The organism is Chungangia koreensis (assembly GCF_042651785.1).
GTDB classification, from domain to species: Bacteria; Bacillota; Bacilli; order Bacillales_A; family Planococcaceae; genus Chungangia; species Chungangia koreensis.
In genome coordinates, this window is the sequence record NZ_JBHSEC010000014.1 from 131,626 (window position 1) to 189,296 (window position 57,671).

Annotated in this window: 57 protein-coding genes and 2 pseudogenes (2 of these 59 only partly in view); 40 read left to right on the top strand and 19 right to left on the bottom strand. The window is 40.8% G+C overall.

The features are described 5' to 3' along the window. Positions 1-691: the start of an MMPL family transporter gene (locus tag ACFOZY_RS08385; RefSeq protein WP_378154279.1), read on the bottom strand. It extends 1,436 nt beyond the left edge of the window; only the first 691 of its 2,127 coding nucleotides appear in the window; it begins with the start codon at positions 689-691; the stop codon falls past the left edge of the window. 132 nt (positions 692-823) lie between these two features. On the opposite strand from ACFOZY_RS08385, the gene ACFOZY_RS08390 reads away from it, so the two are divergent. Next, positions 824-1,462: a pentapeptide repeat-containing protein gene (locus tag ACFOZY_RS08390; RefSeq protein ID WP_378154281.1), complete on the top strand. Its 639-nt coding sequence runs from the start codon at positions 824-826 to the stop codon at positions 1,460-1,462. Between the two features lie 56 nt (positions 1,463-1,518). On the opposite strand, the gene ACFOZY_RS08395 is transcribed toward ACFOZY_RS08390, so the two are convergent. The 3 genes from ACFOZY_RS08395 to ACFOZY_RS08405 form a co-directional block, all read right to left on the bottom strand. Beyond that, entirely contained in the window at positions 1,519-1,719 is a 201-nt protein-coding gene (locus tag ACFOZY_RS08395) for a cold-shock protein (protein ID WP_378154283.1), read from the bottom strand. A gap of 160 nt (positions 1,720-1,879) precedes the next feature. After that, the gene (locus tag ACFOZY_RS08400; RefSeq protein WP_378154285.1) at positions 1,880-2,878 is read right to left on the bottom strand and encodes an inorganic phosphate transporter; all 999 of its coding nucleotides are present in this window, start codon (positions 2,876-2,878) and stop codon (positions 1,880-1,882) included. A 15-nt stretch (positions 2,879-2,893) separates the two neighbouring features. Beyond that, positions 2,894-3,514 (bottom strand): DUF47 domain-containing protein, encoded by a 621-nt coding sequence (locus tag ACFOZY_RS08405; protein ID WP_378154287.1) that lies wholly within the window; start codon positions 3,512-3,514, stop codon positions 2,894-2,896. 263 nt (positions 3,515-3,777) lie between these two features. Between ACFOZY_RS08405 and ACFOZY_RS08410 the strand changes: the two genes are divergently transcribed. Beyond that, positions 3,778-4,317 (top strand): NfeD family protein, encoded by a 540-nt coding sequence (locus tag ACFOZY_RS08410; protein WP_378154289.1) that lies wholly within the window; start codon positions 3,778-3,780, stop codon positions 4,315-4,317. Positions 4,318-4,335: 18 nt separating this feature from the next. Beyond that, complete coding sequence (locus tag ACFOZY_RS08415) at positions 4,336-5,895, top strand: flotillin family protein (protein ID WP_378154291.1); 1,560 nt, start codon at positions 4,336-4,338, stop codon at positions 5,893-5,895. Between the two features lie 268 nt (positions 5,896-6,163). Here the strand turns inward: ACFOZY_RS08415 and ACFOZY_RS08420 are convergent, their stop codons facing one another. Beyond that, positions 6,164-6,286 (bottom strand): hypothetical protein, encoded by a 123-nt coding sequence (locus ACFOZY_RS08420; protein ID WP_378154293.1) that lies wholly within the window; start codon positions 6,284-6,286, stop codon positions 6,164-6,166. Between the two features lie 577 nt (positions 6,287-6,863). On the opposite strand from ACFOZY_RS08420, the gene ACFOZY_RS08425 reads away from it, so the two are divergent. The 10 genes from ACFOZY_RS08425 (at position 6,864) to nagZ (ending at position 17,348) form a co-directional block, all read left to right on the top strand. Next, a complete protein-coding gene (locus ACFOZY_RS08425) occupies positions 6,864-7,802 on the top strand; it encodes an HD-GYP domain-containing protein (RefSeq protein ID WP_378154295.1) in 939 nt (312 codons plus the stop codon). A 10-nt stretch (positions 7,803-7,812) separates the two neighbouring features. Next, complete coding sequence (locus tag ACFOZY_RS08430) at positions 7,813-8,484, top strand: HAD family hydrolase (protein ID WP_378154297.1); 672 nt, start codon at positions 7,813-7,815, stop codon at positions 8,482-8,484. 15 nt (positions 8,485-8,499) lie between these two features. Next, positions 8,500-9,885 carry a class II fumarate hydratase gene (gene fumC / locus ACFOZY_RS08435; protein ID WP_378154299.1) on the top strand — a complete coding sequence of 462 codons (1,386 nt, stop codon included), beginning with the start codon at positions 8,500-8,502 and terminating at the stop codon, positions 9,883-9,885. Between the two features lie 119 nt (positions 9,886-10,004). After that, positions 10,005-10,499 carry a PCYCGC motif-containing (lipo)protein gene (locus ACFOZY_RS08440; RefSeq protein WP_378154301.1) on the top strand — a complete coding sequence of 165 codons (495 nt, stop codon included), beginning with the start codon at positions 10,005-10,007 and terminating at the stop codon, positions 10,497-10,499. A gap of 170 nt (positions 10,500-10,669) precedes the next feature. Next, on the top strand, positions 10,670-11,506 hold the full coding sequence (locus ACFOZY_RS08445) for a DeoR/GlpR family DNA-binding transcription regulator (protein ID WP_378154303.1): 837 nt from the start codon (positions 10,670-10,672) through the stop codon (positions 11,504-11,506). A 2-nt stretch (positions 11,507-11,508) separates the two neighbouring features. Continuing rightward, the gene (locus ACFOZY_RS08450) at positions 11,509-12,816 is read left to right on the top strand and encodes a four-carbon acid sugar kinase family protein (protein ID WP_378154305.1); all 1,308 of its coding nucleotides are present in this window, start codon (positions 11,509-11,511) and stop codon (positions 12,814-12,816) included. Continuing rightward, complete coding sequence (gene pdxA / locus ACFOZY_RS08455) at positions 12,813-13,823, top strand: 4-hydroxythreonine-4-phosphate dehydrogenase PdxA (RefSeq protein WP_378154307.1); 1,011 nt, start codon at positions 12,813-12,815, stop codon at positions 13,821-13,823. Before ACFOZY_RS08450 ends, pdxA begins: the two co-directional genes overlap by 4 nt. A gap of 82 nt (positions 13,824-13,905) precedes the next feature. Beyond that, a complete protein-coding gene (locus ACFOZY_RS08460; protein WP_378154309.1) occupies positions 13,906-15,276 on the top strand; it encodes a GntP family permease in 1,371 nt (456 codons plus the stop codon). Between the two features lie 143 nt (positions 15,277-15,419). Continuing rightward, complete coding sequence (locus ACFOZY_RS08465; protein ID WP_378154311.1) at positions 15,420-16,082, top strand: Dph6-related ATP pyrophosphatase; 663 nt, start codon at positions 15,420-15,422, stop codon at positions 16,080-16,082. Between the two features lie 57 nt (positions 16,083-16,139). Further along, positions 16,140-17,348, top strand: coding sequence for a beta-N-acetylhexosaminidase (gene nagZ, locus ACFOZY_RS08470; protein ID WP_378154313.1), 1,209 nt, complete (start codon positions 16,140-16,142; stop codon positions 17,346-17,348). A gap of 36 nt (positions 17,349-17,384) precedes the next feature. On the opposite strand, the gene ACFOZY_RS08475 is transcribed toward nagZ, so the two are convergent. Then, a complete protein-coding gene (locus ACFOZY_RS08475; RefSeq protein ID WP_378154315.1) occupies positions 17,385-18,545 on the bottom strand; it encodes a class I SAM-dependent methyltransferase in 1,161 nt (386 codons plus the stop codon). Positions 18,546-18,645: 100 nt separating this feature from the next. Next, positions 18,646-19,008: a DUF2188 domain-containing protein gene (locus ACFOZY_RS08480; RefSeq protein WP_378154317.1), complete on the bottom strand. Its 363-nt coding sequence runs from the start codon at positions 19,006-19,008 to the stop codon at positions 18,646-18,648. 245 nt (positions 19,009-19,253) lie between these two features. Between ACFOZY_RS08480 and putP the strand changes: the two genes are divergently transcribed. From putP to hflX, 3 genes are all read left to right on the top strand, one after another. Next, positions 19,254-20,741: a sodium/proline symporter PutP gene (putP, locus tag ACFOZY_RS08485; protein ID WP_378154319.1), complete on the top strand. Its 1,488-nt coding sequence runs from the start codon at positions 19,254-19,256 to the stop codon at positions 20,739-20,741. A 148-nt stretch (positions 20,742-20,889) separates the two neighbouring features. Continuing rightward, the gene (locus ACFOZY_RS08490; protein WP_378154321.1) at positions 20,890-21,660 is read left to right on the top strand and encodes a VOC family protein; all 771 of its coding nucleotides are present in this window, start codon (positions 20,890-20,892) and stop codon (positions 21,658-21,660) included. A 46-nt stretch (positions 21,661-21,706) separates the two neighbouring features. Continuing rightward, the gene (hflX, locus tag ACFOZY_RS08495; RefSeq protein ID WP_378154323.1) at positions 21,707-22,975 is read left to right on the top strand and encodes a GTPase HflX; all 1,269 of its coding nucleotides are present in this window, start codon (positions 21,707-21,709) and stop codon (positions 22,973-22,975) included. A gap of 438 nt (positions 22,976-23,413) precedes the next feature. On the opposite strand, the pseudogene ACFOZY_RS08500 reads toward hflX, so the two are convergent. Next, a pseudogene (locus tag ACFOZY_RS08500) lies at positions 23,414-25,131 on the bottom strand (ABC transporter ATP-binding protein). 154 nt (positions 25,132-25,285) lie between these two features. Between ACFOZY_RS08500 and ACFOZY_RS08505 the strand changes: the two are divergent. Beyond that, positions 25,286-26,773 carry a peptide MFS transporter gene (locus ACFOZY_RS08505; protein ID WP_378154325.1) on the top strand — a complete coding sequence of 496 codons (1,488 nt, stop codon included), beginning with the start codon at positions 25,286-25,288 and terminating at the stop codon, positions 26,771-26,773. Between the two features lie 123 nt (positions 26,774-26,896). Beyond that, positions 26,897-27,736, top strand: a complete 840-nt coding sequence (locus tag ACFOZY_RS08510) for a DUF6612 family protein (RefSeq protein ID WP_378154327.1) — start codon at positions 26,897-26,899, stop codon at positions 27,734-27,736. Between the two features lie 76 nt (positions 27,737-27,812). Here the strand turns inward: ACFOZY_RS08510 and ACFOZY_RS08515 are convergent, their stop codons facing one another. Then, positions 27,813-29,306, bottom strand: a complete 1,494-nt coding sequence (locus ACFOZY_RS08515) for a DHA2 family efflux MFS transporter permease subunit (RefSeq protein WP_378154329.1) — start codon at positions 29,304-29,306, stop codon at positions 27,813-27,815. 167 nt (positions 29,307-29,473) lie between these two features. Here ACFOZY_RS08515 and ACFOZY_RS08520 point away from each other — a divergent pair, with 167 nt between their 5' ends. The 5 genes from ACFOZY_RS08520 to ACFOZY_RS08540 all read left to right on the top strand — a co-directional run bounded on the left by ACFOZY_RS08520 (position 29,474) and on the right by ACFOZY_RS08540 (position 34,013). Then, positions 29,474-30,349 (top strand): TetR/AcrR family transcriptional regulator, encoded by an 876-nt coding sequence (locus ACFOZY_RS08520; RefSeq protein ID WP_378154331.1) that lies wholly within the window; start codon positions 29,474-29,476, stop codon positions 30,347-30,349. A gap of 183 nt (positions 30,350-30,532) precedes the next feature. Continuing rightward, entirely contained in the window at positions 30,533-31,129 is a 597-nt protein-coding gene (locus ACFOZY_RS08525; RefSeq protein ID WP_378154333.1) for a phosphatase PAP2 family protein, read from the top strand. A 17-nt stretch (positions 31,130-31,146) separates the two neighbouring features. After that, positions 31,147-31,806, top strand: coding sequence for a uracil-DNA glycosylase (locus ACFOZY_RS08530; protein ID WP_378154335.1), 660 nt, complete (start codon positions 31,147-31,149; stop codon positions 31,804-31,806). Positions 31,807-31,871: 65 nt separating this feature from the next. Then, positions 31,872-32,681 carry a zinc transporter ZupT gene (gene zupT / locus ACFOZY_RS08535; RefSeq protein WP_378154337.1) on the top strand — a complete coding sequence of 270 codons (810 nt, stop codon included), beginning with the start codon at positions 31,872-31,874 and terminating at the stop codon, positions 32,679-32,681. A gap of 114 nt (positions 32,682-32,795) precedes the next feature. Continuing rightward, positions 32,796-34,013, top strand: a complete 1,218-nt coding sequence (locus ACFOZY_RS08540; protein WP_378154339.1) for an MFS transporter — start codon at positions 32,796-32,798, stop codon at positions 34,011-34,013. A 39-nt stretch (positions 34,014-34,052) separates the two neighbouring features. Here the strand turns inward: ACFOZY_RS08540 and ACFOZY_RS08545 are convergent, their stop codons facing one another. After that, positions 34,053-35,423 carry an alanine/glycine:cation symporter family protein gene (locus ACFOZY_RS08545; RefSeq protein WP_378154342.1) on the bottom strand — a complete coding sequence of 457 codons (1,371 nt, stop codon included), beginning with the start codon at positions 35,421-35,423 and terminating at the stop codon, positions 34,053-34,055. Positions 35,424-35,592: 169 nt separating this feature from the next. Here ACFOZY_RS08545 and ACFOZY_RS08550 point away from each other — a divergent pair, with 169 nt between their 5' ends. From ACFOZY_RS08550 to ACFOZY_RS08565, 4 genes are all read left to right on the top strand, one after another. Continuing rightward, the gene (locus ACFOZY_RS08550) at positions 35,593-35,955 is read left to right on the top strand and encodes a VOC family protein (RefSeq protein ID WP_378154344.1); all 363 of its coding nucleotides are present in this window, start codon (positions 35,593-35,595) and stop codon (positions 35,953-35,955) included. A gap of 277 nt (positions 35,956-36,232) precedes the next feature. Then, positions 36,233-37,087, top strand: a complete 855-nt coding sequence (locus tag ACFOZY_RS08555) for a GNAT family N-acetyltransferase (RefSeq protein ID WP_378154347.1) — start codon at positions 36,233-36,235, stop codon at positions 37,085-37,087. A gap of 271 nt (positions 37,088-37,358) precedes the next feature. After that, positions 37,359-39,017, top strand: a complete 1,659-nt coding sequence (gene abc-f, locus ACFOZY_RS08560; protein WP_378154349.1) for a ribosomal protection-like ABC-F family protein — start codon at positions 37,359-37,361, stop codon at positions 39,015-39,017. 11 nt (positions 39,018-39,028) lie between these two features. Then, entirely contained in the window at positions 39,029-39,481 is a 453-nt protein-coding gene (locus ACFOZY_RS08565) for a GNAT family N-acetyltransferase (protein WP_378154351.1), read from the top strand. A gap of 51 nt (positions 39,482-39,532) precedes the next feature. Here the strand turns inward: ACFOZY_RS08565 and ACFOZY_RS08570 are convergent, their stop codons facing one another. Then, positions 39,533-40,333 carry an SGNH/GDSL hydrolase family protein gene (locus ACFOZY_RS08570; protein ID WP_378154353.1) on the bottom strand — a complete coding sequence of 267 codons (801 nt, stop codon included), beginning with the start codon at positions 40,331-40,333 and terminating at the stop codon, positions 39,533-39,535. Between the two features lie 12 nt (positions 40,334-40,345). Further along, on the bottom strand, positions 40,346-40,648 hold the full coding sequence (locus tag ACFOZY_RS08575) for a nucleotide pyrophosphohydrolase (RefSeq protein WP_378154355.1): 303 nt from the start codon (positions 40,646-40,648) through the stop codon (positions 40,346-40,348). A gap of 92 nt (positions 40,649-40,740) precedes the next feature. Between ACFOZY_RS08575 and ACFOZY_RS08580 the strand changes: the two genes are divergently transcribed. The 6 genes from ACFOZY_RS08580 (at position 40,741) to ACFOZY_RS08605 (ending at position 43,921) form a co-directional block, all read left to right on the top strand. Continuing rightward, on the top strand, positions 40,741-41,331 hold the full coding sequence (locus ACFOZY_RS08580) for a DNA-3-methyladenine glycosylase (protein WP_378154357.1): 591 nt from the start codon (positions 40,741-40,743) through the stop codon (positions 41,329-41,331). Positions 41,332-41,420: 89 nt separating this feature from the next. Continuing rightward, positions 41,421-41,834, top strand: a complete 414-nt coding sequence (locus ACFOZY_RS08585; RefSeq protein WP_378154359.1) for a MarR family winged helix-turn-helix transcriptional regulator — start codon at positions 41,421-41,423, stop codon at positions 41,832-41,834. A 2-nt stretch (positions 41,835-41,836) separates the two neighbouring features. Beyond that, complete coding sequence (locus tag ACFOZY_RS08590; RefSeq protein ID WP_378154517.1) at positions 41,837-42,178, top strand: DUF3147 family protein; 342 nt, start codon at positions 41,837-41,839, stop codon at positions 42,176-42,178. 66 nt (positions 42,179-42,244) lie between these two features. Then, the gene (locus ACFOZY_RS08595; RefSeq protein ID WP_378154362.1) at positions 42,245-42,769 is read left to right on the top strand and encodes a type 1 glutamine amidotransferase domain-containing protein; all 525 of its coding nucleotides are present in this window, start codon (positions 42,245-42,247) and stop codon (positions 42,767-42,769) included. A gap of 122 nt (positions 42,770-42,891) precedes the next feature. Beyond that, positions 42,892-43,035, top strand: coding sequence for a hypothetical protein (locus tag ACFOZY_RS08600; protein ID WP_378154364.1), 144 nt, complete (start codon positions 42,892-42,894; stop codon positions 43,033-43,035). A 100-nt stretch (positions 43,036-43,135) separates the two neighbouring features. After that, the gene (locus tag ACFOZY_RS08605; protein ID WP_378154366.1) at positions 43,136-43,921 is read left to right on the top strand and encodes an SDR family oxidoreductase; all 786 of its coding nucleotides are present in this window, start codon (positions 43,136-43,138) and stop codon (positions 43,919-43,921) included. Positions 43,922-43,976: 55 nt separating this feature from the next. Here the strand turns inward: ACFOZY_RS08605 and ACFOZY_RS08610 are convergent, their stop codons facing one another. Together ACFOZY_RS08610 and ACFOZY_RS08615 are read right to left on the bottom strand one after the other, a co-directional pair. After that, positions 43,977-44,426, bottom strand: a complete 450-nt coding sequence (locus tag ACFOZY_RS08610) for a hypothetical protein (protein ID WP_378154368.1) — start codon at positions 44,424-44,426, stop codon at positions 43,977-43,979. Further along, the gene (locus ACFOZY_RS08615; protein WP_378154370.1) at positions 44,423-45,382 is read right to left on the bottom strand and encodes a hypothetical protein; all 960 of its coding nucleotides are present in this window, start codon (positions 45,380-45,382) and stop codon (positions 44,423-44,425) included. Before ACFOZY_RS08615 ends, ACFOZY_RS08610 begins: the two co-directional genes overlap by 4 nt. Before the next feature lie 182 nt (positions 45,383-45,564). Here ACFOZY_RS08615 and ACFOZY_RS08620 point away from each other — a divergent pair, with 182 nt between their 5' ends. Further along, the gene (locus tag ACFOZY_RS08620; protein WP_378154372.1) at positions 45,565-46,011 is read left to right on the top strand and encodes a hypothetical protein; all 447 of its coding nucleotides are present in this window, start codon (positions 45,565-45,567) and stop codon (positions 46,009-46,011) included. 164 nt (positions 46,012-46,175) lie between these two features. Here the strand turns inward: ACFOZY_RS08620 and ACFOZY_RS08625 are convergent, their stop codons facing one another. Beyond that, on the bottom strand, positions 46,176-47,849 hold the full coding sequence (locus ACFOZY_RS08625; protein ID WP_378154374.1) for a methyl-accepting chemotaxis protein: 1,674 nt from the start codon (positions 47,847-47,849) through the stop codon (positions 46,176-46,178). A gap of 156 nt (positions 47,850-48,005) precedes the next feature. Here ACFOZY_RS08625 and ACFOZY_RS08630 point away from each other — a divergent pair, with 156 nt between their 5' ends. From ACFOZY_RS08630 to ACFOZY_RS08640, 3 genes are all read left to right on the top strand, one after another. Then, complete coding sequence (locus ACFOZY_RS08630) at positions 48,006-49,052, top strand: YkvI family membrane protein (protein ID WP_378154377.1); 1,047 nt, start codon at positions 48,006-48,008, stop codon at positions 49,050-49,052. 88 nt (positions 49,053-49,140) lie between these two features. Continuing rightward, entirely contained in the window at positions 49,141-50,211 is a 1,071-nt protein-coding gene (locus ACFOZY_RS08635) for a hypothetical protein (protein WP_378154379.1), read from the top strand. Between the two features lie 63 nt (positions 50,212-50,274). Next, complete coding sequence (locus ACFOZY_RS08640) at positions 50,275-51,066, top strand: GNAT family N-acetyltransferase (protein ID WP_378154381.1); 792 nt, start codon at positions 50,275-50,277, stop codon at positions 51,064-51,066. 76 nt (positions 51,067-51,142) lie between these two features. Here the strand turns inward: ACFOZY_RS08640 and ACFOZY_RS08645 are convergent, their stop codons facing one another. Both ACFOZY_RS08645 and hmpA read right to left on the bottom strand, forming a co-directional pair. Beyond that, positions 51,143-51,940, bottom strand: coding sequence for a GNAT family N-acetyltransferase (locus tag ACFOZY_RS08645; protein ID WP_378154383.1), 798 nt, complete (start codon positions 51,938-51,940; stop codon positions 51,143-51,145). A 151-nt stretch (positions 51,941-52,091) separates the two neighbouring features. Beyond that, a complete protein-coding gene (hmpA, locus tag ACFOZY_RS08650; protein WP_378154386.1) occupies positions 52,092-53,279 on the bottom strand; it encodes an NO-inducible flavohemoprotein in 1,188 nt (395 codons plus the stop codon). 163 nt (positions 53,280-53,442) lie between these two features. On the opposite strand from hmpA, the pseudogene ACFOZY_RS08655 reads away from it, so the two are divergent. Both ACFOZY_RS08655 and ACFOZY_RS08660 read left to right on the top strand, forming a co-directional pair. After that, positions 53,443-53,826 (top strand): annotated as a pseudogene (locus tag ACFOZY_RS08655) (RrF2 family transcriptional regulator); the annotation flags it as partial. A gap of 102 nt (positions 53,827-53,928) precedes the next feature. Further along, positions 53,929-54,855, top strand: coding sequence for a manganese-dependent inorganic pyrophosphatase (locus ACFOZY_RS08660; protein WP_378154519.1), 927 nt, complete (start codon positions 53,929-53,931; stop codon positions 54,853-54,855). Between the two features lie 367 nt (positions 54,856-55,222). On the opposite strand, the gene ACFOZY_RS08665 is transcribed toward ACFOZY_RS08660, so the two are convergent. Beyond that, positions 55,223-56,596, bottom strand: coding sequence for an FAD-dependent oxidoreductase (locus ACFOZY_RS08665; RefSeq protein WP_378154388.1), 1,374 nt, complete (start codon positions 56,594-56,596; stop codon positions 55,223-55,225). 125 nt (positions 56,597-56,721) lie between these two features. Between ACFOZY_RS08665 and ACFOZY_RS08670 the strand changes: the two genes are divergently transcribed. Beyond that, complete coding sequence (locus ACFOZY_RS08670; protein WP_378154391.1) at positions 56,722-57,429, top strand: DsbA family oxidoreductase; 708 nt, start codon at positions 56,722-56,724, stop codon at positions 57,427-57,429. 55 nt (positions 57,430-57,484) lie between these two features. Here the strand turns inward: ACFOZY_RS08670 and ACFOZY_RS08675 are convergent, their stop codons facing one another. Next, a protein-coding gene (locus tag ACFOZY_RS08675) for a DUF2500 domain-containing protein (RefSeq protein WP_378154394.1) crosses the window boundary here: on the bottom strand, positions 57,485-57,671 show its 3' end. 206 nt of this gene lie beyond the right edge of the window; the window shows 187 of its 393 coding nt (coding positions 207-393); the start codon falls outside the window, past its right edge — the gene reads right to left on this strand; the stop codon is at positions 57,485-57,487.

The window sequence follows — 57,671 nt, forward strand, 5'->3', positions numbered from 1 at the left end:
ACAAAGCGAAGTCAATACTTAATGCTAATCCCAACATAGGTATTATATTTAATATGAAAATCGATAAATTGATTTCACCGCTCATAAGCGTCAAGATGCCGAACGAAGTTACAACTGTTGTAATTCCGATGATCAATGGAACGAAGGAAGCAACAATACTGCCAAATGCAAATAACAGCACGACGATCGCAATCGGAACACCGATCGCTTCGGCACTGGCCAAGTCTTGTTGGCTCGCTACATTGATATCTTCAGCGAAGGCGGCAGAACCTGTAAGCGTTACCTCTTCATAGGGTTCGATTTCTTCCCGTATAGAATCCACAACCTTGCCCATTTCTTCTGTTTCTTCATCAAATTGCAAAATAGCGTAGGCTAAATCGTTCTTAATTAAAGAATCATCGTCTAATGGAGATTGGATTCCAGACGTAAAGGGTTCGACCATCTGTAAAACATCTTCAATTTCTTCACTTGACTGTCCTTCCAGCACTAAAAACAACGTTTCAGCAGGAAGATCAAATGTCTCTGATAACTCTTCCATCACTTCGGCATGTTCTGCATCCATGTGGAAGCCGTCACCCTTCAGTTGACCCGGCAACTGGATAGCAAAATAGATCATTGTTAGGAACAGTACTGCCCATACAGCCAACACTAAGCGGAACCGTTTTGTGACAAATCGTGAAAAGCCATTCACCCTAAATCTTCCTTTCTCTTTTTCTCGCTTTGTTTAGTGTAAATGAATGTTGCATCGTTGTCTTGCAATATTGTTGAGTTTTTCGTGATTGTCAAGCAGGATAAGAAGTACAGGAAGAAAGGGGCTGGAAAAGTGAAATCAGTTGATCCGCCAAAGTTGGAAGTAGACCTTCCGCCACAATTATTGAAAGATGCGTTGGATGAGGATCGATTTGTTGTAAAGTGTTCCATTCGAGATGAACAACTAACAGAAGTCTCGCACGAGCGTATTGTCTTCGATCAAGTCTTATTCGAGGGTGTTTCATTTGAAGAGCTTTCATTTGACCGCGTTGAATTCGTCGATTGCAGATTTACGAGATGTGACTTTTCGAACACGGATTTTGGGGATGCAATATTTCGTAGGGTAGAAATCATGAATTCAAAAATGGTGGGGAGTAATTTTTCGGAGTGCCATATGAAGGATGTGCGGATTGAGGATTGCTTAGCTAATTATGCAAACTTCAACTTTTCAACGATTCAATCTGCCTTATTTAAGGAAGTAGCATTTAAAAATGCGGATTTCTATGAAGTGAAGATGAAAGACATTAAGTATGACCACTGCAATCTTGATGAAGGGAATTTTGCTGAAACTGAACTAAACGGCATCGATTTTAGTACAAGTACGTATGAAAATATAACCTTCACTGTTGAAAAGCTAAAAGGAAGTATTGTATCTGAACAACAGGCTTTGCGAATCGTACAATCATTGGGCCTGATTATAAAAGAAGAATAGAAAACAAAAAAACAGGCCCCCAGAGGGAGCCTGTTTTGAAATGTTTTGGGTTAAACTCAGCCTTTAACTACGTTAGCAGCTTGAAGACCACGTTGGCCTTGCTCGATGTCGAAAGTTACGTCTTGACCTTCTTCTAAAGACTTGAAACCGTCACCTTGGATAGCGGAGTAGTGTACGAATACATCGTCCCCACCGTCGCGTTCGATGAATCCAAAACCTTTTTCTGCGTTAAACCATTTTACTTTACCGTGTTCCATTTTTGTTTCCTCCTTGTGTGCAATTGACACACATTGTATTACTATCCTTGCTCAAGTCTTTTAGATGAAAGTAAAACACTTTCTCATCCATTCCGAACAAAAATAATTCTTTTTCATCATAACAGGTACGGGGAATGGAAGCAAGCGATAACCTTCCCTTTTAGAAAAATAAATTCAAAAGCTGGTAAACAATGGCTGCAAGTGTTGCCGAAATCGGCAAGGTGATAATCCAAGTAATGACAATTTTTCGTGCAACACCCCATTTTACTCCTTTAACACGTTGAGCTGACCCGACTCCCATGATCGCGGATGAAATAACATGTGTCGTACTAACAGGCAGGTGGATGGTGGTCGCACCAAAAATAATTAAAGCGGATGACAGGTCTGCTGCCGCACCGTTGATTGGCCGAATTTTCATGATTTTACCGCCGACTGTTTTAATGATTTTATAACCACCGATAGATGTTCCGAGACCCATTGCAATGGCACAAGAGATCCGGACCCAAAGCTGAATATCCGTGGAAGTTTGCATACCGGCGGCAATGAGTGCCATTGTGATAATCCCCATCGCTTTTTGGGCATCGTTCGTACCATGTGTAAAGGCTTGTAAAGAAGCAGTTCCGATCTGAAAGATCCGAAATCCTTTATTAGTATGATAGAGGCTTGTCTTTTGAAACAAAAACTTAAACAAAGTCATCATCAGGAACCCGACACCTAATGCCAGGAATGGTGAAATAAGCAGTGCTGCTAAAATACTGCCAAAACCGCTGTAGTTTAAGATGCCGAAACCTGCCGCGGAAATGGAGGCGCCAGCAATCGAACCGATCAAAGCATGTGAAGAACTTGAAGGAATTCCGTAATACCAAGTGATTAAATTCCATGCGATGGCTGAGATCAAAGCCGCAAGAATGACGATAAGCCCGTTATCGAAATCGAATGGATTAACAATATCTTTTGTAATCGTCTTCGCAACACCAGTAAAGGTGATTGCACCAATGAAGTTCATAACAGCTGCTAATAATACGGCTACACGTGGTGGTAAGGCTCTCGTTGAAACGGAAGTTGCAATGGCATTAGCCGTATCGTGGAATCCATTGATGAAGTCAAATGCCAAAGCGAATATGACGACAAGAATCGTCATGGTGATGAGTATATCCATAATCAAAAACCGCCTTTACGCATTTCTCATAATAATGGATTCGATGGTACTTGCAACGTCTTGGCAATAGTTCGCGATGTCTTCTAACTCCTCATATATGTCCTTGAATTGAATAATCCGGATTGGATCTTTTTCTCGTATGAATAGTTGCTTCATGGAAGATCGAAGGATTTCATCACACTGTCTTTCATAATCCTTAATAAGAACAGCATGTTCAAACATAGACTGCAGTTTTTTAGTCGCCAACAATTTGACTGCTTTAACAATTTCATCTGTACTTTTAACAATGTAGCCCATGAACTCTCTCATGGAGTCATCGATTTCAGCAAGAGAATACATTTCTAATTTAGATGAGAAATGTTCAATTCCATCTATGACATCATCCATCTTCAAGGCCATTTCCAAAATATCGTCACGTTCGATTGGAGTCATGAACGATTTGTTCAGCATCGTGATTAGACCGTGGACCAATTTATCCCCTTCAGTTTCGTAATTCTTTAACTTAATGCTGAATTCCTTAATATCCGCCACAGAAACAATTTTGAATTCTTCCGCATAATGCGCGGCTTCATTAACGTTTTCTGCAATTTTTAGTAATTCAGCGAAAAACGGATCTGTTTTCTTCGAACTAAACATTAAAACCCTCCTGAAAATATTAAATAATATCGAATTATGACTTTCCAAAAAAAAGAATCCATTTCGTATATTAAACATCTTTACGTCAAATGAAAATACTTTTTTTATTAATACCCATTTTATAGAAGAAAACATCATTTGAGCTAAATTTAAATCAGTCAATAGATTGAAATGAAATTTCTTTATAACAATTGAAACTTTTTTGAAATCTATGCGTAAGTAAGTTAATCGCTAAGAAATACAGAAATTGGGAGGGGTAGAAGATGGAGATATTTGGAATTGCAATGGAACAAGTTTATATGTATTCCTTATTTGGTCTGGCTGCCATCATGATTCTCTTTTTGTTCTTCGGTGATGCTGTCGACGGTGTTGGTGAGGGTCTGGCATTCTTAAATCCAACTGTCATTCTGTCGTTTTTGACCTTTACTTCTGCAGCCGGATTTATCTTGGAATGGCTCACCTCCTGGAATAGCCTCGTAATTTTACTTATAGCGGCAGCTGTATCTGCAGTTCTTAGTGTATTGCTGTATTTCTTCGTACTGCTTCCGTTAAAATCTGCGGAAGTGTCCATGGCTTACACCGATGAGTCACTCGCTGGTCAAGTGGCTAAGGTGATTACACCGATTCCATCCGATGGTTTTGGTGAGATCGTGATTGAGACGGTCAATGGTTTGATCTCAAAACGGGCAACCGGTTTGGATAATGAGGAAATCTCATACGGTAGCGAAGTTTTGGTGATAGAAGTAAAGGACGGAACATTTTTAGTAAAAGAATATGAACCGTTCCGTATTTTAAATTCATAATCGAAAGGGGAAAAAGAAATGGTGGATCCGATTTGGATTGTAGTAGGGGTTGCAGCGTTTATAGTGTTAGCGATTATCGGGGTCTATGTTACTAAATATAAGACCGTCGGCCCGGATGAGGCACTCATCGTAACAGGTAGTTATTTAGGTTCTAAAAATGTTCATACAGATGCATCTGGCAATCGAATTAAAATCATTCGCGGAGGGGGTACCTTTGTATTCCCGGTATTCCAACAGGCAGAGCCACTTAGTTTGCTATCCAGTAAATTAGATGTAACTACACCTGAAGTTTATACAGAACAAGGTGTACCAGTTATGGCAGATGGGACAGCAATCATAAAAATTGGCGGTTCGATTTCAGAAATTGCGACAGCCGCGGAACAATTTTTAGGTAAAACAAAGCAAGACCGTGAAAATGAAGCGAAAGAAGTATTGGAAGGTCATCTACGTTCAATTTTAGGTTCGATGACAGTTGAAGAGATTTACAAAAATCGTGATAAATTCTCCCAAGAGGTTCAGCGTGTTGCTTCAAATGATTTGGCTAAAATGGGATTAATTATAGTCTCCTTCACTATTAAAGATGTACGGGACAAAAATGGTTACCTGGAGTCATTAGGTAAGCCGCGTATTGCTCAAGTGAAACGGGATGCAGATATAGCTACAGCTGAAGCAGATAAGGAAACACGGATCAAACGTGCAGAAGCTGACAAGGATGCACAGCGTGCGGAACTGCAGCGCGCGACTGAAATTGCGGAAGCGGAAAAAGAGAACCAATTGAAGGTTGCTGAATTCCGTCGCGAGCAAGATATTGCAAAAGCTCGTGCTGACCAAGCTTACGAATTGGAAACAGCACGTGCGAAGCAGGAAGTTACGGAACAGGAAATGCAAATTAAAATCATCGAGCGTCAAAAGCAAATTGAACTCGAAGAAAAAGAAATTCTACGTCGTGAAAAACAATACGATTCTGAAGTTAAGAAGAAAGCGGATGCTGACCGTTACTCTGTAGAGCAGTCGGCAGAGGCTGAAAAAATGCGTCAGCTTGCAGAGGCGGACGCAGAGAAATATCGCATTGAAGCAAAAGCGAAAGCGGATGCTGAGAAAGTTCGTCTTGATGGTCTTGCTAAAGCGGAATCCGAAAGAGCACAAGGGGAAGCAGAAGCTGAAATTATTCGTGCTAAAGGTCTTGCAGAAGCTGAAGCGAAGCGGAAGATTGCAGAAGCCTTCGAGCAATACGGCCATGCTGCAGTGTTGGATATGATCGTCCGCATGATTCCGGAATATGCGAAGGAAATCGCAAGCCCGATGGCCAATATCGACAAGATTACAGTGGTCGATACAGGAAACGGGGAAGGCGGCGGTGCAAATCGTGTAACTTCTTATGCTACAAACTTAATGTCAACTCTACAAGAAACTTTGAAAGCTTCATCGGGAATTGATGTAAAGGAATTGCTTGAAAACTATGCAGGTAAAAATAACATCCGGCCGAGCATTGATCGTCTAACATATGAACTTCAAAACAAAACAGAAGAACCAGTAGAGGAAAAGCAGGAAAAAGAAGCAGTAACAGTAGAAAACTAAATAGAGAACCGGTCGTTTGCTAAGAGCAAATGGCCGGTTTTTTAGGTAAGGGGAACCGTAATGTTTCGAGCAAAATTTTTAGTGGTAAGCGGTTGTTTTTTAATACTGTTGTCCTTGGGGTTGAGCTATTATACCTTTTTCATTCCGAAGGTAGGGCCAATTGGCAATGGTACATACTCCTGGACCACCTATATACAGTTGGCTTGTCCCTTAATCATTGGCTTAACAGCAGTTTATAAAGGGGTTTATGTGATCCGTCACAAAAATCTTAATTAGTATAAAATATTTCACCTGGAGCAATCGCTCCAGGCGGACGCTTTCCGCGGGCTCGCGCCAAGCCTGGGCCGACAGGATGTCGGTCATGGATGCGTTGCCGCACGATGCGGCGCACTTAGCATCCCATCCTTTATTAGCCTGTGGGGTCTTGGACTGTCTCGCTGTCCCGCAGGAGTCGCCGCCTTCCGCTTCTTTGGCTGCCAAATTAATACTAATAAGTAAAGAGAGACGCTTTGAAAATAGAATTTATGACTTATTCTTTTTATTACTATAATGACAACTGAGTAAGTTGATCATTGCTTTTCAACTTCAAAGTTTGCACATCAAGCAGTTTCCGCCACGAAGACTCCTGTGGGAATAGCTTGAGCTGAAGACCCCGCAGGAATGAAGTGACGAGGAGGCTAAAGCCAAGCCCACGGAAAGCGAAGTGGCGGACACTGCTGGTTTTATACACATAAAAATATTTATTAAAAATGATTTTATCAACAGTCTGAGCGTATCCCACCTGGATACTTTTTTATAGATTGAATCATAATTCATCATTGCCATAGAAATTGCCTCCTGAATAAACCAAATAGAGCGAAAATACCGTTAAACTAACGAAAAAAGGAATGCATGGCACCTCCGCTCCTTGTATACTAATAGTAGATACATAACCAACTGCAAACGTATTTAGCAGAGAGGAGGCACTGATGAATATTGCTCCGGATCAAATCAGGAACATAAAATCGAATACTGCATTAGATCGTGTACATATGGGTCATACGGAAATCATCTATTTCAAAAAAGAAAACGGCCTCTCTTATGCACTCTGTACATTATTTGAAAACAGCAAACTGTGGATCCAAAGCTCCAACAATGGCAAGGATGGTTTTGTAGAAACCTACAAAATCCTCCAAGGACGTGTGAATGTCGAATATAAGGGAGAAACCCATGAGTTTTCTGAAGGCAACATATTGGATGTAGCCGACCACGATGATACGTTCACCTTATATGGAAACACAGAAACAGATATATTAATAACCATGAGCAAAGATGAATTCGAATCTTCGTTCTTTGCCACTCGACTCCTTCAAAAAGAAGCAGAAGCTATTGAGGAAGTAGACGGCTATACATACATGCATTGCCACCGGATCAAGGAGTATTCCATTGAACTATATAAGCGGATGAAACTCCCGGCTGAAGGTATAGGTATACTAAATTGGGGAGCTTATTTCCACGACATTGGAAAGCTCGCCATTCCTTATCAAATCCTTAATAAGAAAGCAAAATTAACTTCAGAAGAATGGGAAATCATGAAATCTCACACAACTGTTGGTGCTTGGATGATGAGAAATCACGAAATCTCATGGCTGAAAAAATCTGCCTTCATAGTAGAGCAACACCATGAACGCTTTGATGGCAACGGCTATCCGTATGGATTGAAAGGCGATGATATTTCAATCGAAGCTTCCATTGTTTCTGTTGTGGATTCTTTTGATGCTATGACGACTGACAGGATTTATCGAGATGCCCTCTCGATTCAAACTGCGATTTCAGAGTTGGAAAAAGGCAGAGGAACACAATTTCATCCAGAAGTGGTGACAGCCTTTTTAAGCATGCTTGAAGAGCAAGATTTTAAATGGAGATGAGGAAACTCAAATGATTCGAGCAATTGTTTTCGACCTGGATGGTACATTATTGAATAGAGAAGAATCCCTTTTGCGCTTTGCTGAAGATCAATATGACAGGCTACATACTCAATTTGGAGGATTATCTAAGCAGGAGTTTGTGACGAACCTTATTGAGATGGATTGCCGGGGCTATGTTTGGAAAGATGAAGTCTATCGCCGTATGGTGAGCAAGTTCGGTTTCAGTATTAGCTGGGAAGAGTTGCTAACGGATTACAAAGAGAATTTTTACCGTCACTGTGTACCATTTAGCAACATGGGAGAAATGTTCGAAGGCTTAAAAGGGTTTCGGCTTGGCATGATTACTAACGGACTGCAAGATGTTCAATTTTCGAATATCAAAGCTCTCGGTCTTGACCGACTTTTGGATGTCATATTAATTTCCGAATCGGAAGGTGTGGCGAAGCCGGATCTTGAAATTTTTAAGCGGGCAGCAGAACGACTCGGTGTGCAAACGGACGAGTGTGTATTTGTAGGAGATCATCCGGATAAGGATATTCGGGCTGCACAAAACGCTGGAATGCAGGCTGTTTGGAAACGAGACCCAAACTATGAGGCACCTGAAGTAAATTATATAGTTGAAGACTTGGTTGAAGTTGTGTCAATATTGAATAGGATTAACCAATATCAGTCACAAGATTGAAAGGTGGAGTACTACATGGATTACCGGATTGAACGAGATACAATCGGAGAAATTAAAGTACCAGCTGATAAGCTATGGGGTGCACAAACACAACGGAGTAAGCAAAACTTTAAAATCGGTGGAGAACGCATGCCGATTCGTGTTGTCCGTGCATTTGCCCACTTGAAAAAAGCCGCTGCTATCGTCAGCCATCAAAGAGGGAAATTATCAGATGCGAAAATGAAGGCGATTTCATTGGCTGCTGATGAAATTCTCGAAGGTAAATTGGATGAGCATTTCCCACTTGTCGTTTGGCAAACAGGAAGCGGTACTCAGTCCAATATGAACGTTAACGAAGTGATCGCCCACCGTGGAAATCAGCTGTTGGAAGAATGGGGAGAAGAAGAACGTCTTCACCCGAATGATGACGTTAACAAATCTCAAAGCTCTAACGATACGTTCCCGACTGCACTTCATGTGTCTGGCGTTATTGCAGTTGAGCAAGAATTGCTTCCGGCATTGGAAAAACTAAAAACAACATTGGGCCAAAAATCCGAAGAATTCATGGATATTATTAAAATCGGCCGTACCCATTTACAAGATGCGACGCCATTGACGCTTGGCCAAGAAATTAGCGGATGGCACCGGATGCTTGAAAAAACAGAACATATGATTAAGCAAAGTATCGAATCTATGAAAGAATTAGCGATTGGTGGAACAGCTGTAGGTACCGGCCTTAATGCTCCTGTCGGATTCGGTGATGATGTAGCGGCTGAAATCAGTAAAGCAGTCGGTATTGAATTCACATCTGCGGAAAACAAATTCCATGCTTTAACAAGCTATGACGGAGTGGTTTACGCACACGGTGCTTTAAAAGCGTTGGCAGCAGATTTGATGAAAATTGCAAACGATGTTCGCTGGTTGGCAAGTGGTCCACGTTCAGGAATCGGTGAATTAATCATCCCGGCAAACGAACCAGGCAGCTCCATCATGCCAGGTAAAGTTAACCCGACTCAAAGTGAAGCGATGACAATGGTGGTAGCACAAGTTATGGGGAATGATGCAACCATCGGTTTTGCGGCAAGCCAAGGGAACTTCGAATTGAATGTATTTAAGCCGGTCATCATTTTCAACTTCCTTCAATCTGTGAAGTTGTTAAGCGATGCAATGATTAGCTTCAACGATAATTGTGCAGTAGGAATTGAGCCGAACCGTGAAGAAATCGACAACAAAGTGAAAAATTCATTGATGCTCGTTACTGCATTGAACCCATACATTGGGTATGAAAATGCTGCGAAAATCGCGAAAACAGCACACGCAGATGGTTCGACGTTAAAAGAAGCGGCACTTAAAACAGGCTTATTGACTGAAGAAGAGTTTGATAAGTATGTCGATCCAAGCCAAATGATTGCCCCTAAATAATATGAAACGCATGGAGATCACTCCATGCGTTTTTTTTGTGGAAAGATTGTCAAAACTTATTCACTTACAGACGGTGTGAGATGTCGTACAATAGAGGCAACAAAATCAGAGGAGAACGAATGATGAAAAATAATTTAATTCTATTATTTTTGTCCGCAATGCTAATTTTATCCGCATGCAGTAGTGGGGAAAAGGAACAGGAAGACCATGGTGATCATGCTCAACATTCGTTGCCAAATGGAGATCTCCAGGAGGAAACGGCTTCAGTAGATATCCTTCCAAGTTTCTTGGAAGACAAGCCTGAAGAGATGAGAATGGTTTATGCGGCAGCTGGGAAGGCGGCTGATGTCTTGGAATGGATTCCTTGCTACTGCGGATGTGGCGAATCTGCCGGACATTTAAACAATAAGAACTGTTTTGTAAATGAAATTAAAGAAGATGGAACAGTTGTATGGGATGACCATGGAACACGCTGTCTCGTCTGTATGGAAATAGCAGTTGAGTCCATTAAGATGAAGCAGGAAGGGAAATCGTTAAAGGAAATTCGAGAAACAATCGACAATACGTATAAAGAAGGATATGCAGTACCTACCAATACTCCGATGCCATCTTGAAATTTTTGGACAAACGCTTTGTGTGTTTGTCTTTTTTTATGGTTCAAGAATAAGGATCATAATGAATTTTAAAAACCAAAAAGAGTCTGGTAATAGTGCCAATACTTGCCGAAATGAACAAAGGGGAAAAAAGTTCCAATGAAAACGTTTTACTTTTTCCCTCAATTTCGTTGACTATATTGTTAATTTGTAACATAATTATGTTCGAAATGAACATTAAAGCGATTTCATGGGGTGTTGAAATGTCGGCTAATGAACGAAAGAGTAAAATTGTCCAGCTATTAGAAGTGAAGGGGAAAATCGATATCGTCGAACTGTCTGAAGAGTTATCGGTTACACCGATGACAATCAGAAGGGACCTTGATGCACTGGAGAAGCAGAAGAAGCTGATTCGTACGCACGGGGGAGCGGTGCTGCCTCAACTTTTAATCCAAGAACAATCCTTTGAATCGAAGCTTGGTAAAGCTATCGACAAAAAGAGAATGGTTGCACATGAAGCGGTCTCCTTCATTGAAGAACATATGACAATTCTTCTTGACTCAGGGACGACAAACTTTGAAATCGCGAAGCTATTGAAACACAAGAAGCATTTAACTGTTGTGACGAATGATATTACAATCGCTGTTGAGTTAATGAATACCCAGCACGAGGTAATTGTCTTGGGTGGACGGCTGCAAAATGGTGTAGGTGCAGTTTATGGACCTCTTACCGAACAAACGTTAAATGAATTGCATGTAGATGCTTTTTTCCTTGGTGCCCATGCAGTTCATCCAACATACGGTGTTACGACACCTTCTCTTGAAAAGGCGGCATTGAAGAAAGCGATGATCAATGCAGCGAATAATGTGTATTTAGTTGTCGATTCGACAAAACTTGATTACAAATCCTTTTCTAAGGTATGTGATCTACATTCCACGACAAAGTTAATAACAGACTTTCATGTCACGGATGAACAAGTAACAGAATATGAACAGTATACAGATCTTGTCATTGCAAAGAAGGTGTAAAAGTGAAAATAGGAGTCATTGCAGATGATATAACGGGTGCTAACGCAACTGGAGTATTACTTTCTAAGACTGGCTTTACAAGCGCTACCGTCGTATTTGGGGGGAAAGTTCCCGTAAATAGTTCGTTTACTTCAATTAGTGTCGACACAGACAGCCGTTATGTTAGTCAAGAAATGGCAAGCCAACGCGTGAACGATGTCTACATCCAATTGAAGTCATGGGGAGCAGATGTGATTACAAAAAGGATTGATAGTACAATTCGAGGAAACTTAGGATCTGAGACCGATGCATTATTAGATTCTATGGGATCAGAGAGTATTGCAATTTTTGTCGCTTCTTACCCCGATTCAGGTCGTGTCACATCAGGAGGCTATTTGCTGGTGGATGGTATTCCTGTACAAGAAACCGATGTTGCTAAGGATCCGATGAATCCGATTCGAAATTCCTATGTTCCAGACGTCATAGCCGAACAAAGTAAGTACGAAATTGGCCATGTCGGCTTGGGGACAGTACTTAAAGGAAAAGATTCTATTCAATCGGCTTTACAAAAGTTAATTTTGGAAGGATTACGGGTGATTGTCGTAGATGCAGTGACCAATGAAGAGATTCAATGCATTGCGGAAGCTATGGTTGCAATCAAAGAAAAGGTCTTTCTTCCAGTCGATCCAGGTCCATTGACAGCCGCATACGGTAGTTTGTTGGCGAGTCAACATGTAAAAGAAAATAAGTATATTTTGACTATCGGCAGTGTAACGCCGACAACGGGTCGTCAAATCCGTTATTTGGTGGATAAAACAAATGTACAACCTGTCTATGTTGATGCAATGAAGTTAGCTTCCATGACTGACTCATGGGAAATGGAAGTTAAACGTGCTACAGAAGAAGCCTTAGAGAAGTTGGGAACAGAAGAACTTCTGATTATTACAACACAATCACCATCTTCCCAAGTCCTTTCACTATCTGAAATCGGTATAAAAGAAGGAGTTACGGGAGAGGAATTGGCTAAGCGCATAACGGTAGGTCTTGCAAATATTACACACAATGTCGTCGTCAATTGTAAGCAAAAAATTAGCGGCACTTATTCAAGTGGAGGAGATGTGACGGCTGCTCTATGTGCAGTAAGTGGAGCCGAAGCGATTCACTTGAAGGATGAGGTCATTCCACGTGCAGCCTATGGGAATTTCATCGGAGGCACATTTGATGGAATTCCGGTTGTTACCAAAGGTGGAACAGTCGGCGACAAGCAATCTATTTATACATGTGTCAACTATTTGCGATCAAATAATCATGAAGGAAGTGTAGTTGTATGACAACAAGAGAAATTATTGCAATCCCAATGGGAGATGCTGCAGGTATTGGACCAGAAATCACAGTTAAATCATTAGCTAAGAAAGAAATTTATGATTTATGCAAACCGTTAGTTGTCGGAGATGCAAATATTGTACGAAAAGCAATTGAAGTAACGGAAACTAAATTGAACGTAAATGTAGTGAACTCTCCTGCTGAAGGCAAATATGAGTTCGGTACCATTGACATGATTGATTTGGCAAACATTGATATGAATGCATTCGAGCCAGGTGTTGTTTCTGCAAATAATGGACAAGCATCATTTGAGTACATCAAACGTTCTGTTGAATTGGCTATGGCTAATGAAGTTAAAGCTTTAGCAACAACGCCGATCAATAAAGAATCATTGAAAGCTGCAAACGTTCCGTATATCGGACATACTGAAATGCTTGAAGATTTAGGCGGTGCTCCAGATCCGTTGACAATGTTCCAAGTAAACGGAATGCGAATCTTCTTCTTGACTCGCCACGTGTCCGTTGCGGAAGCGATTAACCAAATGACAAAAGAACGTGTTCATGATTATTTAATTCGTTGTGACAAAGCCCTTCAACGTCTTGGAGTGGAAAGCCGTAAATTAGCAGTTGCAGGTTTGAACCCGCATGCTGGTGAAGGTGGACTATTCGGACATGAAGAAGTAGAAGAAATCAAACCAGGTGTTGAATTAGCGAAAGCAGATGGTATTGACGCTTACGGCCCAGTACCTGCGGACTCTGTATTCTTCCAAGCATTAAATGGAAAATACGATGCAGTTCTTTCTCTTTACCATGATCAAGGGCATATCGCAGCTAAAATGACAGATTTCCACCGTACAATTTCCATTACGAATGGTCTTCCATTCCTACGTACATCTGTCGACCATGGTACTGCTTTTGATATTGCGTGGAAAAACATTGCATCTGAAGTAAGCATGTACGAGTGCATTAAACTTGCAGCTGAATACGCACCTAAATTTACACGCGAGTCTCTATAATTTTCAGGTTATAAATGGCAGGGGAGCTAACCTCCCCTGGCATTATAATGAATTTATAAAATACATTAGGGGGATCTAAGAGATGTCACCAGAAGTTCAAATGATAGTCGGCCTGGTCATTGGTGTGGCTGCACTTATCCTATTGGTTTTAAAAACCAAGATTCATGCATTTTTAGCCTTAGTTATCGCAGCATCATTGACTGGTATTATTGGTGGTATGAATCCGGTAGATGTAGCTTCAACTATTTCAAAAGGTTTCGGTAATACGATTGCATCAATCGGTATCGTAGTTGGTTTTGGGGTTATGATCGGACGTATTTTGGAAGTGTCCGGTGCTGCAGAACGTTTAGCATATAGCCTTATCCGTTTGGTAGGCAAGAAAAAAGAAGAATGGGCAATGGCGATTGCAGGTTATATTGTATCGATTCCGATCTTTGTAGACTCAGCATTCGTTATTTTAAGCCCGCTTGTGAAAGCGCTATCCCGTAAGACAGGTAAATCCGTTGTCACGTTAGGAATTGCTTTAGGTGTAGGTCTCGTTGCGACTCATCATGCAGTTCCTCCTACTCCAGGTCCGTTAGGTGTTGCAGGGATCTTCGGAGTAGATATCGGTTCCATGATTGCGTGGGGATTAGTTTTTGCATTTCCAATCATTATTTCTGGTGTTCTATATGCAAAATGGATTGGCAAGCGGATTTATCAAATCCCGACGGAAGACAGTCTTGGATATGAACGACCAACAAAAGAGCAAGCCTATCAAGAGTTCCTTCAGCTTTCTGATGAACGCAGTAAAGAATTGCCATCATTGTTCCGTTCATTACTGCCGATTATTTTACCGATTATTTTGATCTTCCTGAACACAACATTAAGTGCTATGGAATTATCAGGTGGTTGGGTAGATTATGTCTTATTCCTCGGTCAACCAATAATTGCAGTCGGGCTTGCACTGGTTGCAGCTATTTACGCCCTTGCAGGTGATTTAAGAAGAGAAGAAGCGCTTGAACGGATGGAAGAAGGAATGACAACAGCAGGTATTATTCTTCTTGTGACAGGTGCTGGTGGAGCGCTTGGACAAATTCTCCGTGATAGCGGAGCAGGGGATTTCATCGCATCAAAAGTTGCCGAACTCCCTCTTCCAGCAGTATTGATTCCGTTTTTCATTGCGACAATCGTTCGTTTAATCCAAGGAAGCGGTACAGTTGCCATGATTACTGCCGCATCTATCTCCGCACCGATTGTCATGAACTTGGATGTTAATCTTGCGCTTGCTGCACAAGCTGCGGCACTTGGTGCAATGGTTTTCTCTTACTTTAACGATAGCTTATTCTGGGTAGTCAACCGCACACTTGGAATTAAAGATGTAAAAGAGCAGATTTTAGTTTGGTCTGTACCGACGACCATTGCTTGGGCAGTATCCTTAGTTGCGATCTTAATTGCAAATATGTTTGTTTAATAAATTAAATATTCGAACATTTATATTCAATATTTTAAAAAGACTCTGTGAAAATTCTGATTTTCATGGAGTCTTTTTTCAGTTATGCTTTTCTTAATTGGAGTTCTACTTAATATTAATGAAGATGTTAAAAACAGGAGGTCATGATGAAAGGAAAAGTTTTTTTCTCATCTTGGAGTGGAGGGAAAGATTCCGCCTTGGCATTTTATGAAGCAGTTCAATCGGGTGGAGAGCCCGGTTTGCTTCTTACAATGTTTGAAGAAGGTGGTTTGAATTCAAAATCACATGCACTTCCCTATGATGTTATAGCTGCACAAGCCGAGAAACTAAATGTACCGTTACTCACAAAGAATGCGAGTTGGACTTCCTATGAAGGGATGTTTAGAGAAGCATTAAATGAAATGAAACATTTAGGGATCACATATGGCGTTTTCGGTGACATCGATTTAATCGATCACTTGAACTGGGTACAAAACATTTGTGAGAAAGCCGGTGTTACAGCTATCCACCCACTTTGGGAATGGCCGCGAAAGAACGTATTAAAAGATGTTATTGAATTAGGGTTTGAAGCATACATCATCGTAGTAGATTCGACTCGTTTGTCTCCTTCATACTTAGGGAGGAAACTGACACATGAGCTCGTAGAAGAACTCAACAGATTAGGGGTAGATCCTTGCGGGGAAAGTGGTGAATTCCATACATTAGTGGTCGATGGGCCAATCTTTTCTTCCGCTGTACCAGTCCGCTTTAGGGAAATCGTTGAAAATGAAGGATACGCGTTTTTAACTATGGAATTGTTGAGATAACGACTATTAAATGCTCGTCTTCTTGAATAGACTGCGAGTAAAGGAGGCGAGAAATCATTGAATAAGCAGATGGTATTAAACGGTTTGCTAATTTTTGTACTTATCCTGGCGGGATGTTCAAAGAAGGAAAAGGAAGTAGTCGTAGTACAGGAGAAGAATAACGAGGTAACGATTGAAGAGCAAATTGCCCAAATGACATTGGATGAGAAAATTGGCCAGCTGATCATGGTTGGCGTAGAGGGTGAGAGTTTCTCGCCTGAGATGGAAGATTTGATACAGAAAGAGAAGGTTGGAGGGATTATTCTCCTACCGAAAAATATCTCATCGGCTGAACAAACCTTGAAGTTACTAAATGATTTAAAGAAAGCCAATGAAGTAAATGACATTCCTCTATTCCTTTCTGTTGATGAAGAAGGGGGGACGATTTCCCGTCTGCCGGATGAATTTGACAGCTTGCCAACGACAAGAGAAATCGGTTCAATGGACAGTCCGGAATTCAGCTTTGAAGTCGGTCAGTTCTTAGCTCATCAAGTAAAGGCATTTGGATACAATATGAATATGGCGCCTGTACTGGACGTAGATAGTAACCCGGAAAACCCGGTCATTGGGGACCGTTCTTTCGGCTCAGACCCAGATATAGTAGCGAGCTTAGGGGTTGCTACAATGAAAGGAATGCAGGAGGAAAATGTTATACCGGTAGTCAAACACTTTCCGGGTCATGGTGATACGTCTGATGATTCCCATTCTTCACTCCCCATTTTGGATGCAGATTTAGAGAGGTTAAATTCCTTGGAACTGATCCCCTTTAAAAGAGCAATTGAAGAAGGCGCTGATGCTGTCATGACTGCTCATATTCTATTTCCGAAGATTGATTCCTCTAATCCCGCTACTCTTTCCGGGAAAGTTATAAATGGCATTCTAAGGGAAAGTCTTGGATTTGAAGGGGTCATCATTACAGATGATCTGACTATGGGGGCTATTCGAAATTCATATTCGGCAGGTCAGGCAGCAGTACGGGCATTTCTGGCAGGCCATGATATTCTCTTAATATGTCATGAATACGACAACTACTATATGGCCATTCAAGCTATGAAAGAAGCGGTCACATCAGGGAAAATAACAGAGGAACAAGTAGACCAGAGTGTCCAAAGAATCTTGACCTTAAAGAAGAAATATAAGTTATCCAATGAACCAGTGGAGTCAATCGACGTGGAAGCGATCAACAAAGAATTAGACAAGTTATTAGAAAAAGGGCAAGCCTCTTAAGTAATCCACTAAGAGGAGCCCTTTTCTTTTGCTTTCTTATATTAACCCCGCTAATTCCTTTTCTAAAAACGGTTTAGCATTGAGCATATTTACAAAATTACGATATTCTTCTTTTTGCTGATCAGATGGTGTTCGGCCCGTATAATATGCCCTAATCATTATATTCTTTGGCGTATGCTCAACATCGATGAATTCTAATAACTGAGCATCATATCCGACGATCGATAGAAGTTCAGCTCGAATGGAATCGGTGGCAAGAGAGGCGAATCGTTCCTTGATCAACCCATGCTTCGTCATAAGGTTTAATTCCTCCGAAGCCAACTGTGTGAAGAGTTCATGCTGGCAGCATGGAACACTTAAAATGACTTTTGCTCCCCATTTAACAGCTCGTCCTAATGCTAAATCGGTTGCAACGTCACATGCATGGAGAGTAACGACCATATCAACTGAATTTTCATCGTTATAATCACTGATATCTCCGACCAGGAATTCTAAGTTTTCATAATCTAAGTCCTCAGCAATTTGCCGGCATTCCTCGATTACTTCCTTTTTAAGGTCCAAGCCGGTAACACGGATATCGAGACCTTTTTCTTCATGGAGATAATGGTAGAGAGCAAAGGTCAAATAAGATTTCCCAGATCCAAAATCTAAAATACGTACAGGGCGATCCTTTGGTAAATATTGAAGCGAATCGTCTATAAATTCGACAAAGCGATTGATTTGCCTAAACTTATCATATTTTTGCTTTTTGACCTTGCCATCTGGCGTTTGCACTCCAAGTCTAACTAAGAATGGATATGTGCTGTGCTCATCCAGTAAATACTGCTTTTTTCGATTATGTGAGAGATCAGCTTTTTTTATTTCCACTGCCTTTTCAGCTTTCCAAAGTACTTTAAATTTTTTTGATATTTGAATTTGTGCTTTTTCATCTTCAAATTCGGCATGTACTTGTCTGAAACGGTTAAGGAGTTCGCTTAACAGTCCCTCTATTTGACCTAAACTTACGTTTTCATGATTCAAAATCCGTTCATATTGGTATTCAAATTGAATATGGTAAACACCTTTCAACATTAGTGGCTTCATCCGAACTCTTTTTAATTCGTCCGATTTCATACGAGGCTGACTAATGGTTGCTGATAAGAGTTTTTGTTCTTTCAGTTTTTCAGTCAGATCGGAAAGCATTTCGTCAAATTCCATGATTACATCCCTACTTCTCTTAAAATATTGTGGGCGTACTCATCATATCATGACCCATCCTATCCATAAATAAAGACGCACCTCCTAAGGTGCGTCAGGCTTATTCATAAAATTGATCTTCAAAGCTGCCGTCTTCCTTATAAACATTCAAGATACCATCATGTTCGTTAACATAGGACTTTGCTCTATCCAACAGTTCGGATTTTGTGTCTTCTGACATGATTGCACGTTCCCCGTCGACTTTTTTCAGCTTCCAAGCGTCATCTTCAGAGATCACTTCGTATTCAGGGCGATCAGAGTGCCCGTGAACATATTGTTTTGCCTTACTTAAAGCGATCGGAATTGCGCGGCTTTCCTCATATCCATCCTCTAATAAGGCGTTTGCGATTTCTATTGCTTTGTCTCTCACATCTTCGTTCAAATTCTTGAAAGATACAGGATAATCGTTTTTACTCCAAGGCATAAAAATCTCCTCCTAATCTTTAATAAGATACTTCCCGGTAAGTGAAGTACTAAAACTAAAACATCTTTTATGTCGGAATTTTACTATTCCCCGGGAAATAATGAAATGAAAGTCGAAATACCTAAATGTATTTGTCGAATTATAATGTTTTTCCCGATTGGTAATTATTTATTCCTATTACTTACTGAATTTTATGTTAGAATAGAGAAAGTTTAAGAAAACGATTACAAAAAGGGGGAGAAATTATGTCAGATAATACTTTTCAAGCAATTGCCATTATTATTTACATGGCAGTAATGTTATTCATCGGTTGGTATGCGTTCAGAAGAACGAGTAACCTTTCCGACTACATGTTGGGAGGACGTTCACTCGGACCGCTTGCTACAGCACTTAGTGCCGGGGCTGCAGATATGTCCGGTTGGTTATTGATGGGTCTTCCAGGGGCGATTTATGCTTCAGGATTGATTGAGGCATGGATTGCGATTGGTCTTACAATCGGGGCGTACTTAAATTATGTCATAGTTGCACCACGCTTACGTGTTTATACTCAAGTCACAAATGATTCTATTACGATTCCAAGTTTCCTTGAGAATCGTTTGAAGGACCGTTCACGTGCACTTCGGGTTGTATCAGGTCTTATTATTCTTTTATTCTTCACTTTCTACGTTTCTTCTGGAATGGTTGCCGGAGGAGTGTTCTTCGAAAATTCCTTTGGTTTAGACTATCACACAGGCCTTTTAGTTGTTTCGGCAGTTGTAATAGCATATACGCTATTCGGCGGTTTCCTTGCCGTAACCTATACTGACGTTGTTCAAGGGCTTATCATGTTCCTTGCATTGATCTTAGTTCCTATTTTCGGTCTATTTTTGACAGGTGGCTTATCTGGTGCTGGAGAAAGTATCCGTGCAGTAGATCCAAATATGCTTTCTATTGTTCAAAGCGGAGCGACACTTGGAATTATTTCTGCTGTAGCATGGGGACTTGGTTACTTCGGTCAACCTCATATTATCGTCCGTTTCATGGCTATTAGTTCCGTTAAGGAAATGAAAAATGCTCGTAGAATCGGGATTGGCTGGATGATTCTGAGTTTGTGTGGAGCAATTGCTACCGGTTTAGTTGGTCTTGCTTATTACCAACAAAATCCGAATGACAGCTTAACAGATCCGGAAGCGATTTTCATCGCAATGGGGCAAATTTTGTTCCATCCATTCGTTGCAGGTATTTTACTTGCTGCTGTTTTAGCGGCTGTCATGAGTACGATCTCTTCGCAGCTAATTGTTACGTCTTCGGCTTTGGTGGAAGACTTGTATAAAGCTGTATTTAAAACAGATGCAACAGATAAAAAATATGTTGGTTTGGGTCGATTGGCTGTATTAGTTGTTGCACTCATTGCTATGTACTTTGCATGGGAGCGAAATGATACGATTCTGGATCTTGTAGGATATGCATGGGCAGGATTCGGTGCATCGTTTGGTCCGGTAATCTTGCTGTCACTATACTGGCGTAAACTTACGAACTGGGGTGCATTTGCCGGAATGGTCGTAGGGGCTGCAGTTGTCGTATGGTGGGGCAATACAGAATCATTGGCAGACACACTATACGAAATCGTTCCAGGTTTCATTTTAGGCTTAATTGCTGCAGTGATTGTGAGTTTAATTACTTACAAACGCAATGATGAGATCGACGCTGAATTCGATGAGACTCTTAAATTGCTGGAATCTGAAAGAAAATAATAGAAATAGGTATGAAAAAGAATCCGCTGATCTCCTGTGGCACAGGCATAGCCTTTTGGCTTGTCTAAGTCCATGGGAAGTAGGTGGATTCTTTTTTTGGTATATTGAAGGAAGTAATGATGCGAGTTTTTAAGTGGGAGGGAAAGAAATGCTATTGGATCATATTGTACATTTTATAGATGATGAACTTGAAGCAGTGATGAGTGATTTAGTAAAACATAAATTGAATGCTGTTAAAGGAGGGAGCCACGAACAGTGGGGAACTTATAATTCACTCCTTTACACGAGGAATAGTTATATTGAATTTTTAGCGGTGGAAGATAAGGAAGTGTTACAACGCTCTAATCACCCGTTAATCATGCATCTTAAGCATGATCTTCCTAACGGCTCAGGATTCGGAACAATTTGCATAAGAACCACTAATATTGAAGGATTAAAAAAAGTGTTGGAAAGTAAAGGGTTACATACGACGGCTGTTTTTAATGCACAAAGAAGAACAACGACGGGTGACATCCGCAAATGGAAGATGCTCTTTATAGATGAAGAAGTGGGGGATTCCTTACCTTTTCCGTTCTTTATAGAATGGGAAGAGCCAGACTCCGAACGATATGAAGCGCTTATTAAAGATGGTACTGTGCAGGAAAGTAATTTGAAGTTAACAATAGACGCCTGTCACTTTCAGGTTGCCCACCCTCGTTCAGTTGCAGCACAATGGGGGGAAGTATTAGGGATAAAACCTACAGGAGAAGAAGAAAATGAGTTGGTACTTCCTAACAGTAAATTGATATTCCAACATGGAGAAGAGAAGGAGCGGTTGAAGAAAGTTGTTGTTGCAGGCCATGAAGAGAAACTGCAAATTGAAGTTGCTGGTGGAGTTTATGAGATAGGTAAACGTTTCGTAAGAGGCGACTTCCTATGATAGAATGCACTTAATCGTAGATGGGTATGTAGTCGGGAGGAATCAGATGGAAACCTTATTTGAACGCGCAATATTAGTTGGGGTGCAGAAATTGAATGATCAGCATTTTGACTACTCAATGGAAGAACTTAAAAACTTGGCAGAGGCTCTCGATGTTGAAGTGGCCGGCAAGGTGACACAAAACTTGGATCGAGCTAATCCAGCACATTATGTTGGTAGCGGTAAATTGACGGAAATCCGTAATTTCTATGAGGAATTCGAAGCCAACTTAGTGATTTTTAATGATGAGCTTTCTCCTTCCCAAATCCGGAATATAGAAGGGGAATTGGAATGTAAGGTGATTGACCGTACGATGCTCATTTTAGATATCTTTAGCAGGCGTGCTAAAACAAAGGAAGCACAAATGCAAGTAGAACTCGCTCAGCTACAATACATGCTCCCCCGTCTAGTGGGAATGCGTGCCTCACTTAGCAGACAAGGAGGCGGAACTGGGGGAGGTTTCAAAAACCGTGGTGCCGGTGAAACCAAACTTGAATTAGACCGCCGGAAAATTGAAGACCAGATTGCAAAACTGCGAAGAGATCTGGATTCCGTAAAATCACAGCGTGAAACGCAACGTAAGCAAAGGCGTAAAAATGATATTCCAGTTGTATCAATAGTCGGATACACAAATGCCGGCAAATCCACTTTGATGAATCAATTACTGGCCAAACTCTATCAAGATAAGTCGAAGTCTGTATTCGAAAAGAATATGTTGTTCGCTACATTGGAAACGTCAGTGCGGCATATTAAGCTTCCAAATAAAAAGGAATTCCTGTTAACAGATACTGTTGGATTCGTCAGTAGATTACCCCATCATTTAGTCAAGGCATTCCGTTCGACTTTGGAAGAGGCACGAGAAGCGGATCTTCTATTGCATGTAGTCGATGTATCAAATGAGGAATACCGATTTATGATGGACGTAACGAACGAAACACTTCAGGAAGTGGGGGTCAAGAACGTTCCAACCGTCACAGTTTTCAATAAGTCCGACGAAGCTGGTGTTCGTTACCCTCAAATGAGCGGTGATTCTATATGGATTTCAGCGAAAGAGGGAGCGGGCCTGGATGAGTTGTTGACTATAATTCAACAAAGGGTCTTTGGAGACTATGTAACTGTTGAACTGTTAATTCCTTACGACCGAGGAGAAATTATTAACTATCTAAATGAATATACAGATGTTTCGTCATTGGCCTATGAAGAAAACGGAGTGCTAATTAAAGCAGAGATGAAAGAAGCTGATCGCAACCGCTTTAAGGAGTTCCTCTTAAGGTGAAGTAGTCATATGAATACATTTTTATGCATAAGTAGGCAGTGCTTAAATCAGCGGTAGATGTTTTCTTCTACTATGGTTGACATTGTAATTATAGGCACAGCAATCCTTCTTTCAATGTATGTATATAAATTTTAAAGAATTAGGTTTAAAAAGCGAGTGCATAGGGAATTTTTAAAAAGTCATTAAATTTTCAAATTATTTATAAAAATTCATCTCTTGTGTGTTACACTGATTTTAACAACTATGCGCGGGCAGAAAATTAAATAATGAACAAACAAGCAAACGGCAGGGTGTGACCTTATTCTAAAAAATTGTTACCCGCTTATGCGGTTGGAATAAATTCCACCGTTTGCTCTGTTCAAAAAAATGATCCGGATCGATTTCCGGATCATTTATTTTATTTATTAAGTTTCGATTTAAAATCTGTCTGATACGACATTAGACTTGCTGGAACTGAATGTGGTGGAGACGAGCAAAAATTCCGTCCTGTTCAACAAGCTCCTCGTATTTACCTTGTTCTGCAATACCCTCTTCGGTCACCACCACGACCCGATTCGCTTCACGAATTGTCGCGAGTCTATGTGCGATGATCAGAGTTGTTCGGTTTTCTGCGAGCTCTGCCAAGGATTGTTGAATAATTTTTTCCGTTTCCGTATCCAGTGCGGAGGTTGCTTCATCCAGAATGAGAATGGGTGGATTCTTTAAGAACATCCGAGCAATTGCTAAACGCTGCTTTTGCCCCCCAGATAGTTTCAAACCTCGTTCTCCGATTTGCGTATGGTATCCATCAGGTAGCGACTCGATGAAGTCCTCCAAATGGGCTTTACGAGCAGCTTCTTTAATTTCAGTAAAAGATGCATCACGTTTCCCGTAAGCAATGTTTTCTTGGATCGTCCCTGTGAAAAGAAAAACATCCTGCTGCACAATACCAATTTGTGATCGTAACGAATGTTTCGTTAAATCGCGAATGTCAATTCCGTCAATTGTAATCGAACCTTCATTCACATCATAGAAACGCGGAATGAGAGAGCAAATTGTAGTCTTACCGGCTCCTGACGGCCCGACAAATGCAATGGTCTCACCGGCACGAACAGAAAGGTCTATCCCCTTTAATACTTCCTTATGGCCTTCATAGCTAAAGTGGACATCCTCAAATCGAATATCCCCGTTTAAGTGGTTGACGGCAATCGCATTCGGACGATCTTGGACTTCGGGTTCTTGTTCCAATAACTCCAAGAAACGCTTGAATCCTGCCATTCCCTTAGGATAGAGTTCCAATAATGCACTTATTTTATCAACAGGTTTAATCAGTACATTCGTATAGAGAACAAAGCTGACCATTTCTCCGTAGGAAAGACTTCCTTTCAAAGTGAACCAGGCGCCAACTACTAAGACGACCAATGTAACGAGACGCGTCATCATATAAATGCTCGAGTGGGTGCCAGCCATTACTTTAAAGCCACTAATTTGGCCAATCTGAATTTTCCATTGTCATTTTTGAATCGATTGATTTCAAAATCTTCATTCGTAAAGGATTGTACAACCCTCACACCGGAGACACTATCTTCGACACGTGCATTGACATCAGCGATTTTGACGTACATATTCTTCCACGCATCGTTCATCTTCACATTGCAGTAGGTGACCAACCAGATTAAGAACGGCACCAGAACGATAGCGACAACTGCTAACTGTGGGTGTATGTTGAACATAATCAGGAATGCCCCAACAAACGTCATGATGGCAATGAAGAAATCCTCTGGTCCATGGTGAGCCAATTCCCCGATGTCAAATAAGTCATTCGTGATCCTGCTCATGACGTGCCCGGTTTTTGTGTTGTCAAAAAACTTGAAGGATTGCCGTTGGACATGTGTAAATAACTGTTCGCGCATGTCTGTTTCAATATTGATGCCAAGCTTATGTCCCAAATAACTCACAATGAACTGCAAGAATGTACTGAGTACATACACAAGTAAGAGTAAAACTCCGATTGTGGCAATTTTGTCCCAATTTCCGGAAGGAAGGAGGTCATCGACAAACCATTGTACTGCTACAGGAAATGCGAGTTCTAATAACGCGACAATAATCGCACTTGAAAAGTCAATAATAAATAAACGTCTATGTGGCTGATAGTACGAGAAGAATTTCCTTAACATTATGTAGTCTCCTTGGTAAAACAAACCTTATAGAAATTATAGAACATTAAGCGACAAGATTCGATGTTTTTTGATATAATCGTATGTATTCTTTTTAGGGAATATAAATATATTCTTCTAAATTATTACACAATTATGAAAGAAGGGTAAAACTATGATATCGAAGGAAGAGATGGTTCGATCAGTTCCTCAAAAAGGATTTTTCGGTCACCCTAAAGGTTTATTCACGCTCTTCTTTACAGAGTTTTGGGAACGTTTCTCTTACTATGGCATGAGGGCAATTCTCTTGTATTACATGTACTACGAATTGAACAAGGGTGGTTTGGGACTTGACCAAGCTACAGCTAACTCCATTATGGCGATCTACGGGTCCTTGGTGTATATGTCCGGCATTATCGGTGGTTGGATTGCGGACAGGCTATTAGGAACTACCCGTACTGTCTTTTACGGTGGAGTATTAATCATGTTTGGACATATGGTGCTTTCTTTACCTAGCGGAGTAACCACTTTGTTTATTTCTATGGGACTCATTATCATCGGTACTGGTTTATTAAAACCGAACGTTTCTAGCATCGTCGGAGATATTTATGCTGAAACAGATCCAAGACGCGATTCTGGATTCAGTATTTTCTATATGGGTATTAACTTAGGTGCATTTATTGCACCATTCATCGTTGGTACAGTGGGACAAACTTATAATTTCCACTTAGGTTTTGGACTTGCTGCGATAGGAATGTTCATCGGTTTAATCGTATTTTTAGCAACTAAGAAAAAGTACTTAGGCCTTGCAGGATCTCAAGTTCCAAATCCGTTGACAGCCGAGGACCGGAAACGCGTCTTTAGCAGAATCTTAATCGGAGCACTTATTATCGCCGTTCTTGGTTTCATCTTGATCAAAGCGGGAATTATGACATTTGATGTGTTTACTATGACGGTTTCCGTTTTGGGGATTATCATTCCGACCCTATATTTCATTGTCATGTATAGAAGTCCTAAAACGAATGCGGATGAAAAATCCCGCTTACTTGCTTACATTCCGCTATTTGTTGCGGCCATGATGTTCTGGGCCATTGCTGAGCAGGGTTCCATTATCTTGGCACAATACGCGGATCAGCGAACAGATTTGACAATCGGTAGCTTCGAACTTCAGTCTTCTTGGTTCCAGTCATTAAACCCGTTATTCATCATTACTCTTGCTCCGGTTTTCGCTTGGTTGTGGATCAAATTGGGTGACAGACAGCCTTCAACATCAAGGAAGTTCTCTTTTGGATTACTATTCGCAGGACTATCTTTCCTGATCATGATCATACCGGCATATATGAATGGAACAGAGACGCTCGTAAGCCCTTGGTGGCTCGTCCTTAGCTTCCTTCTTGTCGTATTAGGGGAACTTCTATTGTCTCCAGTCGGACTATCTGCTACGACAAAACTGGCACCATCAGCTTTCGCTGCACAGACGATGAGTTTATGGTTTATGACAAACGCTTCTGCACAGGCGATTAATGCGCAGATCGTTAAATTGTATAGTCCAGAGAATGAGATCGTCTACTTCGGAATTATCGGGACAGTTTCCATAGTTCTCGGCCTTTTGCTTTTCTTGCTGGCACCAATTATTCAAAAAGCGATGCGAGGAGTTAAGTGAGACAAAAGGCTTAAAAATGGCTAAATATACTAATTCTTATGTCCTGTTCCAATGGAATGATGAAACCGCGTTAGAACCACAACGTATGTAATGTTGTAGCGAAAACGAAAGGGGTCATACTCGATGAAAAAATTCTTTACAATAGCGGCAGCTGCACTATTGACATTCGGATTAAGCGCTTGTAATGATACTGCTTCTCCAACAGAAGGATCTAAGGCCGAAGGAAATAGCCAGCTTACTTTGAAAGAAGTGTTTGAAAAGTCGATTGAACAATCCGGTTCGGTTGAAAGTCTAAAGGCGAAAATTGATATGACACAAGTGGTGGAGATTCCTTCACAAGAGCTATCTATGGATATGAAGTCCAAAATGGATATGAGCATGACAGTTGAGCCCTTAGCGATATACCAAAAAGGTGAAACCTTAATTGTTGGTGAGGAAAACGGCACTCAGCAAATGGAAAGTTACATGACTGAGGACGGATTCTATATCTATGAAGGTATGTCAGGTCAATGGACAAAGCTGCCTCCGGAAATGTCTGAGCAGATGATGTCCCTTTCTGGTCAGCAAGCAGACCCTTCACAACAATTGAAGGACCTTGAACAGTTCCAGGACGATTTTAAGTTCGAACATACTGAAAAAGCCTATATTCTTCGGCTTTCTGCTTCCGGCGATAAGTTCAATGAGTTTATTAAAAATGAAATGGAAGAGACAATGCCTGATTTACTGGCAGGTAATCCTGGGATGTTAGAAAATATGGATATCCAAAAAGTGGACTATGAAATCTATATCGACAAAGAGACCTTCAATCCGACAAGGCTTAATATGGTTTTAGAAATGAACATCATAGCAGAAGGGGAAGAATTGATCATCAAGCAGGATTTGAAATCGTCATTCAGCGATTACAACAAAGTTGATGAAATCAAAGTTCCGCAAGCAGTCATCGATAGTGCAAATGCATTGTAACCATCCGCGAAATATAAAAAGACAAAGGCCAAGATTTATAAAAACTTGGCCTTTGTCTTTTTTCTTTGTAATAAACTTAAGGACGAAGGAGTTCATCCGTTTTAGGTGGTGTTACACGTTTAATGAAGAATGCTAACACTAAAGCAATAGCCGAAATGATCGTAGCAATTAGGAAGGAATACTGAATTCCGTCCAGTGTAGCCTGTAATGTGATTTGCTCCTTAAGTTGAAGTAAAGCATCGGCAGATAAATTAGGATCTGCATTTTGCATTGCTTCAGCTGCGAGTTCCTCGCCTTTCCTTGCTGTGTGCTTATCCATTGCAGTTAATAGCAAAGCAGAACCGATTGCGCCGGATACTTGGTTCAATGTGTTGTTCACCGCTGTACCATGTGGATTTGCTGACAGTGGCAACTGATTCATACCGTTCGTCATAACCGGCATTTGGATCATTGACATACCGAATGCCCGGATGGTAAAGAGGCTAACGATATACGTGTAGGATGCATCCATATCAAAAGTACTGCTCATCATATACGTAGTTACAACTGTAATCGTCAACCCGACAATTGCCAATGTTTTTGCACCATATTTATCAAATAAGCGTCCAGTAATCGGAGACATGATGGCCATAATGATAGCTCCTGGAAGCATCATAAGTCCAGCGTGGAATGGCGAAGTTCCACGGACAATTTGGACATAAAGCGGAGTCAAGATCATCGCAGAAAACATGGCGACTGAAAAGATAACTGAAATGACGGACGACAGTGCAAACATCGGGTATTTATAGATTCTGAATTCCAATAACGGCTCATCCATACGTAATTGGCGTAAAACAAATAATATAACCCCTATTGCGCCAATGGAAATGGAGCCGTAAACAAGAGGATTCGACCACCCAGCATCTCCTGCGAAGCTGAATCCATAAAGAAGCCCACCAAACCCGATGGTTGATAAAACTAACGAGAACACATCCAAATGGACCTTTTTGACTGGTGTAATATTTTTCAATCGGAATATCGAGTAGATTAATATGAGCAATGACAATGGCAAGATGATTTCAAATAGTGTACGCCAAGTATAGTGCTCTACTACCCAGCCGGAAAGTGTAGGACCGATGGCTGGTGCCGTAATCATGACAAGTCCGAACATACCCATCGCTGAACCTCTTCGTTCAACTGGGAATGACGTAAGCATGATATTCATCAATAGAGGCATCATCATAGCCGAGCCCATAGCCTGGATCATACGGGCGATTACGAGAATATAGAATTCAGGTGCGATGATGGCTAACAATGTACCTAATGAAAACAAAGACATTGCGGTGATGAAAAGCCCCCGGTTTGTAAATCGTTGTATGAAGAAAGCACTTGCGGGCATCAAGATCCCGTTGACGAGCATATAGCCAGTAGTTAACCACTGTACGAGCGATGGTTTGACATCAAATTCAGCCATTATTGTCGGTAGTGCAACGTTCAATAATGTGTTGTTTAAAAAAGCGATGAACGCACCAATGAATAGAATGGCAATCATGCCGTATGGTGGTTTTTTCTGTAATTCTTTTATATCCAAATTAACTCCCCCTTATGGAGATTATTTTAAGTTCTTCAAACAAGATTCTATTTTATACCGATAGTATAAAAAATTCAATAACAAGTTTACATTTTTTTGATGTTCATTGATTTTATACACTTTGTTGCGTATGATGGAGTTGGACTCATAGTATAAAGGGTGGTTTTATGAACAGCAGAAAGCGGAATGTGATATTGTCTGCGCAACGCTTATTCATCAAGAAGGGTTTCCTTTCTACTTCGATTCAAGACATATTGGACGAGGCGGGCATATCAAAAGGAACATTTTATAATTATTTTTCCTCAAAGAATGAATGCTTGTTAGCAATTTTAGAAAATGTTAAAGAAGAAGTCTTCCTGCGCCGTCAAGAATTGCTTGTTGGTAAAGACCAAACTGATAAGAGAGTGCTTAGCCACCAGATAGCTGTCCGATTTATTTTAAATCGTGAAAATAATATGCTTCCTATATATGAAGCGATTTATTATGCAAAAGATGAAGACTTAAGAATGTTCATTAAGAAACATCATTTCTATGAATTGTCATGGCTTTCAGAGCGGATTAGAGAAGTATACGGACCAGCTGTAGACAAGCATGCGGTAGATTGTGCCATTATGCTTTTTGGAATGATCCAGCATTACTTGCAGGCGTGGCGACTCATCTCGAATGAGGAAATCAGGTTAGAAGAGTTGATTGAATATGTCATGCGAAGAATTGATGCGATTGTGAAAGATGTAATTTCTTCAGATGATTTGTTTATAAATGAGTTCTTGTCCATATCAGAATACCGGGTGGAGGAAGATCTTTCGGAACTGAGAAACGAAGTCGAAAAAAAGCTCGGGAATCTAATGGAAGTTGATGATCAGGACGTCCGCAAATACGTAGAGTTTCTATTAGAAGAGTTCGACCGGAAAGAACCAAGATTCATCTTGATAGAAAGTATAATGGAGTCTCTAAGAAATTATCAAAAACAGTTCCCGGAAAATGAACAGATTCGGGAAGTGGTATTCTTTGTCTCCCGTCTTTCCAACGCGTTAAAATCATAAAACTGCCCGACTTTGCAATCGTTAGACAATACTTAATCGACTACAAACGTTGAGTAGAAGCAAGGATGAAAAGAATACTGGGTAACCGACAAGAAAGGGATTAGCAAATGCTAATCCTTTTTTGTATAAAGCATCAATGAGTAAGGGTAATGTTAGAGGTAGAGGTCTTGAAAAGGTGGTGGCATGTTGAAGAATATATTAATAATCAGTGAAGCTATCGCTTTTTTCCTATTTGTCATACTCTTATTTACCTACGATAGTGGACTTCTTGAACGGTTTGATCGTGCGATGTCTGATTTGTTCTCGGGAAATGGGTTTATTGAATTCTTTCAACACTTTGCCACTACACGGGTAATAATGCTTATTGGATCAATTTTAGTCATTTTTTTTGCTTATAAACAGGATTATCTAAAGATTTTATTTTCCGCTTACGCCATTTTTGGAGGACATTACTTTAATCAGATTCTTAAATATGTGGTACAAAGGCAACGTCCAGATATTTCAGGTCAATATAGTACATTCAGTTTCCCTTCTGGACATGCCATGGTAGGGATTCTATATATTTTTACAATCGCTTATTTCATCTCATCAGCTACAGCCTCTAAAGCTGTTAAATTCATAATATGGATCATTGCTATCGTCTTTACAACACTCGTTGGTCTATCCAGAATTGCAGGTGAGCGACATTTTGCTTCTGATGTTGTTGCAGGATGGGCATTAGGGTTTGCTTGTTTTGTATTTTTAGTCCATTGGTATAGAAAGGGTAAATCAGCGGAATAGAAGAAAGGAGGTCTCGTATGTTTAGAATACCGGAGACGGTAGCTGAATTGGGAAAAGAGCGGATCAAAGGATTTCCGGTAGAAGGGTTCGTTTATGGAGAAGGTCCAGAAAAGCCAGATCTAATGCTAGTAGGGGAAGCACCGGGGGAATTCGAGATTATTGAGGGAATTCCGTTCATCGGACGTGCAGGTAAGGAACTAATGCAATCCTTGGCTTCGATTGGACTATCAAGGGAAGACGTGTACATCACAAGTGCAGTACGCAGCAGGCCTTACCGTTGGGGAACCAAAAAGGAAAGAGATGGAACGTTGACTGAAAGGAAATACAATCGCCCCCCCACAACCAAAGAAATATGGGCTCATGCCCCAGTGTTGGATTACGAACTTGCTCATGTTGAGCCACTTCTTATCGTCACACTTGGTAATGTAGGTCTCCAGCGACTTTTAGGCAAGGAAGCAAAGGTGACAAATCTTCATGGAAAATTGATCGAAAGTCAGGTGAACTTCCTCCCAACTCCAGATTCGATTCACTATGTGAAAACGACAAGGACATTTCGAATTATTCCCACCTTCCATCCAGCTTCTGTGTTCTATCGCCCATCCCATCGTCCCTCAATTGAGGAAGATTGGAGGAATATAGGTAAAGCATTAGTCAAATTGAAAAATAAAGAAAAATAAAAGTTGCACAAGGGAAACTTTTTGCATACAATATTCCTAACGTTATAGAGAAGGAAGATGAAAGAATGGATGGGAATGTATGGTTTGCCCTCGGCTTAACGTTATTCGCCGGGCTCGCAACAGGTATTGGTAGTTTGCTTTCGCTTCTTACATCGAGAACAAATACGAAGTTTTTATCATTGGCTCTCGGCTTTTCAGCAGGGGTTATGATTTACGTCTCTATGGTAGAAATTTTTGTGAAGGCAAAGAATTCCTTAGTTGCAGAACTTGGACTTGATCAAGGCTACTGGATGACGGTCATTGGTTTCTTCGCTGGTATGGTGGTCATAGCTGCAATCGATAAATTCATTCCTTCAACAGGAAATCCTCACGAATTGAAAAGTGTCGAGGATATGAGCAAGTCACCAACCGAAATTGATCAGCAGAAACTTATGAAAATGGGACTCTTTACAGCATTAGCAATCGGGATCCATAATTTCCCGGAAGGAATCGCTACTTTCGCCTCCGCTATGCAGGATCCAAGTTTAGGCGTGGCTATTGCAGTTGCTGTGGCTATTCATAATATTCCGGAAGGCATTGCGGTGGCTGTGCCGATTTACTATGCAACAGGAAGTCGGAAACGAGCTTTTAAGCTTTCCTTTTTGTCTGGCTTAGCAGAACCGGTTGGCGCCATTGTGGCGTTCCTGATTTTAATGCCCTTCTTGAATGAGGTTATGTTCGGAATGATTTTTGCTGGGGTCGCTGGAATCATGGTATTTATTTCACTGGATGAATTGCTTCCGGCTGCACAAAAATATGATGAAGCACATTTGTCCATTTATGGAGTAGTGGGTGGAATGGCAGTCATGGCATTAAGTTTATTACTACTGGCTTGAAAGGCTGAAATTTGTGAATAATAGTTCATTGTAAAAGCTATTTTAGGGGATTCTTTACAACTGTATAGTTTTAATAAGCTATAAAATTTCAGATGTAAAGATCGGGTGAATTAAGTGAGCACTTCTACTGATGTAACAAACAAAACAATTTCAAGAAACAGACTTTTAACCATCGCTGGAATCGGATGGACATTTGATGCAATGGATGTTGGAATACTTTCCTTCGTCATTGCTGCATTGGCAAACGAATGGCATTTGAGTGCAAACGAAATGGGCTGGATTGGCAGTATTAACTCCATTGGAATGGTTTTTGGGGCATTTATATTTGGAATACTCGCTGACAAAATCGGCAGGAAAAATGTCTTCATTCTAACACTGGTCCTATTTTCAGTTGCCAGTGGATTCTCGGCGCTCACCACGACACTGGGAGCATTTCTCATCTTTCGTTTCATTGTTGGAGCGGGTCTCGGTGGAGAGTTGCCCGTTGCTTCTACTCTTGTATCCGAGAGTGTCGAAGCGAAGGAACGCGGACGGATTGTAGTGTTGCTTGAAAGTTTTTGGGCAGTCGGTTGGCTTATTGCAGCACTCATTTCATATTTTGTTATTCCCGAATACGGGTGGCGCCTTGCACTAATTTTAACTGCAGTTCCTGCTTTATATGCCATATACTTGCGACTGAAGCTTCCTGATTCTCCTCAGTTTTCAGCAAAGAGAAACCGAACTCAATCAGTATGGGAAAATATTAAGGAAGTTTGGTCACAGAAGTATGCAAAATCCACTATTATGCTTTGGGTCTTATGGTTTGTAGTAGTTTTCTCATACTATGGCATGTTCTTATGGTTACCAAGCGTTATGGTAATGAAGGGCTTTGATATGATCCATAGTTTTGGGTATGTCCTGATTATGACGCTGGCACAGCTTCCGGGATATTTTTTAGCTGCTTGGCTGATTGAACGGGCCGGCCGTAAGTTCGTATTAGTGGTTTTCTTACTGGGCACAGCTTTAAGCGCCCTCATTTTCGGCAATGCAGAAACTACAGCAGTCCTCATTGCATCCGGAATGTTTTTATCGTTTTTCAACTTAGGTGCCTGGGGAGCTCTGTACGCATATACACCTGAGCAATATCCAACAATTATCCGGGCAACCGGTGCAGGAATGGCTGCGGCTGCGGGACGGATCGGTGGCGTACTCGGTCCATTATTGGTCGGCTGGATGGTAACAGCCGACTATGAAATTGGAAATGTTTTTACGGTCTTCTGTTTTTCAATTGTTATCGGTGTACTTGCTGTTATTTTCTTGGGCAAGGAAACGAAGCAGTTGGAGCTGGAATAATGAAAAGAAGTGTGGACCCTCTTCGAGTCCACACTTCTATTATTTTCCGGTATCTTTTTTATAGTATTGTGGAGCAGTGAAAAATTCCGTTTTCAATGCTTTCACTTTATTGCTTAATAGCAAAATGGCTATTAAGTTTGGAATGAGGATGGCTGCAAGCATAATATCGAGGAACTCCCAGATCACTTCCGCTGCTCCAATAGCTCCGAATACTACTGCGATGATATATACCACCTGTATACCGTAGGAAGCTTTAAGGCCGAATAAGAACTCCGCTTGCTTTGCTCCGTAGAAAATGACTACCAAAATGGTCGAGACAACAAAGAATATTAATGAAATTGTGACCAATACACTGCCAAACTGTCCGAAATAGTGTTTAAAGGCAACAGTAGTCAGTGAGGATGGATCATTCATGGCATCTGTTGCAGTCCAAACACCGGAAGAGATGACAACGAATGCGGTAGAAGTACAAACGATAATCGTATCTACAAAAACACCGAATATGGACCAGAAACCCTGACGTACAGGGTGGTCAGTCGTTGCTGCAGCATGGGCGATCGGGGCGGTGCCAAGTCCAGATTCGTTCGAATAAATCCCCCGGGCAAACCCCCAACGAATGGTTTCCACAATCGCTGCTCCTGCGAAACCGCCAATAACAGGCGCCGGTGCAAAGGCATAACTAAAGACGGTACTGAAAAAATCAGGTACTAATTCGAGATTCATAAATAGAATAAATAGTGCGGAACCTACATAGATAATGGCCATAAATGGAACAAATATTTCTGTTACTTTTCCAATGCGTTTAATGCCTCCAAAAACTACAACCGCCATAATGACTGCTATAATAACGCCAGTCCAAATAGGAGGGAAACTAAAAGTGGAATTGACAGTACTCGCTACGGAATTCCCTTGTACCATAATGCTCGGGATTAACTCAATCATAAGAGCAAGTGAAAACCAGACACCGAGCCATTTCATGTTTAATCCTTTCGTCATGTAATACATCGGTCCTCCAATGTATTCTCCCTTTTCATTCTTCTCCCGGTAATGAACGGCAAGGACACTTTCTGAAAACTTCAAGGACATTCCGATAAAGGCGATGACCCACATCCAGAAAACTGCACCAGGACCTCCGAACATGATCGCGGCAGGTACACCGACGATGTTGGCTGCTCCGATGGTAGATGATAGAGCAGAGGTAAGCGCCTGGAAAGGAGTGACCGTTCCTACTCCTTTTGGTTTTTTTCGAATACTGCCTAATGTTTGCCCTACAATATATGGAAAGTGCCGAAACTGAAAGAAACCTAACTTAAATGTCATATACAGACCGGAAATCAATAATAGCGCAATCAGGGGATACCCCCATAACCATGCGGAAAAATTTGCTACCCATTTCAAAAATTGCTCCAAAATAATAGTCCTCCCTAACTAAATTAAGTTATGGATTATTTCCCTATATTACACACGTGTAAACGAATTGTTATAAAAGAAATCTTTTTTCTCTAAGATTCGACGAATAAAGGAATCGGAAGACTCTTGTGGAAATAGTTCTATAGTACAAAATAAGGGGAGAATATATATGTTTAAAAGAATTGATACCGTGTTCCTTCCAGTGAAAAATATTAGTTCCGCCATTGAATGGTATAAAGAAAAATGCAGTTTCCGATTAAGGTGGTACCACGAAGAAGGGGGATATGCGGCAATGGACATCGGGGATGGCAAAACCGCATTTACTTTAGTCCGCAGTGACCAGATGGGTGGTCAGAAGCCTTCCATGCATGAGTGGTTCAATTTATATACGGCAGACGCAAAAGCAGCACATGAACAGTTAGCTTTAGCCGGCGTTGAAGTAACGGACATCTTGAATGATGACACAATTGAATTCTTCAATTTTAAAGATTTGGATGGCAATATGATCGGAGTTTGTTCATTTAAAGAGTAATTTGGCCAGTGGTTCAGTGGCTTGTATGCAGGAGGCGCTGCATGGAAGGCTGGACGACACTTGTGATTGCTCATCGAATTGCAAATTACACAGTCCGATTAAATTTTTGTGCTTGAGGCGGAAGAAGTTACTGGTGTAAGCAAGCATGAGGAACGGATGAGAACTCATCATCTATATCGGGAATTTGCCGAGGGGTAAGGTGTTTCGTAAATATCTTAATGACATTTACAGCCAGTTCATGTAGAATCTCATATTAAATAACAGCGGGGTGATGGGGATGGAGTATACAAGATATGAAAATCCAAGTTTGTTTGGAGAAAAAGTAGAATCATATTTGGAACAGCACGAGGATGTTTATTCACTGTTCTTTGGTGTTCTGCAAGGCATCAAAGCTGGCCGGTATGAGAATCCGTTCATGGCGACTATAACGGAAGCTGGGGAACTGGTGGCGATTTTTCAGATGACACCACCACATCCATTCAATATCGTCATTGTACAAGAGGAACGATTAGAGGATGCTTTGGATCTCATCATAAACAAGATCACTAAAGCAAACATTGAAATTCCTTCCGTCATCAGCTTAAAACCTTGGGCGTTCCGTTTTGCGGATAAATGGAAGGCTACCACCGGGGCGAACTTCAAAGTCGGGATGGACCAAGGGTTATACCGTTTAGACCAATTAGCTGAAGGGCTTGAACACAGTCCTGGGGCATGGCGTTACGCGAGTGAGGACGATCTTCCGCTCGTAGTGAAGTGGTATCATCAATTCGGAGAGGATGCCGGCTTAGCTCCATCTCCTGATGAAGAAGTCCAAAAAAAAGTGAAGATGTTTATCGAAGCGGGTGAGGTGTTCCTATGGGAAGACGAAGGGAAAGTTGTTTCCATGATGAAAAAAGCACGCCCAACTGCCCATGGGGTGACGGTATCAATGGTATTTACACCTCCAGAGGAACGAAGGAAGGGATATGCACGTACTCTGGTCTTTTATGGAACAGAAGAGCTATTAAAGCAATATGACTTTTGCGTCCTTTACACAGACATGTTGAATCCGACTTCAAATAAGATTTATCAGGAAATCGGTTACAACAAAATCGCTGATTCCGTCATGCTTGAGTTTTCCGTGAAGGAATAAAATGTATTGATGATTCAGTAAAATTTCTGTAATATGAAAATAACAACTTGAAGGGACGATGGGTGGAACATGGACAAATAATCTTATTTCTTTCAGCAAATGAATGTTTTGCGAAATCGGAAATAGGATTCGTCTGCCCATTTTTCAATAAATATCGGAAAAACACTGCATTTAGTAACTATTTGTAGTGGTCTTTTTCGTATTCATTTGGCAACTGATCCTTCCGATATTCTCGGAGGGATATTTTTATTCCTCCGAAATTGGAGGAGATATGATGACTGTAATAGGAAAGTTACAAGATGTGACGATTGCTTATGGAGATAAAATCATAATAGAGAGAGCGAAGGCTGATGTGCCAGCAGGAGCCATCATCGGGATTGTCGGCGGAAACGGGGAAGGGAAGTCTACGTTGCTTTCCCTTCTATATGAAGAAATAGAGCCTTTATCAGGTAGGGTGGAATGGTTCGGTGGGAACCCTTCCGTCAGTTATTTTCGTCAAGATGAAGTCGAATTCAACAAAACACATATATCTAAAACTGAATCAGAACTACTTAGAAAATGGTCTGTTCCTACTGACCGGGATTATAGTAATTTAAGCGGTGGCGAAAAAATGAAGCAGCGCCTTTCGGCTGTTCTTGCAGAGCGAACACAATTACTGCTTTTAGATGAACCGACAAACCATTTGGACATGGATAGCCTTGAACAACTCAAAAAACAATTGGATGACTATAAAGGGACCGTGATTATGGTGTCCCATGACAGGTTTTTCTTAGATGAAACAGCGGACTGGATTTGGGAACTCGAGAACACTAAGCTGACCGCATATAAAGGGAATTACACTGAGTATAGAAAAGCCAAGGAGGAAGCAAGGAAGGTTCAACAACGGCTATACGATGCCCAACAGTCAAAAATCCAGCGTGTTGAACGGCAAATTAGTGAACTGAAGAATTGGTCTTCAAAGGCACACGCTGACTCGACAAAGCAAGAGGGATACAAAGAATTCTATCGTGTTAAGGCGAAACGGATGGACACACAAATCCGTTCGAAAAAGAAGCGGCTGGAGCTCGAATTGTCTAAAGAAAAAGTTGAGCGTCCAGAAGATGAAAAATCAGTGCATTTTTCCATTGGTGGAAACCAGAAAAAAGGAAAGCGTGTTATTGAGGCGAAGCGGATTGGTAAATCATTTGGAAATAGAACGCTATTCCAGAATGCTTCCTTTACGATCCAGTCAAAGGAACGAATCGGATTGCTGGGGCCAAATGGCAGTGGGAAGTCGACATTCTTCAAAATGTTGTTAGGGCAGGAAAGTGGAGAGGGCGAACTTTGGAAAACGGAAGCCATGAATATCGGCTATCTTAGTCAGACTGTTTTAGATCTTCCGGTTGATCAATCACCTGAAAGCTATTTTCAGCCGAACGATTATGAACAAAGAGGAGTTATCCAGACACTCATGACCAATTTAGGATTTGCTAAAGATCACTGGACACGTCCAATTGGCACGCTGAGCATGGGCGAGCGGGTAAAGCTCAAACTAATGGAGTTCATGTTAGATCAAAAAGACGTCCTTCTGTTGGATGAGCCAACAAACCATCTGGATCTTCCGTCAAGGGAACAATTAGAACGAACATTAGCCGACTATCCCGGAACAATTTTATTAGTCACTCATGATCGTTATTTCTTAGATCAGTTAACAGATAAGCTTTTGATATTCAATAATCAAACAATCAGTAAAATTGAAATGGGATACACCGATTGGGTGAACAAAAAAACTAAGGACGAATCCGAAGAAGACTTGTTACGGATTGATACTGAGCTTCAAGCGGTTTTGGGGGAATTGAGCTTTTTGCAGAATACTGACCCAAAATACGAGGAGCTTGATCGGCGGTTTTTAGAACTAAGTAAACAAATTAGAGAGATAAAGCAGAAATGAGGAGGAAGCATATGTTAGTTGTCGATTTAAGGGACAGAATGGATCTATTTGAAGAAGCGGTAAAAGTTTTTTGGGACGAATGGGGAAGTGAAACGAATTATAATACCTATTACGATGCCATGTTCCACGCTTGTAAGACTGATGGTGTAATCCCACGGTTTTATATAGTGTTGGAACAAGATCAGATCATTGGGACGTATGCGTTATTAATGAACGACTTCATTAGTCGGCAAGATTTATATCCATGGTTTGCCTGCCTCTACGTCCATCCCGATTATAGGAGCAAGCATATTGGCTCACAGCTGTTAAAGCATGCACAAGAGGAAGTGCGCAAAAAAGGGTTTGACTCTCTCTACTTAGCTACTGATTTGGATGATTATTACGAGAAATATGGCTGGTCCTATTTGGCCGACGGGTATGGAGTGACCGGGGCTGCCATCAAAATATATAAAAAGACCGTCTGAGAGGCGGCTATAAAACGCACGACTGGATTAGTTCCCAGTCGTGCGTTTCAATTAGTGTGTTCCTTTTTTAACTAAGTATGGAGACAAGACTTTCCCCCAAATGGCATAGCCTTTATCATTCGGATGAATTCCATCTTTTAATGTAGAAGGCAATGCGATGTTCTCCTTTTCCATTTCCTCCAACATGGAACCATGTGTATCGAAGTAAGCCCATCCTTTGTCTTTGATAAATTCAGCAGTTGCATTTACATAATCGATGAATGTGTAGCCAAGTGAATTAATCTCTGGGCCGAATTTATTTTCCGTGCACGGGTTTGGTGACATGAAATAGATTTTAGTATTAGGAAGAGCCTCGGAATAGAGCTTATGAAGCTGCACCAGTGATTCGAGCGTCTCCTCAATGGTCACATTTTTGTTGTGATTATTGATAACGGATGTTTCAATGAACAAAACATCCGGTTTTTCAGAAATAATCGGAGCGGTTACTTCTTCCTCTAACAGCCGGACAGAGGTGTAGCCGGAATGTCCATAGTTGGAGATGGTTAAATTACGCAGTGCTTTATGGGTATACCGCAATTTTTCTTGAATAATTCCGCGCCATGTTTTCGATTGATGGCTCGATCCGCTGCCCTTCGTGACACTGCTGCCTGTCACAGCCATTTTCGCTTGTCCTGTCAGCAATGCCCTGTATGTTAAAAAGTCAGCAATCGATTGGTCAGGATTGTATGTCGGGTCAAAAGCTCTCATGGAAGATGAGGCATCGGCACTAACATTCTCTTTTCCATCTGTCCGTGAATAAAAGAACAAGAGTAGACCTAATCCTATGAATAAGAGCAAATTGTAGTTTTTCATGATGTCATCCCCTTAAGTGTTGAGTGGAGCTGGGTACTTTTGTGCATTCTTCAACATTTTTTGACGAGCAGCTTCTTCTAAGTCAATCCCTAATACATGGGATAGTTGCAGGAGATAAATAAACACATCTGCTGCTTCATCAACAATTCCTTCTTTATCTTTAGCAATGGCCTCTTCGGCAGAACGCCATTGAAAATGTTCCAGTAATTCGCTTGCTTCTAAGGATACGGAGATGGCTAAATTTCGGGCATCGTGATTGTTGCCCCATCCACGAACATCCCGGAACTTCAGTATGTCTTCGGTAAGTTGCTTCATCCCAAAATCTCCCTTTTAGTGCTTTTTTATTGAGTATACAATATTTTTTCGTCAAAATGAGTAGAAAGATGTAAAATTCGGAGGAAATTTCATTGTTTAAACCAATTGATCAAAATTTTTTCTATAAACCGACATTAGAGCTCGCAAAGTCGATTGTCGGACAATATATGGTACATGAAACAGAGGCAGGAATCATGGCTGTGAGAATTGTTGAGACAGAAGCATATCAAGGTCCAGAAGACCGTGCTGCTCATAGTTTCGGAAACCGAAAAACGAAACGGACACGAATTATGTTCGAAGATGCCGGCATGGTTTACACATATATGATGCACACTCACACTCTCATGAATGTAGTAAGTGGACCTGAAGAAACTCCGCATGCCATTCTCATCCGTGCGGGAGAACCGGTTGTTGGTGAGGACTTAATGCGTTTAAACCGTGGTGAACATTTGAAACGGACCGATTTAACGAATGGACCTGGGAAACTTGCCAAGGCATTGGGAGTGACAATGGACTACTACGGTCATAAGTGGTTTGAACAACCACTCTACATTGCCGAAGGACCTGGAGTTAAGGAGTTGGAAGTAGGACCTCGTGTGGGCATTCAAAACACAGGAGAAGCTGTCCATTATCCATGGCGTTTCTTTGAAAAAGGGAACCCGTTTGTGTCGAAATATAGATAAGGAGACCACTTGTTTCAAGTGGTTTTTTACTTGTCTATATATCGTTATGTACGATATAATCGTAGTTGACGAATAAAAGAGGTGCAGTTATGACAATGGAGAAAATGATCAATGAGTATTGGACAGATATTTATTACCATTTGCATTATGAACACGATGAAAAAATTACCCATCAAGCCGTTAGGATTCTTCAACATATTGAAAAGTCATCATCTGTCGGAATTAGAGAGATTTCTGACTTCCTGCATGTTTCTCAAAATACAGCTTCGGAGCATGTGAAAAGACTGATTGATAAGAAATTCCTTGAAAAAAAGCGAGATCTTACTGACGAACGAAAAGTAATCTTGAACTTAACGGATCGTGGCAGGGAAGTGCTGTTCCGGAACACTGCTTTGGATGAAGATAAACTCTCTGTCATTCTTAGAAGCCTATCCGATGAAGAGAAGTCGATGATAATGAAGGCATTCAGGTTGATTAGTGAAGGTGCAAAGTCATGTATGTAGTGATGAAAGTAATCACCTCTGCCATCATCATAGCGGCTGTTACAGAAGTAGCAAAACGATTTCCGACGTATGGCGGTATTATAGCTGCACTTCCTTTGGTCAGTCTATTGAGTATCATTTGGCTGAATGTACAAGGAGAATCTTCTACTACAATCAGTAACTTTGCTTTAGGTGTTTTGTGGGGGTTTCCTGCCACTGCTGTCATGTTAGTGATTGTTTACTTTAGCGTAAAAAATTCATTACCACTATTTCTTTCAATTTTCTTTGGGATTTTAGGATGGTTTTTATTTCTTATGGCACAGGAATTCATCATCAAAGTTCTGAAAAATCATCTATTGGCTTAAAGTTGTTTAGTCTAATCCAAAAGTGGAATAGTAATAGAGGACCACAAAAATAAGGAGTGATTGGATATGGCAAGGATTGCAACAGTCATTACAAATATGTTTGAGGACTCCGAGTACACAGAACCGGCAAAAGCCTTCACAGACGCAGGACATGAAGTTGTGACGATTGAAAAAGAAGCCGGAAATGAAGTTAAAGGGAAACAGGGCGTCGCCACAGTACAAGTCGATCAAGGAATTGACGATGTGAAGCCTGAAGACTTTGATGCGCTATTCATTCCAGGAGGCTTCTCTCCTGACCAGCTACGGGCTGATGAACGTTTTGTAAAATTCGCGAAATCGTTCATGGATGCAAAAAAACCGGTACTTGCCATTTGTCATGGACCACAATTACTAATTACAGCGAAGACATTGGAAGGCCGTGATGCAACGGGCTATAAATCCATCCAAGTAGACATGGAATATGCAGGAGCAAAAGTTGCAGACAAGGAAGTCGTCGTTTGCCAAAACCAATTGGTAACAAGCCGGCAGCCGGATGATATCCCGGCGTTTAACCGGGAATCATTACGAGTGTTAGAAGAACAAGTGAAATAATTGGAGGAGCTCATCATGAGCTCCTTTTTTCATCCTTTTCTTTGTCATTCTCATTTAGAATAGGTACCGTGATTTTGCACATAGTACCATTGATAAGTCGCCAGCTTTTGGAGGTGAACGAGATGGCAAAGAAAAGTAAAACAAGCTTTAAGAAAGATAAGAAACCGACGAAAGACACAAATATACGTGAAGAATACTCAAAAGAACTTAATCAGGTCATTCATAACAATCCACCACAAGAAGTGACGAAGCACCGGGGAACTTAGAGAGTTCCCTTTTTTTTAGCAGATTCTTGGCAAAATAGTTTAATTAGATTTATAATTACTTTGAATTCAAGATTTATTAAACTGAGAGAGGGGTTATTAAATGGTGAATCGTTTTGATGGTAAAGTGGTTTTAATCACGGGAGCAGGCTCAGGATTAGGACGAGCTTCTGCATTACAAGTTGCTAAAGAAGGTGCAAAGCTTTCCCTTGTCGATTTAAACACACAAGGTCTTGAAGAAACAAAAACTGCAATTTTGGAAGTTGCTCCTCAAGCAGAGGTCCTTTTGTTGACAGCCAATGTGGCTAATGAGGAAGAAGTTAAAAAGTACGTAGAAGATACAGTTAAGCAATATGGAAAAATTGATGGCTTCTTTAATAATGCCGGAATTGAAGGGAAGCAAAATCTTACAGAAGACTTTGGAATTGATGAGTTCCAAAAAGTTATTTCCATTAACTTGAACGGTGTATTCTACGGAATGAAATACGTTCTTGCTGAAATGAAAAAGCAAGGTTCCGGTTCCGTCGTCAATACAGCATCTGTTGGTGGGATCCGCGGTGTCGGAAACCAATCGGGCTATTCGGCAAGTAAGCACGGGGTTGTCGGTTTAACACGCAACTCTGCTATTGAATATGGACAGTTTGGCGTTAGCATCAAGGCAATTGCACCAGGTGCGATCATGACTCCAATGGTCGAAGGGTCCCTTCGCCAAATGGGCGGAGAAAATTGGGAAGAGGTTGGGAAAGAATTCGTACAACCGAACCCGATGAAGCGTTTTGGTAAACCGGAAGAAGTCGCATACTTAGTAGCGTTCCTTCTATCCGATCAAGCGAACTTCATCAACGCAGCAGTTGTTCCGATTGATGGCGGACAATCATATAAGTACTAAGAAAAAAGGAGAGCTCAACCAGTGAGCTCTCCTTTTTCTATGCCATTATTGACGATCAAGTAACCCAAAAAAACACAATCCCTAACAAAAAGACAGCTGGAGGAGAAAGAAGAAAAACAAAGGCAATTTTGCTTTCTTCTCTTCTTTTGTATAACAAACGATCTGTGAGAGCATAGATTAAGGCACCTAACATTCCTAAAAGTACAACGTCCTTAAGATTAAAGAAAACGCCGAACCCGATACCGAACAATAAATGAAACAGTAAGAATGTGTGTGTCTGGTCCCTTAACCAACGCTTGTTAATATATTCAGATAAGAAAGAAGTGGCATTTCCATACAGGAGAATAATGATTCCACCATAATAGAGAACAACTAAACTCATTCCGTAGAAACTCACAGCACGCTCACTATCACTATCAATTGCAATTAAAAATCCGAAAAAAATTCCAATGAGGGCAGCAGTGAAATAGGTGGCAATCAACTTTCTGCAGATAATATGCATCAACTTTCACCTTCCCCGGAGACAGCTAATAGATGGAAGATGTTTGAGTGTTCCTCAAGTACCTCGAATTCCCCAAGTTTTCCTACGATATGTATTTTAAGAACATAATTTAAATTAGGATCATCACTAAAATATCGGTAGTTTCTATACAGTCTGCTTTCGGACTCGCCTGAGGAACCGTTTGAAAACATTAATATTTTTTGTCTATCTTCATTTGTATTCTTGGTAAGTTCAAGACTAGAGCAATATTCATCCATACAAACCACGCCATACCGGTCCTCTATGAACCGATTGAAATCTTCCGCTGTAGGTCTTGTTTTAATCAAGGTTAAATAATACGATCCACCTCCAATGATGAGAACTAAAAATATAAGAAGAGATGTGAATGTTATCGTATTAATTGTTTTAGGCTTATAACTTTCGATGTTTCGGAATTTCCATAACTGAATGAGGAAGATGATGTGCATGATGAAGGTGAATATTCCGGTTGCTATCGAAATTCCAATCAACAGAACAGCTGCAAATCCCCAGAGGAATGGCTGGATGAGCAATGTACTGATCGATGAAATCATGTAAAGCAGGAAGATGATCTGTATTCTTTTTAAAAGTGGTTCGTTGCCTACACTCAATGCAATATCAAGCATGATCTTGAAGATGAAGAAAATGAGCAACAAATTTCCGACGGACAGGGCAAATAGATAATAGTCCGCAAAAATGGCTGGTTGGATTTCCTCCATCCGAGTGTTATTAATGAAAACATCCGGAACTGAAATGAAGATCAGCAAAAGTGATACCATTTTAACTGACTTATATTTTGTAAATTGATCTGTTAGTATTTTCAGCCCTTTGTAAATGAGAAAGTAGCCAATTGGATCAGCCAAAAGATCGATGACTAAAAAATGAATTTCAAAGTAAACAATGATGAATCCCCAAAAAATCTGCTGGAAAGCAGGCTTCATATTCATCCCCCTATAAACTCTTTCTAATCCAACTGTAACAAATCAGGATATTTTTGTAACCCCTTCCGTTATAATATTAGTAATATTCAAACTTCAAATGACAAGTGAAACTGTTTCTGCGATTGCCGTTTGAACGGATTCAAGGGTAAGTCTTGGGTAATAAAAATAAAGGGGGGATCTGAATGTTTAAAAGAAAAGTTTGTGCTGCCATCGCTGCTTCAATTATAGCTCCTCTACTATGTGTTTTCTGGCTCATGATATTTGAAGGGGAATCAATGACTGGCTCGTTCGGAGCATACTTCTTCTATGCGATGTATGCAGTTCCTTTGGTGTGGGTGTATGGTTTGCCTGTTTCATGCTTATCTGATTTCATTGTCAAAAAGTTAGAAGGTGCTGGCCGGATGTGTGTGGCGTTGCTGATTCATGTTCTCTTTGGTTTTGGATTCACCTTCATTTTCACGCTACTATTGGAACCGGACCTATTTAAATCAGAGCATTTTTTTAGTGGGATTTCGTTCTTTTTCATCTGGAGCGCGACACTCTCTTCCTTAGTATTCTGGGCGGTGGATGAATATAATCGCTGTCGAATAACCGGGGAATGGGTAATTTGTAAGAGAAGTTTAGCTTAGTCATTGATAAAATGTGAAGGAAGAAAATTGTAAAGTATCAAGAGTGTTGATTCAATAGACACTCGAAGAATAGGTGTCTTTTAACAGAGAATTATTTTGCAAATATAAGAAAAACCATCCCCTTTTAAACGGAAGATGGCAGCTCAAAAGTAATGTCTATTAATCTAAATCTTGAATTGGTCGGCATGGATCAGCAGCTTATCGGAAAGAGAGGCAAGCTCTGATCCTGTCTTCTCCACTTCTTTTAAAGCTTCATTCTGCTCAATGAATGTTTGAAGTATTTCTCGTGTATTCCTTCGAGTATTTTCTGAAACCTCTTCTACTTCAATAGTTGACTGCTCAAGTATAGGGATGACATTTTGTAGAATCGTTAAATGTTCTTTCATGACATGTAATTTACTGTTCAAATGATGAATATGTTCCGCAGCATCTTGGAAACTTTTGCGGTTTTCTTTTGTGACCGATTCAAACACTTCTGCGTTTTGCTGCATATCCTCAATGTCTGCAGCAGATTGTTTGACGCTCTCTTCCATGAGCATAATCATTTGCTGGATTTCTCCTGTGGCTGCAGCTGTTCTCTCTGCAAGATTTTGTACCTCATTAGCCACCACCAAGAAACCTGTTCCTGCTTCTCCTGCCCGAGCCGCTTCGATTTTTGCATTGAGTGCAAGCATCCGTGTTTGGTCGGAAATATGTCCGATCGATGCAGTAACTTCTTCGATTGTTAGGAATTTATGATGAAGTTCCTCAATTGTCATAATGACACGCTTCATACTATCGAAGAAAGTGTTCATAGTAGAAGCAGCTTCCGCTAAGGAAGCTTCCCCGTCGTTAGCTACAGTTTCCGTTTGTGCAGATGTTTTGAAAACCTCTTCCATCTCTTTAAACAGACTTCCCATTTCAATTTTCATTTGAAGAAATGCTTTCTTTTGATCTTCTGAAGCACGAACTGTATTTTCTGCACTCAGTTCTAATTCAGTGATTTGATCCTTCATAAAGTCGTTTTTGTGAGTAAGATCAGAGGAACTTACATTTAGTTGAGTTCCAGTCGCTGAAAGACTCTCACTTGTTTGTTTAATGTCCTTTAACATCTGAGACATATTACTAATCATTGTGCGGAAACTTTTGACTAATGATTGGATTTCTGGCGTATTAGTGGGTATTTCGACGTCTGTTCTCAAATCACCCTCTCTTACGATTCTCATCTTTTGCTGTAAGGAGATGAGAGGCTTAGTCACATTTTGAATAGCCACTGTAATAAGAAGTAGTGAAAGCACTAATGCAACAGCAATTGCAATGACGATGAACGAGCGAATCGTATGAATTGAAGTTAGATAGTCTTCGTCAGGAAGAGCAATCACATATTCACCGCCAAGCTCTTGAACTTTGAAAAAACTGATTGTGTAGGGCTCACCTGACAAATTTACGTGGATGGTACCTTTACCTAAATCAGAAATCTTTTTGATAATCGGTTCAGATAGCTGTACAGAGTTTTTACTTACGGAGAATGGAATTGCCTGACCTTCCTTTATGTAGTACATATCTGCTCCGAGTCCATCCTGGACCAGTGAGACATGCTGGCGTTTAACGGCCTTCTCGAGGTCTACCATAAATTGCTCCCGGTCTCCGAGATGTATAGTCATCAGAGTCTTGGCTAAATCATTGATGATGTTCACTTCCCGGTCTAAGCGGGAAGAAATGAGTTCCATTGTGCTGTTTTTCGCCTTTAAATAAGTAGTAGTGCCAATCACTACGGTGGACAAAAGTAGAATGATGGAGAAGAACAGCAATAACCGATATTTAAATGAAAGATTGAATAAACGTGACATTTGCCTCATAGTCGTCCTCTCAAGTAGGTGTTTTTTCTTATTTTCGCATAGCAATGTAAACGGCATGTGAAGGTGTTGTAAAGAATCTGGTCCAAAATGGACTGTGGCTTCTTTGCATATACATGAAGAGATGTTCAACATAAATAGAAAAATGGAGGAGAATATGTGAGGAAAAGTCTCCAAATTGGAGGAGCCTATATCGGACTAGTTGTCGGAGCAGGATTTGCATCTGGACAAGAAATCCTGCAATTCTTTACGAGTTATGGAGCATGGGGCATTGTAGGAGCGGTCATGGCGACAATTCTTTTCGTATTAGTCGGGATGCGGCTTGCTCAACTTGGGAGCAGACTACAAACCACTTCTCATAAGGACGTAATCTATCATATTTGCGGAAAATCGGTTGGCCAAGCAGTAGATCTAATTATTACGCTATGTGTGTTAGGTGTAACCGTCGTCATGATTGCAGCAGCCGGAGCAGTTTTTGAACAACAATTTGGACTGGAGAAACACATCGGAAGTTTAATCATGATCGTCTTCACAATTCTCTCAGTCGTCTTGCATCCGAAGATGATTATTACCTTGGTCGGCTCTTTCACTCCGGCGATCCTAATTGTTGTTTTTATCTTAAGCGGCTATTCTCTCTTTACGATGGAGGGGACCGTAGTTGAGCAGCTATCACTCGCAGCTCAACAAGTTTCAGCTTCGTCTCACTGGCTGTTAAGCGCTTTTCTATATGCTTCCTATAATATAGCTTCAGGAGCTTCGATGCTGGCTGTTATGGGCGGCTCCGTCAAACAGGAGAAAGTGGCCGTCTGGGGTGGAGCGATAGGAGGAATCGGATTAGGGATTTTAATCATACTGATCAATGTATCCATGGTGGCAAAAATGGATGTAGTAGCAGGTTCACCAATGCCGATGCTGCTGATTGCGAAAATCATATCTCCTTGGTTTGGGTTGATCATGGCGTTTGTGTTATTGGGATTAATCTATAATACTGCGGTCGGAATGCTATACGCTTTCTGTGCAAGACTCACTAATCCGAGCCATGCTCGCTTTAATCTATATGTCGGCATTTTTGGAATCGTAGCGTTCTTCTTAAGCTTCGCAGACTTTGCCACGCTTGTCTCTACACTCTACCCTGTGATGGGATATTTAGGTTTCCTTCTGGTGGGGTCGATTATTTTCTCTTGGATTTGGAGAAGGGCTGTATAAGAAAGCTCTCGGGAGTCTTTAATACGGAATTTTCTGTTATTTAAAATCCTTTAATGGTAAAATCAAGTAAAAACAATAAGGGGATGCAATGAAGATTATATTGAAAATTTTAGGGTTTGTTGTTTGTTTGATTTTGTTTTTCGTACTGTTATTAACAGGGAATATCTTCTTTAATCTTACAGGTGGAGTGATCATTAGTTTATTGGCATTTGTTTTTATAATTATCGTTATTGTTTATTCCATTCAATCATTAGTCTATCAAAGGAAAAAACGTTCAACTAATATTCTGGCCATTGTATTTGCAGTTGCTGCAATCCCAGTTTTATTCGTCCCTTTGATATTGAATATATTAATCCAAACCCAATTTTCATTAGTTACAGGAAGTGCTCTAACACCTTCTTATAAAGTGGCTATATTAAGTTATAATGCCATTGGTCAAGCAATTGCTTTTGAAGAAAAGTATGAAATGCTGGAGATTGAAGGTATTAAAGTGCATTATCCGTCCCATGAAAAGGAACATCAAAAGTTAATCGAAACAACTATGGATGCAATACATGATAATGAAACTATGTTTAATGACTATTTTGGTAAACAATCGAACGATGGTTTAAATGTGAAAATTTCGGGTCTTTTGGTGGAAGAAACACATTTTGAGAGTGGTTATTATCGCAGTGAGGAGAAACAGATATATTTGCCAATACCTCTTAAACAGAGCGGTTGGCAGTCTCTATATGAAACAATGGTTCATGAATATGCACACTATCGGTTTCACATGGCTGTATTAGAAAAAGGGGGAGATCCTAAGTATTTTCCCTCTTGGTTTAAGGAAGGGATTTCTACACACCTTCAGTTTATAGATGAAGATCTGAATATAGAAGAGATGAAAGAAAAGGAATTATTGCCCTTCGATGAGATTGCGTTTGATATTCACTGGGATGAAAAGAGATTGGATGAACGATATCATCCTTATTTCCAGTCCAAAAAATTAGTTGATAAACTCGTCGACCAAGAAGGTCTGGAAGTGATTATGGAAATCGTAGATAAAACGATCGAGTATCATTCTTTTGAGCAAGCATTTCTCATTGTCGTAGGAGAAACTACAGAAGACTTTGGAAATGAAGTGATTCGGGATATAGAGCAAAGGATTAATGGAAAATAAGTATTGCCCCCAAAAATTCCATATGGTAAATTATTCATTAAAACCATTTGGGGGTAGAGAGAGATGATCCGACAACTGACAGAAGAAGATCGGCAGCAGACAATGGCATTCGTGTCTAATAAACCGGCAGAGAATTTATTCATTATCGGAGATATTGAAGGGTATGGGTTCGATTCTGCTATACAAAAAGTGTGGGGCGATTTTGACGATACTGGTAAGTTGCGTGGCGTTCTATTGAAGTACGATCAAAATTATATTCCGTATGCACCAGCAGAATATGATGCGCAAGGTTTTGCAGAAATTATGAATGGAGATCAAGACTTCACGTATCTTTCCGGGATTGAGGAAATTGTGGAGAAACTGTCCCCTTTCTTAACAAAAACGCCAGAGAGCCCGCGCGTTATGTATTATGCTAAATGCGAAAATGCTGAAAAAATGCCAGACGTTCCGGAACAACTGGACATTATACGGGCAGTTCCGGATGATGCGGTGCGAATTACGGACTTGATGAAAAGCATCCCTGAATTCGAAGGCGGAAACTACAATGCAGATCATAAAAGGCAGTCATTAGAGAAGGGTTTTGCGAGATGCTATTACATAGAAGAGAACGGACAAATGGTCAGTTCGGCTTCAAGTACGGCAGAAAACAGTCAATCGGCCATGATTGTCGGAGTGGGAACACTTCCTGGATATCAAAAAAAGGGTTATGCCTCTTACTGTATGTCAGTGATTTGTTCTAAATTATTGGAGGAAGGTAAGATGCTCTGCCTCTTTTATGACAACCCTGCTGCGGGGAATATATATAAGCGGATCGGATTTGTGGATATCGGCAAGTGGTGTATGTGGAAATTTTAAGGGTCAAACCGGCTTAATAGGGCCGGTTTTTTTATGAAAAAATAAAACCCATGATTGAACATGGGTTAATAGACGTTTAATAAAGTTTTGCCATATAGAGTTCATCGGTCTTTTTGCCATTGATTCGAAGGGAATTGACCCGAATTCCTTCTTCTATGAATCCAACCTTTTTATATAGGGCGATAGCTTTTTCATTTTCTTTGACGACCGTCAATTCCAAACGAGTAATTCCTGCCTTTTCGGACCATCGATCGGCTTCTTTTAAGAGCGTTGTCGCAATACCTTTTCGTTGGTATTCCTCTTTAACCCCGATGACAATACCTGCGCGATGTTGTGCACGAGGAGCAGATTGGCCGATGACTACCAAGTAACCGGCATATTGTCCATTTAAGAGTGCTATGAAAAATGCAGACTTAGTGGACTTTTTGAATTCAGTGATCATCTTACGGATTCCTTGTACGGATTGCTGACGTTCGTCGTCACCGTAAAGCATGAAATCAGACTCAGATTCCACCGCTTTCTGCAAATTGATCAAAGGACGGGCATCGTCCAACTCTGCTTGGCGGACAATTAAAATGTCCTGTTTTTCTTTGTTTTCTCCACCGTTTGCACCGTTTTCTGATTTTCTTTTAAAAACAACAGATCTGGCAAGATCTACATCTTCTACGTAATAATCGTATGTTGTCCATGCGTGGAAATGACGTGCGGGGGGCTTTGTTTTTTTCCACCAGCTACTGTTTAAATAGGCGGCATTCGGAAGAGGCTGTCCTAAAATATTCTCGAGCGCTTCAAAAGAGAGTGTAATCTCTAACGCGTGAGCTTCTTCAAAATACCTTGCCAACGGGATGTATTTTTTCTCATAATTTGGTGCCATTCTCAATCACCCTATGCCTAAAGAATCATTTTCATTTATAGGATAAGTGTACCATATTTCTTTAAGATATTACTATTTTTCGCAAAATTATTTCGAATTATTTTCCAATTAAAAAAACATTGCCCTTCAAAAGAGCAATGCTGTTAAAGATTTAATGGGAAATTTCAAGCTGCGCAGCTGGACCAAAGAATTCGTAATGGATGTTTTCCAATGGATACCCGAGATCTACCAAGTAATTGATCATGAGCTCTAAGAAGACGACTGGTCCACAAACATAAACGTCTCCGCCTTTTAATGCATGCTCGTCCAAATATTCTTTCGTGATATAACCGCCATCGGGTTCATTGGAATATAGAACTTTGTAAGAAGCGTTTTCCATTATAGGCAATAGCTCTTTAATCTGTTCGTCGAATGCTTGTAGGTTCTCACTTTGTGCTCCATGTAAAAACGCAACTGGACGGGAAGGTTGTTTGTTTGCAATAGTTTCGAACATACTCATCATCGGTGTTATGCCGACACCACCGCTAAGTAAAGTAACAGGCGTATCTTTTGATGTGTCAAGAAAGAATACCCCAGCAGGTGCACTGACCTCAATTCGATCACCAACATTGACCGACTCATGAAGGAAGACGGAAACTAATCCTTCTGGCTTCGTTTGTTCTTCTTTTTTAACAGATATCCGATATTCATCATGGCTTGGCGATTGCGACAAACTATATTGACGTATATGCAAATATTCTTCTCCAGGAACCTTTACACGTACAGAAATATATTGTCCTGGGGAATAAGGGGGTAATGGCTTTCCATCCGCCGCTTTTAAATAGAAAGAAGTAATGACGTTACTTTCCTCTACTTTGTTTACCACTTCAAATTCCTTGAAGAATCTCCATCCGCCTTCTTTAGCTTCAGTTTCTTGATATAACTGCTCTTCTACTGAAATGAACGCATCTGCGATTACACCATAAGCTTCAGCCCAAGCATTGATAATTTCATCAGTTGCGGCATCACCTAATACTTCTTTAATAGCAGCTAATAAGTTTTCCCCGACAATTGGATACTGTTCAGGTTTTATTCCTAAGCTCCGGTGTTTATTAGCAATGTTCACTACTGCTGGAAGAATGGCTTCCAGATTGTCGATATGTTGTGCTGCAGCAAGTACGGCATTTGCCAAGGCAGTTTGCTGGCGTCCGCGTGCTTGATTTGCATGATTAAAAATATTTAATAGTTCTGGATGTTCATCGAATAATCTCTTATAAAAGGCTGTTGTGATGGTAACTCCATGTTGTTGTAATACGGGTGCTGTAGATTTAACGATATCGATTGTTTGCTGTGAAAGCATAGGATTACTCCCTTTCATGGTGTTTGTTTTGTCCTACTACCCGCAGAATACTCCTGTAAAAACTATAAAGCAATATTTGAAATACATCTTTAAAATTTCGGACACATTTGTTTCATGAAAAAGACACAATCGTTATAATGGTAATGCGAAGAAGGTGAAAAAAATGCGCTTGACCTTATACACAGACTATTCCCTTCGAACTCTTATGTTTATAGGAGCGAAAAAGGAAGGACAACTGTCAACTATTAAAGAAATTTCTGAAGCCTATGGTATTTCCAAAAACCATTTAATGAAAGTGACGTACGAACTTGGCAAGTTAGGATACATTGAAACAATACGAGGGCGGGGAGGTGGCATCCGTCTTGCTAAACCTCCTGAAGATATAAATATTGGAACGTTGGTGAGAAAGACAGAAGATGACTTCCATATAGTCGAATGTTTCGATGAAACGAGAAATAATTGTGTTATTTCTCCTGTTTGCGGATTAAAGCATGCGTTAAACCGTGCATTAAATGCATATCTGGAAGTATTGGACGGTTATACATTGGCAGACTTTTTGCTAAATCGCGACACATTGGCCAATATTCTTTTTGACGGCAATTATGATAAGATTATGACTGATAAAGATAAAGATCAGGAGGCGGAAATTATGGACAAAGTATTAGTTTTCGGACACAAAAATCCAGACACAGATACAATTACATCGGCAATCGTATATGCACATCTTAAAAATGAATTAGGAATAAATGCAGAAGCAGTTCGCTTAGGTGATATCAATAACGAAACAAAATATGCTTTGGACAAATTCGGTTTCGAGGCTCCGCGTTTCGTTGAAAAAGTAGCAGGAGAAGCGAAACGAGTGATTTTAGTCGATCACAATGAACGCCAACAGAGCGCGGATGATATTGAAGAGGTTCAAGTTACTGAAGTAATTGACCATCATCGGATTGCTAATTTTGAAACAGCTGATCCGATTTACTACCGTGCAGAACCAGTAGGTTGTACAGCAACTATTCTAAATAAGTTATATAAGGAAAATGGAGTAGGGATTCCTGCGAATATTGCCGGTCTCATGCTTTCGGCGATTGTTTCTGATTCCTTATTATTTAAATCTCCTACATGCACAGAACAAGATATTGTGGCAGCGCGCCAATTGGCTGAAATCGCAGGCGTTGACGCGGAAGAATACGGTTTAGCCATGCTAAAAGCAGGCGCTGATTTAAGTGATAAAACGCTTGAAGAACTTTTGTCCATTGATGCAAAGGAGTTCAGTATGGGTGATTCAAAAGTTGTCATTGCACAAGTGAACGCTGTTGATGTGAATGACGTAATGGGCCGACAAGCGGAGTTGGAAGAACTCATTAATGCAGAAATTGCAGAGAAAACTCTTGATTTGTTCTTCTTTGTCGTCACTGACATTTTGAACAATGATTCGGTCGCTTTAGCATTAGGAGCCCAAGCGGAGAAAGCTGGACAAGCATTTAATGTTCAATTTGACAATCACACAGCATTGCTGAAAGGTGTAGTGTCCCGTAAGAAACAAATTGTACCAGTACTAACTGAAGCATTGAAATAAGAAGCAGCCGGTTCCCGAGGGAGCCGGCTGCTTTTTGCTGAAGTGTTTGGGGATTACAACTAAGTGCTGGAGGTTTACAACTAAGTGCTGGAGGTTTACAACTAAGTGCTGGAGGTTTACAACTAAGTGCTGGAGGTTTACAACTAAGTGCTGGAGGTTTCCAACTAAGTGCTCGAGGTTTACAACGAAATGCCCGAAGTTTTCCAACCAAATGCCCGAAGTTTCCAACCAAGTGCCCAAAGTTTCCAACCAAATGCTCGAAGTTTCCAACCAAGTGCCCCAGGTTTCCAACCAAGCACTCGAAGTTTCCAACCAAGTGCCCAAAGTTTCCAACCAAGTGCTCAAGGTCTACTATCAAATCATTCCTCTACAATTCAAGCGGCCTTGTAGCAGGACCTTCCATGACACGTCCATCTTTATAGAATCGGGAACCGTGACAAGGGCAATCCCACGTTTCATCCGCTTCATTCCAGCGTGTTTTACATCCCATATGAGTACAAGTAGGAGTATCAGTCCGTGTAACTCGTCCACCGACAAACTCCGCAATCACCATGCCGTTAATCTTCAATGCTTGTAGCAAAATAGAACCAAAATCGGAACGTGTCGGCGCATAAAGGTCGATTGCCTTGTTGTCTTTGCCGATAATGATGTCACGTAAAATATGGCCGGAAACAAGTGAATTGGACATGCCCCATTTTCTGAAGCCAGTGGAAATGAATACATCTGGCTGACCGGAAGTGATTTGCCCGACATATGGAATAATATCTGGCGTCTGCGGATCCTGTGCGGACCACTGATGTGAAAAATCCGATAAACCAAAAAGTTGTTTGCCCTTTTCGACAAGTGATTCGTAATAAGGTTCGGTATCCGATGTGCTTCCTGCCTCATGCTTTCCGCCGCCGATGACTAAATAGGACTTGCCATCAATCTGAGAAGTCCGGACAGAAAGGGAAGGCTGGTCAACTGCTAAATATTGTCCTTTTAATGGTTTGTTTGTCAGTGCGGACGCGGCATATGATCGTTGTACAACTAATTTGGCAATTTGCAATCCACGGAGCGCTTCTACCGGGTAGTGAGTGCAGAGAATCAGTTTGCCATAACGGACATGTGCTCCGTTCTCAAGAACGACCTTATTCTCTTTTAAATTCAGCATTTGAACTCGCGAATGTTCGTATATTCTTGCGCCAGCTTCGACTGCTTTTTCTGCAAGGCTTTGACCGAATCTCACAGGATGTAACTGGGCTTGGTCTGCAAGAGTCAAAGTAGACATCATATCTACGGGAATTTCAGAGTCTTTCCCTATTCTTCCTGGAATCTTTAACTGTTGGTAAGCTCTCCACTCATGGTGGATCATTTCGTCGCCATGCTTTGTTTGGGAGAATAATACGGAATCTGCATTTACTAGTTCATCTTCTTTAGCGAAGTCTCGGGCAAATCGGATTGCTTCTTCACTTGCATCAAAATAGGCACGTGCACCATCTTCCCCGAATTTGTTGATCAAGTCAGAGTAAATGATGTCATGCTGGGACGTTAGTTTTGCTGTTGTGTGTCCACTTGCTCCGGCTAAGATTTCTTTACCTTCTAAGAGGATGACATCCTTGCCAGCCTTTGAGAGGAGATAGGCTGTTGTCAACCCGCTTAACCCACCGCCGACAATGACGACTTCAGCCTGTGCATCTTGAGATAATTTCGGATACGTTTTCTTCGGATAGGCCGTTTCCAGCCACAGTGTTCTCGCCATGAATGTTACCTCCGTTCTTATCATCAGTAATACCATGAAAGATTGAAAACTATTCCGGAAGCAGAAAAATTGTTCCTTTGGGTAATAGCAATTATCATTAGACATAGAAATGAGGTGTAGTGGAAATGAAAATTGAAGTATGGTCAGATTATGTTTGCCCTTTTTGCTATATCGGTAAACGATTGTTAGAACAGTCACTGGAACAGACAGGATATAAAGAACAGGTGGACATCACTTTCAAAGCGTATGAATTGGACCCGGATGCTCCTAAGGTTTCAACAGAATCCACGGCAGAAATGGTCGCACGAAAATATGGAACAACTGTAGAAGCTGCGAAGCAAATGAGCCAGCAAATAGGGGATCGCGCTAAAGAAGTGGGTCTCCATTATAATTTTGACAAGATGAAGCCTGCCAATACGTTTGATGCACATCGGCTTGCTAAGTTTGCTGAGAAAAAAGGCAAAGAAGCTGAACTAAGTGAACTTCTTTTACATTCATATTTCATTGAAGGAAAAGAGATTGGTCGTCATGAGGTACTTTTGGAATTGGCACAGACTGTAGGCTTAGAACGTGCAGAAGCAGAAAAAGTGCTTGAAAGTGATCAGTATTCAGAGGATGTTCGCGCCGATATAAATGAGGCGATGCAAATCGGAGTGAAAGGTGTGCCTTTCTTCGTATTGAATAATAAGTATGCCATTTCTGGTGCACAGCCAGCGGAGGTATTCCAAGATGCGCTTCGACAAGTTGCAGAAGAAGAGGGATTAAAGCCGAAGCTAAAGACATTCGGATCAGATCAAGGCGGCCTTTGCACTGATGGCAGCTGTGATATCTAATAGTTAACATGCAAAAGGGATCGCAAAGTGGAGTTGGACTTTGTGATCCCTTTTTTTACTTGCGCTCAAAAGAAAGATATCTGGTGCCTTGAAATGACAGGATTCCCATATCCCCATCGGCAAGCATGCCGTATTCCTGTCCATTCAACTGTAATTCCATGCGATCGCCGCTTGATACTTCAAATGTGACGTAGTAAGTAGTACTTGCACTACTATCTCCACTGCCACCTCTTGTATTTGTT

Bases quoted from the DNA above. Each gene is read 5' to 3' on its own strand.
- ACFOZY_RS08670 (WP_378154391.1), top strand. From the start codon at position 56,722: ATGAAAATTGAAGTATGGTCAGATTATGTTTGCCCTTTTTGCTATATC.
- ACFOZY_RS08415 (WP_378154291.1), top strand. From the start codon at position 4,336: ATGGTGGATCCGATTTGGATTGTAGTAGGGGTTGCAGCGTTTATAGTG.
- pdxA (WP_378154307.1), top strand. From the start codon at position 12,813: ATGACAACAAGAGAAATTATTGCAATCCCAATGGGAGATGCTGCAGGT.
- ACFOZY_RS08595 (WP_378154362.1), top strand. From the start codon at position 42,245: ATGGCAAGGATTGCAACAGTCATTACAAATATGTTTGAGGACTCCGAG.
- ACFOZY_RS08565 (WP_378154351.1), top strand. From the start codon at position 39,029: ATGTTAGTTGTCGATTTAAGGGACAGAATGGATCTATTTGAAGAAGCG.
- ACFOZY_RS08430 (WP_378154297.1), top strand. From the start codon at position 7,813: ATGATTCGAGCAATTGTTTTCGACCTGGATGGTACATTATTGAATAGA.
- ACFOZY_RS08505 (WP_378154325.1), top strand. From the start codon at position 25,286: ATGATATCGAAGGAAGAGATGGTTCGATCAGTTCCTCAAAAAGGATTT.
- ACFOZY_RS08475 (WP_378154315.1), bottom strand. From the start codon at position 18,545: ATGGAATTTGACGAAATGCTTTCCGATCTGACTGAAAAACTGAAAGAA.
- ACFOZY_RS08440 (WP_378154301.1), top strand. From the start codon at position 10,005: ATGATGAAAAATAATTTAATTCTATTATTTTTGTCCGCAATGCTAATT.
- ACFOZY_RS08640 (WP_378154381.1), top strand. From the start codon at position 50,275: ATGATCCGACAACTGACAGAAGAAGATCGGCAGCAGACAATGGCATTC.
- ACFOZY_RS08615 (WP_378154370.1), bottom strand. From the start codon at position 45,382: ATGAAGCCTGCTTTCCAGCAGATTTTTTGGGGATTCATCATTGTTTAC.
- ACFOZY_RS08405 (WP_378154287.1), bottom strand. From the start codon at position 3,514: ATGTTTAGTTCGAAGAAAACAGATCCGTTTTTCGCTGAATTACTAAAA.
- ACFOZY_RS08575 (WP_378154355.1), bottom strand. From the start codon at position 40,648: ATGAAGCAACTTACCGAAGACATACTGAAGTTCCGGGATGTTCGTGGA.
- hflX (WP_378154323.1), top strand. From the start codon at position 21,707: ATGGAAACCTTATTTGAACGCGCAATATTAGTTGGGGTGCAGAAATTG.
- ACFOZY_RS08585 (WP_378154359.1), top strand. From the start codon at position 41,421: ATGACAATGGAGAAAATGATCAATGAGTATTGGACAGATATTTATTAC.
- ACFOZY_RS08665 (WP_378154388.1), bottom strand. From the start codon at position 56,596: ATGGCGAGAACACTGTGGCTGGAAACGGCCTATCCGAAGAAAACGTAT.
- ACFOZY_RS08425 (WP_378154295.1), top strand. From the start codon at position 6,864: ATGAATATTGCTCCGGATCAAATCAGGAACATAAAATCGAATACTGCA.
- ACFOZY_RS08465 (WP_378154311.1), top strand. From the start codon at position 15,420: ATGATGAAAGGAAAAGTTTTTTTCTCATCTTGGAGTGGAGGGAAAGAT.
- ACFOZY_RS08625 (WP_378154374.1), bottom strand. From the start codon at position 47,849: ATGAGGCAAATGTCACGTTTATTCAATCTTTCATTTAAATATCGGTTA.
- ACFOZY_RS08480 (WP_378154317.1), bottom strand. From the start codon at position 19,008: ATGCCTTGGAGTAAAAACGATTATCCTGTATCTTTCAAGAATTTGAAC.
- ACFOZY_RS08490 (WP_378154321.1), top strand. From the start codon at position 20,890: ATGCTATTGGATCATATTGTACATTTTATAGATGATGAACTTGAAGCA.
- putP (WP_378154319.1), top strand. From the start codon at position 19,254: ATGTCAGATAATACTTTTCAAGCAATTGCCATTATTATTTACATGGCA.
- ACFOZY_RS08555 (WP_378154347.1), top strand. From the start codon at position 36,233: ATGGAGTATACAAGATATGAAAATCCAAGTTTGTTTGGAGAAAAAGTA.
- ACFOZY_RS08525 (WP_378154333.1), top strand. From the start codon at position 30,533: ATGTTGAAGAATATATTAATAATCAGTGAAGCTATCGCTTTTTTCCTA.
- ACFOZY_RS08590 (WP_378154517.1), top strand. From the start codon at position 41,837: ATGAAAGTAATCACCTCTGCCATCATCATAGCGGCTGTTACAGAAGTA.
- ACFOZY_RS08520 (WP_378154331.1), top strand. From the start codon at position 29,474: ATGAACAGCAGAAAGCGGAATGTGATATTGTCTGCGCAACGCTTATTC.
- ACFOZY_RS08395 (WP_378154283.1), bottom strand. From the start codon at position 1,719: ATGGAACACGGTAAAGTAAAATGGTTTAACGCAGAAAAAGGTTTTGGA.
- fumC (WP_378154299.1), top strand. From the start codon at position 8,500: ATGGATTACCGGATTGAACGAGATACAATCGGAGAAATTAAAGTACCA.
- ACFOZY_RS08660 (WP_378154519.1), top strand. From the start codon at position 53,929: ATGGACAAAGTATTAGTTTTCGGACACAAAAATCCAGACACAGATACA.
- ACFOZY_RS08600 (WP_378154364.1), top strand. From the start codon at position 42,892: ATGGCAAAGAAAAGTAAAACAAGCTTTAAGAAAGATAAGAAACCGACG.
- ACFOZY_RS08635 (WP_378154379.1), top strand. From the start codon at position 49,141: ATGAAGATTATATTGAAAATTTTAGGGTTTGTTGTTTGTTTGATTTTG.
- ACFOZY_RS08550 (WP_378154344.1), top strand. From the start codon at position 35,593: ATGTTTAAAAGAATTGATACCGTGTTCCTTCCAGTGAAAAATATTAGT.
- ACFOZY_RS08605 (WP_378154366.1), top strand. From the start codon at position 43,136: ATGGTGAATCGTTTTGATGGTAAAGTGGTTTTAATCACGGGAGCAGGC.
- abc-f (WP_378154349.1), top strand. From the start codon at position 37,359: ATGATGACTGTAATAGGAAAGTTACAAGATGTGACGATTGCTTATGGA.
- ACFOZY_RS08460 (WP_378154309.1), top strand. From the start codon at position 13,906: ATGTCACCAGAAGTTCAAATGATAGTCGGCCTGGTCATTGGTGTGGCT.
- zupT (WP_378154337.1), top strand. From the start codon at position 31,872: ATGGATGGGAATGTATGGTTTGCCCTCGGCTTAACGTTATTCGCCGGG.
- ACFOZY_RS08620 (WP_378154372.1), top strand. From the start codon at position 45,565: ATGTTTAAAAGAAAAGTTTGTGCTGCCATCGCTGCTTCAATTATAGCT.
- hmpA (WP_378154386.1), bottom strand. From the start codon at position 53,279: ATGCTTTCACAGCAAACAATCGATATCGTTAAATCTACAGCACCCGTA.
- ACFOZY_RS08400 (WP_378154285.1), bottom strand. From the start codon at position 2,878: ATGGATATACTCATCACCATGACGATTCTTGTCGTCATATTCGCTTTG.
- ACFOZY_RS08570 (WP_378154353.1), bottom strand. From the start codon at position 40,333: ATGAAAAACTACAATTTGCTCTTATTCATAGGATTAGGTCTACTCTTG.
- ACFOZY_RS08510 (WP_378154327.1), top strand. From the start codon at position 26,897: ATGAAAAAATTCTTTACAATAGCGGCAGCTGCACTATTGACATTCGGA.
- ACFOZY_RS08530 (WP_378154335.1), top strand. From the start codon at position 31,147: ATGTTTAGAATACCGGAGACGGTAGCTGAATTGGGAAAAGAGCGGATC.
- ACFOZY_RS08645 (WP_378154383.1), bottom strand. From the start codon at position 51,940: ATGGCACCAAATTATGAGAAAAAATACATCCCGTTGGCAAGGTATTTT.
- ACFOZY_RS08410 (WP_378154289.1), top strand. From the start codon at position 3,778: ATGGAGATATTTGGAATTGCAATGGAACAAGTTTATATGTATTCCTTA.